This is a genomic window from Streptomyces sp. NPDC058525 (assembly GCF_042719495.1).
Taxonomy (GTDB): Bacteria; Actinomycetota; Actinomycetes; order Streptomycetales; family Streptomycetaceae; genus Streptomyces.
Genome location: NZ_JBHXNP010000080.1, coordinates 1 through 44,214, shown reverse-complemented (window position 1 = coordinate 44,214; position 44,214 = coordinate 1). Strand labels below are relative to the sequence as shown.

The following is a 44,214-nucleotide window of genomic DNA, read 5'->3' as shown; positions in this document are numbered from 1 at the left end:
GAGCGGGTCCCACAGCGCTGCGCGCTGTGCCAGCGAAGCGCCTCGCTGCGCTCGGCGGGGCTCGGCTTCGCCGAGCCAGAGCCGGCCCTTCGGGCCGGGAGTCCTTCGCTTCGCTCCGGACAAGGTTCGGGGTTCCGCTTCGCTCCACCCCGAACGGCCTGCTTCGCAGGCATGGATGACTCCGTTTCACGGAGTCCGGGCCTTCGGCCCGTTGGGCGGGTCCGCTTCGCTCCCCCGCCTGGGTCCTTCCGGCTCCGCCTCCAGGACCAGCCCGCTCCGCGGGCGGCTGGCAGCAGAACGGTGGTGTGCTGCGGTCTGCTCCTGGCCTGCGGTGTTCCCGGGGCTGGCCGGGAGAGGGCTGGGTGCCCTGCGGCTGTAGCGCATGGCGATTGCTGTCACTTGATGTCGGCTCCTGTCAGCCGCGGGCCGAGCAGCCTGGCGCATGCGAGAGATGGAACCGGGTGTGCTTCAGTATTGCTTCCGGATTGTCTCTGGAATGGATGGGTTGCATCGCTACGGCTTCGGCTCGTCGTGGCCGGTGTCAATCAGTGCGACTCCGTACGGAGGTGTCAGCTGCCCAGCTTGCTGAACGCCCAGCGCAGCACTTCCTGGTCAGGGTGGTCGCGGCCTGTCCGTTCGAGTGCGGTCAGGGTGTGGGCGGTGAGTCGGGCCCAGTTGCGGAAGTTGCCATGCGCCGCGTGGTGGTCGGCGAAGGCGATGTCCGCCGGATCGGTCCTGGCCCAGATGGGGTGGTAGAGCGGGATGGCCTGCTGAACTTCCCGCAGAGTGAGCTTGGTGATGTGCTGCCAGATAAAGATGCGGGAGGAGAGCATCGGCTCTTTCCGCAGCACCGTGTGTGCCCCCTCGCCGCCGGCGAAGATGATCGCGATCTGTGAGTACGGGTGGTCCCAGACGAACCGAAAATATTCGAACGTCTCTCGATTTAGCCATTGGGCTTCGTCCACGACCAGCGTACGCGGCTGGGCCGCCAGCGAGTCCAGGATCAGCCGATCGAACTCGGACGGGTGACGCGGAGGTTCGCCCGGCAAACCGAGCGCAGTGAAGAGCTCATACCGCACCGCACGGGCGGTGGGGCGGGCCCTGAAGCTGATCCGGCAGACCTCCTCGCCACGGGTCCTCTCAAGCTCACGCAGGCAGACGTTCGCGGCGAGTGTCTTGCCCACCCCGGCCGGACCGTGGAGGCACATCATCGCTCTGGCGTCGATCGTGTCGGTGATGTTCTCCCTCGCGGCCAGGAGTGCCCGGGTCGTGACGACCGTGGCGTCCGCGAGCTGGGTGTAGTGGTCGGTCTCTCGCGGCGGCAGCTGGCTCGTCATCGCTTCTCCTCTCGGACGGCAGGGCGCAGGGAGGCTGGGGTGTTCCAGTCGTCGGGCGGTGGGGCGGGAGGGATGAGGTCGGGCAGGGCCAAGGCGGCCATGTCTCTGTCGGCGGCCGCGTCGAGTTCCCGGGCGGCTTCGGCCGCTGTGACGGCGCCCAGGCGCTGCGCGGGAGTGGGCGTGGTGGCCGGGGCGAAGCGCTGGCGGCGCAGGGCCTCGGCCTTCTTCGCCTCCTCGCGTAGACGGCGGGCCCGCACAGTGCGAGCGCGGCGCAGTTCGTCGAGCTGTTCGGGGGTGGCGGCGTCGGCGAGGTGAGCGGTGCCCAGGTGACGGCCGGACGGGTCGCAGACCTCGATCTCGTGATCGTGGTGGGGCATGTGCCGGATCCGGACGTGGCGGCCTGCCTGGCCAGCCATCCACGCACCGATGTAGTCACGGCCCCGCCAGCGCACCCCGTGGCTGCTCAGCTTCCGCACCCGGCCGTCGTCTTCCAGCATCAGCCCCCACAACGCGGCCTCGGGGATGTCCGAAAGGAGCGTGGGGTCGGCCTGCCAGGCCTCGAGAGGGGTCCGGCCGGCCAGGCCGGAGGGGCGGTGTTCGGTGTTCCACCACCGTGCCCAGTCGAGGACCTCGGCCGTGAACTCGGCGAAGGTCAGCGGCACCGGCTCGTCAGGATCGGGTTTCTTCTTGGCACGCCGGGGCTTGGGGGTGAGGGTGTAGCCGGGCAGGACCGCGAAGAGCATGCGGTCGGCACACCGGTTGAGGTTCTCCACCGTGCCCTTCAGATGAGGGCTGTAGGCAGGCAGGTCCTCGAACTTGGTATCCAGGTCGGTGAACGCACCCAGGACCGTCTTCGACAGGAAATCCCGGCCGCGATCGACCCGCACATGCTCAGGGATGCCGCCCGCGGGCCCATACGGGCCTGTGCGCAGCACCGCGGCGCGCAGGGCCGCCAGGATCGAGGCCCGGGACGGATAGCCAGGGGTGACCGCGGTCCCGGTGATGGTCTTCGTCGCGACGTCGATGAACCAGGTCACCCACGGGCGTACCAGCTCCCCGTCCGCGTGGACCATAAGCGGCGCCTGGACGTGGTCGGCCTCCCAGGTGTGGTTCCGCCAGAGCCTCGGACGACGCCCGAACACATCGTGGGCCCGGGCTGCCTCCGGCCCGCGGGCCAGACCCGCGCGCTCGCCCGCGGTCAGGTCACGGCGCACCGCGCGCAGGAACGTCGACAACGACGGCACCGGATCCAGCAAGGGCACCACCTCGTTCGACGCACCGCCTGGAAGCGGCATGGCCGGTTCCCCCGCTGCGATCCGGGCCCGGACGACCAACTGCCGGTGAACCGCCGAGGCGTTCCCCCGCCAGTACGCCAGCAGCACCCGCACCTCAGCCGTCACCTCGAACCGGGACACCGGCCGGGCACCCGGAACAGCCCCTGCGTCTGGATCGGCTTCGGCCTGCGCGAGCCACCGCCACACCGTCCGCTCCGACACCCCCAGACACTCCCCCGCAAGACGCACATGCCCCCGCGACAGCCGCCCCTGGGCCCGCAGCAGCAACAACCGCTGCACAGCAGGGCCGCGCAACGCCGCGAGCGCCAGCCCCTGGAGCTCAGGCACCGGCTCTGCCACGTCCAGCGGTGCCGACGTTCCCGCCTCGGATGAACTGATCATGGAACCGCTCCCTGCCGCCCGTCTTGGCCTCCCTTTCCGATCCCGCGCCGCCAGCCGCTACGGGTAGGGGCCCAGCCGGGCACAGGCCTGCTCCATCAGCGCACGGTCCACCTGTACGTCCCCGCCACGCTTGGACAGGGCGTAGACGTGGGAGGTGACCTTCGCCCAGGTACGGAAGTTGCCCCGCGCCACCGTCGTATCCGCCCATCCCACGTCCGCGGGATCGACGCCCTCCCACACGTCATGGAACATCGCCAGCGTCTCTACGAGCCGCTCCTGGTCCAGCCCGGGGACCTGGTGCCAGGTCAACACCCGCGACCGCAACGCCGGCGCCCGCGCGATCACCCGCTCCGCCCCCGCCCCGCACAACAGCAGCGCGGCAGCGGTCCCCGGCTCGTCCCACAGCAGACGCAGGTAGTCCAGCAGCGGCGGCCACAGACGCTGCGCATCATCGAGGAACAGCACCCCCGGCCGGCGCAGCGCCTCCCCCAGGGCCCGGTCCGCCGGCTGCGCCCGGTGCGACAAAGACCCCGCTGCCAGCCCCAGCGCCTCCAGCAACGACGCCCGCATCTGCGGCAAGCCCGGCTTCACACCGACCACCGCCCGCCAGACCGGAACCCGATCGGGCAGCAGATGCAACGCCTGCTGCACCGCCACCGTCTTCCCCACCCCCGGATCCCCGAACACACACCCAATCCCCCGCGCCGCCACCGTGTGCCCCACCACCTCGACGACCTCCGCGACCGCCCCCGTCGACACCACACGCGCGCCCGGCACAAACAAGCGCACCCCACCCCGCGACGGACCAGTGCTCTCCTCGTCCGACTCGGCAACGCCTGAGACTTCCCCAGCCGAGTCCAGCACCGGCAGGCCCTCACCCGCCCGCTCCAGCTTCAGGTCGGCCAGAACCCGTTCATACCGGCTAGCCTCAACCCGGTTCCGGGAAGGCCTCGCCACCTCCAACACCCGCCCCGCCCGCAGATCCCGGAGCACCACACGCTGGAGTGTCGAAAGAGACGGGACACGCCCAACACCCCACTCCTCCAGCCCACCATCAGCGTGTGCCCGCTCCAACCGCCGACGCAGGCCGGAGACGTTCCCACCCTCTTCCGCGAGCACCGCCCACAGCGCCTCGCTCACCGCGAACCCGTCCCGGCGCGGCCTCGCCTCGATCCGCCCCGCCCGCCCCTCAGCGAGCCAACGCCACACCGTCCGCTCCGACACCCCGGCAAGCTCCGCAGCGACCCTCACATGCAGCCGGGACACGACCCCCGACTCCTCCACCGCGAGCAGACGCCGAACCACCACACCCCGACCCGCGCCTGACCCCGCAGCCGGAGCCCCTGCCTCATCACGTACACCGCGACCCGACCGACCAGCCATACCCGCCAGCACAGCCCAAACAGACCACCCCGAACACAGGAACTTTCAACCCTGTGACAGCCACACCATCCACGTGCTATCGACAAATGGCAGCCCCTTGGTCGCCCCGTGACAGCCATCACGCAGCCAGGAACCGTGCTGTACCAGGCCCGAAATCCATCACACACTGATGACGCCCAAGCCCCGCCACCACACCCCCAACTCACAGCAAGAAGGCCGCCACAGTCTACTTCGGCGCAGTCGCCACCGCTCGCGGCTGACCCACGCCCAACACCGCGCAGACCCCGCCAGCCCGGCCCACATGCAAGAGGCCCCGGCCGCGCCCCGCAAGGGGAGCAGTCGGGACCTGGTGGTGTGCGGTCCGATCGGATTGCCGGCGTCAGCGAGAACTCGGATGAGCGGCATCGGGGGAGTGCACGCGGAGCGCCCGGGCCGCTCGGGCGAGGGAATGCCTGCACGGTTCGGCGTTCTCTGTCAGTCGGCAGCAGTATCGTGCAGTCTGTTTCCGTGCGGAGGCCGCCGTGGATGGCGGAGACGCCCGTTGGGGGGGGCTGCGGGAGTCGAGATACTGCTGGCAACAGCAGGAGCCTGGAGCGGTGGGCGGCGCAGGCTGAGGTGGGGGTGTTCATGGCAGGGTCGGGGCAGCGGAATCGATCCCGTGGTGAGTTGATTCGACAGCGGGCGCGGTCGCAGTTCGTGGGGCGGCGGGCTCAGTTATCCCTGTTCGCCGAGAACCTGACGAAAGATCCGGAGGCCGCGGAGTTCCTGTTCCATGTGCGCGGAGTGGGCGGGGTCGGCAAGAGCACCCTGGTGCGGCAGTGGCAGCATGCCGCGCGGGCGGCCGGGGCGGTCACCGCGGTGGTGGACGAGAACGACGTGCACGGTGTGCAGCAGGCGCTGGTGGAGCTGGCGCGGCAGTTGGCGGAGGAGTCCGGGCCGTTCAAGGAGTTCGACAAGGCCGCGGAGCAGTACCGCCGGGAGCAGGAGGCGGCCGCCGAGCCGATGCCGGTCGAGGGTGCGGACCCGGCGGAGGGCGGGGCCTCGGTGTCCAGCCGGCTGGTGTCGCAGGCCGCGCTGGGGGCCGTGTCGCTGATCCCTGGGGCCGGGGTGATGACCGCCATGGCGAACCCGGACACGGCTGCTCAGGGGCTGGACCGGCTGCGGGCGGGTGTGCGGGGTCGGAGCCGTCGGGCGCGCGGGGGTGATGCGGCCGGGGTGAGCCGGGCGTTCGTGTCCGAGGTGGGCCGGCTGTGCGACCGGTATCCGTGGGTGGTGCTCTTCCTCGACACGTGGGAGCAGACCGGGCGCTACCTGGACGACTGGCTGCGGGAGCTGCTGAGCGATGCCTTCGGGTCGTTGCCGGCCAATGTGATCGTGGTGATGGCGGGGCGGGACGAGCTGCGGGAGCGGGATTGGGCCGAGCTACGGGCCCAGGTGGCCGACGTACCGCTGGAGGAGTTCGACGAGGTCGAGACGAGGGCGCTGCTCGCGGCGCGCGGCGTGACCGAGCCGGAGGTGGCGGAGGCGGTGTGGCAGCTGTCGATGGGGCTGCCCCTCCTGGTGGAGCTCTTCGCGCTCACGAAGCCCGCGGCTGCCGGGGACGTGGACGCGGGCGGGGACGTGGTGGATGCGGCGGTCGACCGGTTCGTGCAGTGGATCACCAGTGCGCAGCAGCGTGAGGCGGTCCTGGCGTGTGCGCTGGTGCCGCAGCTGAACGAGGACGTGTTCGTCGCCGCCGTGCCCGTTGAGGCGCAAGGGTTGTGGGCGTGGCTGTGTGACCAGCCGTTCGTCACGGGCCGTGGCGACTTCAAGCAGTACCACGCCGTGGTGCGCGCCAGCATGGTCCGCCAGCAGCGCACCCGCTCGCCGCAGCGTTGGGTCGCGGCGCATCTGCAGTTGGCGGAGGCGCATGCTGGTTGGCGGGCCGTTGCCGAAGAAGGCCTTCCCGTTGGGAAGCGGTGGGGTGACGCGCGGTGGCGTCGGCATCACGTCGACGAGACGTACCACCGGCTCTGCGCACAGCCCGCGGCGCATCTGGCGTCAGCGCTGGGCGAGGCCGTGCAGGCTGCCGGGCGTGACACGGCCGCGCTGCGGCAATGGGCCGACGCACTCGACCAGGCGGCTCGGGACACGGCGGATCCCGAGCTCGTGCTGTGGGCGCGGCGGCTTCAGAAGGCCCTTTCGGGTGACGAGCCCGCCATGGCCGCTCTGACTGCGCTGCTCACCGAAGGTCGGCTGAGTACCGCTGCACGGGCGTGGGCTCATACGTACCGCGGCCGGCACCTCTACCTCGAGGACCACGACGAGGAAGCGCTCGCGGAACTCGACCGCGCCATCGGCCTCGACCCCGGCAACGTTCGTGCCTGGGCCTGGAGGGGCGACCTCCACCGGTGGCAGGGCCGCTCCGAGCAGGCCATTGCCGACCTTTCCACCGCGCTCGGCCTCGACCCGGCGTACGCCTGGGCGCTCCTCACCCGGGGGGAGGCACATCGGGAGGCCGAGAACTACGACGAGGCCATCACCGACCTCACTGCCGCGCTGGAACTGGACCCCACCATGTCCTGGGCCCACAGCCAACGCGGTGAAGCCCATCGGCAGGCCGAGCGGTACGACGAGGCCATCGCCGACTTCACGGCCGCGCTCGCCCTGGATCCTGCCGACGCCTGGACAATGGGCTCCCGCGGACAGGCTCATTGGCAGGCCGACCGCTTCGAGGAGGCCGTCACCGACCTCACTGCCGCTCTCGAACTCGACCCCGCCGAGACATGGCCGCTCGTCGTGCGCGGCATGGCACACCGGGACGCCGGGCATGACGACGCGGCCATCGCCGACCTCACGGCCGTACTCGACCAGGACCCCACCAACACGGTGGCCATGACCCAACGTGGAATCGCACACCGGGAGGCAGACCGCTGCGACGAGGCCATCGCCGACTTCACCGCGGTGCTCGAGCTGGACCCCGCGAGCGGCTCGGTCCTCATCCAGCGCGGTATCGCCCATCTCAGGGCCGATCGCAGTGAGGAGGCCATTGCCGACTTCACGGCCGCGATGGTCCTGGACCCCGGCAGTTCCTTGACGCTGGTCTCGCGCGGCATCGCACACCGCAGGTTCGGACGCTACGACGAGGCCGTCGCCGATTTCACCGCCGCGCTCGTTCTGGACCCCGCCAATGCCGGGATCTTCATCTCACGAGGGACCGCGCATCAGCAGGCCGGCCATCACGCGAAGGCCATCGCGGACTTCACCGCCGCACTCGAGACGGACCCGGCATCGGTCAGGGCCCTCATCTCGCGCGGAGAGGCGTACCGGGACGTCGGCCAGGACGAGGAGGCCATCGCGGACTTCACGGCCGCGTTGGTCCTGGACCCCACAGACGTCATGGGGTTGGTGCAACGCGGAATCTCGTACGGGGACTACGGTCAGCTCGACGAGGCCGTCGCCGACTTCACCGCCGCACTCGCGCTGGCGCCGGCCGACCCCTTGGCCCTCGTATCGCGCGGAATCGCGCACAGGCACTCGGGCCACTACGAGCAGGCGATTGCCGACCTCACCGCCGCGCTCGACGTGGTTCCCACCTTGGCCACGGCCCACAGCCAACGGGGTGAGGCCCATCGGCAGGCCGAGCGGTACGAGGAGGCTGTAGCCGACTTCAACGCCGCGCTCGCTCTGGACCCCGCCAATGCCTGGGCCCTGGGCTCGCGCGGACAGGCCCACCGTCAGGCTGGACGATACGAGGAGGCCGTCACCGATCTGACCGCGGCACTGGAACTCGACCCCGGCGAGACATGGCCACTGGTCGAACGCGGAATCGCGCACCGGGAAGCAGCTTGCTGGGACGAGGCCATCGCCGACTTCACGGGTGCTGTTGGCCAGGACCCCACGCTGGCCCGGGGATTCACCCAACGGGCCATCGTCCATGCGACACTCGGCCACCTCGACGAGGCCCTCACGGACGTCACCGTGGCGCTCGACCTGAATCCGGCCGGCTCCCTGGCACTGGTAACGCGGGGGTTCGTGCACCGGGAGAGCGGCCGTTACGACGAGGCCGTCGTCGATCTGACCGCGGCGCTCGACCAGGTCCCGACGCTCGTGCCGCCACGTATGCAACGGGCCCTCGCCCACGTGGCGCTCGGCCGGTTCGACGAGGCTCTCGCAGATGTCACCGCGGTACTCGGCCAGGAGCCCGCCAACGTCTCCGTACTCACACAGCGCGGCATGATCCACCGGCAGGCGGGCCAACACGGCTCGGCCGTCGCCGACTTCACCGCAGCGCTGGAGCTGGATCCCGACTACGCGTTGGCACTGCAGGAACGCGCCATCACCGCTCGTCAGATGGGGGACTTCGGCCAGGCGGGTGACGATCTCGAGCGAGTCCTGGCCGCGGATCCCGACGACGTCGAATGCCTCTTCGAGAAGGCGATGCTCGACTCCGTGCGGTCGGGAGGCGGCGAGGCGCGGGAGCGGTGGGCGGAGCTGCTCGACCGTCCCGGGCGTGCGGCGGCCGATGACACCGATCCGGTCTTCGCCTTGATCCGCGTCCTCTTGTTCGGGCAGGACGGCGACGTCTCGGAGGCAACCGGGGTGTTCCTCTCGCGCGTCTCGGACCAGGGCGTTCGCGCAGACCTCCGGCACTATCTCGGCGAGCTGTCGGCTTTGGGGGGCGAGGTGGCAGACCGGGTGGGGGTGGCTGAGCGGGTCCTATCGGAGCGCGCGGCGGGATGAGGGTGCCCCCGCCCCGCCTTTGGGGCGGGGCGCCTTGGTACGCCTCGATCGGCGATCTGCTTCACCTCGCCGCCCTCTCCCGGTGGGTGGCGAGGTGAAGTTCGCGGGGGGTCCGGGCGACGGGTCTACGGGGTGGTGCAGATGACCCAGGCTGACGCCCTGTTGCTGACGTCGGCGGTGTTCTTCACACCGACCGACCAGCCCCCGCTGGTGGGGATGGAGTCGGTGATGAAGGTGAGCGTGCTGGTGGTCTGGCCGCCGCCCCCGGTGGGCACCGTGCCCGCCGGACAGTCCACGTGCGCGAAGCCGAAGCCTCCGGCGGGGATGGTCACCTGATCGCTGTGGTGCTGCGTGTGCGCGCTCAGCGGAGCGACGACTCCGGGGTCGGCCGGATAGGCGGGCTTGGCCGGATCGTCCCTGCCGTCCAGAGCGATGGCGGAGGTCACGCCGCCGGCGACGAGCACGAGGGCGGCCACGGCAGCAACGGTGAGGGGGCGGATTGGTTTCATGTCTCGGCCTTCCTTGCCTATCAGGGATCCAGACACCCTTGGGCTGCCCCGGTCCCGCAGGGTGACCCGCCCGGCCACTCGTTCGGCCCAGGAAGAAACGTCTGTGCGCATCCCGAAAGAGTGACCTGCCGGCTGCCGCACGGGGCTCAGCGCTTGAATGCGGTGAGGGTGCTCTTGTCGGCGGTGCCGCCGACGCATACGAACACGGCCTCTTCGGATACGACCGGTGCCGAGTGCCAGGCGCGACCGTCGAGGGTGGCCGTCCATTACTTTCGGCCGGAGGCGGGGTCGACGGCGTGCAGGACGGCGGGGCCTTCACCGCCGCTGCTGAAGTAGACGGCTTCGTCGGTGGGGACCATCGTGGAGCGTACCGCGCGGTCGGTGCCGAGCTTCCACCGTTGCCGGCCGGACCTGCCGTCGATCGCGTGGAGCGTGCTGCCGTACTGGCTGCCGTCCGATGTGGCGGTGTAGACGGTTCCGCCGTGTTCGGACATCGACGTGCTCAGGCCGTCGCTGTTCGCGGGGAACGTCGTCCGCGGTCTGCCGGTGGCCGTGTCCAAGAAGTGCAGGCCATCTCGCGAGAGGGCGTACACGGCCCCTCCTGCGACGGCCAATGGTGGAACGGGTGAGTTGGAGTAGGTGTCGAACACCCATCGTTGTCGGCCCGTCGCGGTGTCGACGGCGTGGACAGGGCCGTCGACGGCTCGGAAGTACACGGTGCCGTCGGACACCACAGGCGGTCTGGCGACCGACTTGTCGACGAGGAACCTCCACCGTTCCTGTCCTGTCGCGGCGTCGAGCGCGGCCAGGTACCTGTCCCCGCCGCGGCCGTCGCGCATGCTGAAGGTGCCCATGTACACGGTTCCGTGGTCGACCGTGAGCCCGTGGAAGGAGAAGCCCGGGGCGGGCACCGACCAGCGGATCCGGCCCGTCTCGACATCGACGGCGTACAGGCGCCCGTCGTAGCCGAGATGGGAGTCGCTCGACCGGACGTACACGCTGCCGTCCGCGGCCACGGGGGTGGAGAGCGCGCCCCCCTCCAGGTTGGTGTCCCACACCGACTGGCCGGTGGCGGCGGTGACGGCGTACAGACGCGCGTTGACCTCGGAGTCAGACCTGTTGGCGGCGGCGTACACGCGTCCGTCGGCGAAGGCCAGCGCCGCGAGCCGTGCTTCGAAGGAGAAGGTCCAGAGCTGTCGGCCCTCAGTGGCCCGGGAACCTCCGCCGGCGGTGCTGCCCGATGCCGACGCCCCGTCCGGGGCGCTGCTTCGGGGGGGGAGTCCCCGAACGAGAAGACACGTACTCCGCCGTATGTCAGCAGCGCCAGGAGGGCCAGGATCAGGGCCCCGGCCAGAGCGAGGACCAGTCGGCCGGAGCGGGTGTTGTTCGCGGTGATGGGCCCGAGCGAGATCTGGCTGCGGGAGATCTCGGTTCCTGTGATCACGATGCTGCCGGTGTTCTGGGACCGGGCGTCGCTCAGGTGTAGTCGCAGCTGTCGGTGCAGGTCGGGATCGGCTTCGATCTCCGCTTGCAGAGCTTCCCCCGCGACGTGTTGCGCCGCCGGATCGTCCGGGGCGGCGGCCAGGCCGGCTAACGCCTCGCGGCCACGTTCTGTGGAGGTCATGCGACTGCGCACGAGATCGGTCACCAACTGCCCGGCCTCCGTACCCACGGTTCCCGCCGCACCGCTCATCGCCGCGCCGACCGTTCCGATCGCCAGGCGCGCGAGCTCCGCTGCCTCCATCGGTCCCCCCGTCCCGATTCCGTCATGCGCACGCCATGCTGGCACGGCGGATCAGCCCGTGCGGGACATACGGCTTCCTCCGCGCGTCAGTGGAGGTCGTTCCGGACGTCGTCTTCGTGCAGGCGCTGTTCGAGATCGGTCACCCAGCGCTGGGCCCACGCGCGGAGCTCGGCAGTTTCGTCTTCGGTGAGGCCGTACGCGGCGAACTCCTCGTCGTCGGCCCAGTCCGCGCCGGCGAGGCGGTCGCGGAGGTCGTGGAGGCGGAATTCGTCGCGGCCGTGTCGCCTGCCGAGGTGTTCCAGCTCGTTGGTGGTGCGGTGGCGGGAGGCCGCGTGGACGTCGATGAGGTCGCGTACGGCGCCGCGGTCGGCCAGGGCGCGGACCTTGGTGCCGATGACGGAGTCGAAGGCGAGGACCGGGCCGTACTCGGTCTGGGCCGGCGGTGTCCAGAAGTGTTCCTTGAGTACGTCCACCTCGCACTCCTCGCCCGTGTCGGGGTCGGCGGTCATCAGGCGGGCCGACAGGGCGTCCACGTCGATCACGCGCACGTGCCAGCCGCGTGCGGCCAGGCCCCGCTCCAGGTCCGCGACGATCTCCGCCATGGGAGCCGGGTTCTCGGTGGCTACGTCGAGGTCCTGGCTGAGCCGCTCGACGAGGCCGTGGGCCTGGACGGCGTACCCTCCGGTGATCACGAGGGGGTACGGGGCGCCGATGTCGATGACGGCGGCCAGGAGCCGCCGGTGCAAGTCGCTCAGGTTCACGCTGCGGCGGATCCTGTGGTCGCCAGCTCGGGGAAGGCTTCTTCCCAGACCTGCCGCAGATGCCTGCTGATCAAGGTGCGCAGGACGGGCCACTGCGCCAGGAGGAGGTCGTGGTTCAGCAGGGTGACGAGGTCCTCGTGCTGTCCTTCGGCCAGGACGGTGCGGTACAGGCCCATGCGCAGGCGCGGCCGGTCCAGGTCGTAGGCGCGCAGTCCGGACCAGGCCACGTGCAGCGGCAGCTCGACGACGCCGTGCCGCGGACCTGCGAGTTTCTCCAGCGAGGCGGGCAGCCGGCCCGCGTACCGGGCGTGCAGCACCTCGGCGGCCGAGGGCGCCGCGCTGCTGGAGGAGAGCGTGACCATGGACCCGATTATCCCGCGTCCCGCCCGTCCCCGGTACCGCAGACGCGACAGCCGCCGCCGGATTCCTCCTCCGTCGCGTTCCTGGTCCGGGGCAGTTCGCGTCGCCGATGTGCCCGGCCTCGCCGGCGATGTGCTGGCGTGCGGGGGGACACTCACAAGGCGGCGGTGTCGGCTTCCATGGTCATGCGGGCCACGTGGAGGGCCAGGTAGGAGACCTCGTCCTCGCTCAGCTGCTGGCCCAGGCGCAGTTCGACGATCATCGCCAGCTGCTGCGCGGTGTGGGTCGCCTCCGGGTAGTGCTGGCGGATGCCCTTGCCGATCGTGGACTCGTGACCCTGTAGCTGGCGGTGCTGCTGGACGCGTACGAAGAGGTAGCGGACGTGGGTGATGAACCGCGCCGCGCTCATCGACTCCTGGGGTACCTCGAGTCCGTACCGTTCCCGTACGACGGCGAGCATCTGCTGGATGATCCCGGTCATCGTGTACGTGAAAGACAAGTCGCCCGATGTGAAGCCCGCGTTGACCAGGTGCAACGTGAGCGCGGTCGTCTCGGCGGGGTCCAGCTGCGGGTCCACGCGCTCGTTGATGGCCGCCAGCAGGCGCTGCGCCTGGGCGTACTCGGCGGCGTACAGGGTCTGGACCTCGGCCCGCAGCGGGTACTCGATGACGATGCCCCGCGCGGTCCGGTCCAGGGCGCCTGCGACATGGTCGGCGACGGCGATCGCGAGCGTGGGGCGGGTGGACTCGCGCCCCTCGATGCCGACCTCGCTGAGGGAGATCACGACGGCCCGCAGCACCTCTTCGCCGATGAGGGCCAGTACCTCGGCCAGATGGTCGGGGTCGCGGCCGTCGGCCGGGACGAACACGCGGACGATGAGCGCGGGGTCGACGCGCTGGCCCTGGCGGCAGTTGAAGCCGATGCCGCGTCCGGTGAGGATGACCTCCTGGCCCTGCTCGTCGCGTGCGAGGACCACGTTGTTGTTGAGGACGCGCAGCGCCTCCACTGCCTGCCCGCCTTCCTGTACCGGGTTGATGTCTTCCATGGTCTCGCACCGCTCCCCCGCGCCCGTCCCGTCCGCTGGTCCGGCGCGCCGGAGCAGCGACGGGGGGGCGGACGGGGGGCGTCACCGCCGTACGGTCACCACGGGGGTGCCGGCGGCGACGTTCTGGCGGGTGTGCGGCTCGACTGAGGTGAGCTCCGCGGTGTTGGTGACCGTCATGAGGGTGACGGTCGGGTGCTTGGCGGCGCGTACCGCGTCGAGGTCGACTTCGACGAGGAGGTCGCCGGCGCGGACCTGCTGACCGGACTCGACGCGGACGTCGAAGCCCTCGCCGTTCATCTGCACCGTGTCGATGCCGATGTGGATGAGCACCTCGACGCCGTCTTCGGTACGGATTCCGAAGGCGTGGCCGGTTTCGACGGCCGTGACCAGCTCACCGTCGACCGGGGCGACGACGTGGCCGTCGGCCGGCTCGATGCCCACACCCTCGCCGAGCGCGCGGGAGGCGAAGACCGGGTCACCTACCTCGTCGAGGCCGAGCACGTGGCCGGCGACCGGCGCGAGGAGTTCGAGGCCCTCCTGCGCGGTGGCGGCCCCGGCCGGTGCGGCGGACACCGTGCCCGCGTTCGCGGCAGCGGCGGTGGCGGCGCCGACGGTGACGAGCTCGCGGTCATCGGCCGCTTCGGCCTCGCCGCGGGGGGCGGCCTCGGCGGCGTCGCGCTCGGCGTTGGCCTGGACCCGGTCCTCCGGTGTGCGGAAGTCGGAGAAGTAGACCAGGGCCATCGAGACGAAGAAGGACGCCGTGATCGCGATGGCGTAGGTGGCCATCGGGGAGAAGACCGGGACGGTCAGCAGGGAGGTGAAGGCGAAGGCCTCGGTGTTCACTCCGCCCAGGACGCCCAGGATCACACCGCCGACGAGGCAGCCCACGAGCATGCGCGGGTAGATCCGCTTAAAGCGCAGGTGGATGCCGTACAGCGAGGGCTCGGAGATGCCTCCGAACAGGCCCGCGGCCAAGGCGCCGGTGGCGGTCTGGCGCATCTCCTTCTCACGGTGGCGCAGCGAGAGCAGCAGCACACCGGCGGTGGCGCCGAAGCAGGCGAAGTTCCAGGCGCCCATCGGGCCCTGGATGAAGTCGTAGCCGATGGTGTTGATGTTCTGCAGCATGAGGGCGTTCAGCGGCCAGTGCAGGCCCAGCGGCACCAGGAACGGGTACAGCAGCGGGATGATGATCGCGAAGACGATCGGGGCGTTGCCGTTGAGCCACGACAGACCCGAGCCGAGGCCGTTGCCGGCCCAGATCCCCAGGGGGCCGATGAGGAAGGCGGTCACCGGGATCATGATCAGCATGCTGAAGAACGGTACGAAGACCAGGTGCACGGCCTCCGGGAAGAGGCGCTGCAGGCCCTTGTAGACGAGGGCGAGCACGGCGACCATCAGCAGTGGCACGAACACCTGGCCGCCGTAGTCGTTCAGCTGCATCGGCAGCCCGAAGACGTGTGCGACGCACTCCTGCGTGCCCAGCGTCGCGTTGGTGGTGCAGCTGACGCCGGGGATCCCCGCCTTGTCGTTGAGCATGCCGGTGAAGTTCGGGGTCATGACCGCGGCCATCACCGCGGCGCCCACCCAGGGGTCGACCTTCAGCTTCTTGGCCGCGTTGTAGGCGACCATGATCGGCAGGAAGTACAGGACCGAGCGCCACATCGCGTCGACGAAGACCCAGCTGGCGGACTTGTCCGCGGCGCGGAAGTCCACCATGCCCAGGGCGTCGAGGACGGAGGCGATCGCGATGATGAGCGAGGAGCCCAGCAGTACGCCCATGAGCGGGCGGAACGAGTCGGAGAGGTACTCGAAGAAGTTGTCGACCCAGGCGTAGCGGCCGCGGCCCTTGGCCCGGACCGCCGCTTTGACGTCCGCGTCTGACTGCGGGCGGGGTGTGCCGCCACCGCTCATCGACGGCAGGTTCACGATCTTCGAGTAGACGTTGGAGACGGCGCCGCCGATCACGATCTGGAAGCGGTCACCGGACTGCGCGACGGTGCCCATGACCCCGTCGAGGGCGTCGAGAGCGGCCTTGTCGACCTTCGACCCGTCGTGGAGCTGGAAGCGCAGCCGCGTCGCGCAGTGCGTGAGGCTCTCGACGTTCCCGGCTCCGCCGACGCCGCGGAGGATCTTCTCCGCCAGCGCACCGGGCCCTGCTGTGGGTGTGTTCATGATGCGTCCTTGCATCTCTGGGCTCTTGCCGTCCTACGTCGGTTCACGACCTCTCCCGCCTGGGTTCGGGCAACAAAAAAGGCCCGGGTCGCGCCGGCGGCGCTTCCCAGGCCTTGCCTCGCCTCCGAAGACGTGCTGTCTTCGTGGGAGTAACAACCCTGTGATCGGGATCGATCGGGCGTCACTTTAACCCGCCCTGACCGGGACCGCAAGACGCGCGACTTTCGCTCGCGGCGGCTCACTGGAAGAGGCGGCCGAACTCCTTCGCCCACTCGTCGAGCTGTTCGCGCACCGCGCCCACGTTGACGGAAGCGGCCTTGAGCAGTGTGCTGGCGCAGGGGCCCGTCGCGCTCTGGCCTGGGTACGGACCCGCCGCGTCGATGGCGTTGGGGGAATGTGCGATGGCGGACGACAGCGTGGTGACGAAGACGGTGGCGACCTCGCGCGCGGCTCCCTTCATGTGTTGGCAGGCCTTCTCCGCGGCCGGGCCGAGCAGCTCGCCCGACGGGACCCACCTGGTCGCCGCGTACCACACCGCGAACTCGTAGAGCTTGTCCGCGAGCCTGTCGGTCACGTCGGCCTTGTTGGCGATCCCCGTCGGGGAGACCGTGGCGCCGAGCGCCTGGGCGAAGCGGGCGGCGCGGGTGGCCCACTCGGCCCTGCCCGCCAGCGGAAGGTAGGCGGCGAGCGCGTCGGCGATCCCCTTGCCCGGCGCGTACTGCGGCGGCCCGCCGGGGGTCGCGCCGCAGGCGACCAGGTATCCGGCGGCGTCGCCCTCGAGGTTGTCCATCACCCCGTAGTCCGAGGTCCTGTTGTGGAAGATGACCTCCACGCCGGTCGGGCGCAGGATCCGGCGCTTGGCGAGGTTCGCGGCGCCTCCGCCGAGGTCGCCCAGCCAGGTCACGATCTCCAGGCCGGTTCCGCCCTGCCCGGGGAAGTTCTGCGTCCGCAGCACCTGCTTCGAGCGGACCTCCAGTCCGATCATCATGTGCCCGACGTCGATTCCGCGCCCGTGGTCGCGGATGCTCTGACTGGCCTGGAGGTCGGCCATCAGGGTGGTCCCGGCGAAGGCCGGCCGGGGATCCACGGGGACGGCTCCTCCCGTGTAGGTCAGGAATCCGAGGTTGCGGATCTGTGCGCCGCCCGCGCTGCGGGCGGATTCGATTCTGTAGTCCAGGCTCCACGGGGTGCCGTAGTAGACGCCCCGCAAGGTGCTGACGCGGTCCAGCGGACTGGTCTGCCCCGCCTTCTTGACCAGCAGGTCCTCCGCGGCCCGGATCAGTGCCACGACCGTGCGGAATGAGGTGGCCTTCGCCATGTCCCTCCCTCTCCCCTCTCCCTTTCCCGCCGCTCCCGTCCGTCCGTCTCTCAGGTCTCGACCCAGTCCCCCGCCGCGTCCTTGCGCCAGGTGGGCAGCGAGTCGTCGCGGCGCAGCTTGACCAAGGTCGTCGGGATGCGGACCCGCCACGGGGCGCCCTGCGGGACCTCGCTGCCGGGGCGGCGGAGGCGTTCGGCGATCTCGTCGGCGATGGGGAGGTAGAGCGGGCTGGTGATCGGGGGCAGCGGACCGCCGTTCCAGAGTTCCCCGAAGTGCATGTAGTGGTCGACCGCGCCTTCGAAGCCGGGACGGACGGGGACGGTGACCCGGCAGTAGCCGGCTTTGAGGAACTGGTTGAACTGCGGGTCCGGGTCCTCGTAGGTCAGCCGCTCGTCCCACTTGTCCTTCCGTCCCCAGAAGTACGGGTACGCGGCCCAGGTCAGGTGCTCCCATTCGAAGGCCTGCTCGAAGAAGCGTACGTACGCGCCTTCGGCGGCGGCCTCGGCGACGTCGACCTGCGGGATCGCCCGGCCGTCGGCTCCGTAGACGGTGTCGATGGCGCCGAACAGGTCGAAGTGCTGGTCGGTGAGGATGCTGACGCAGTTCTTGCGCAGCTCGTCGGCGACGAGGAGCTGGTTGGCTTCGGGGTTGCGGCCGTGGATCACCACCCCGGCCTGGAGCTGGAGCGCGGCGATCTGCGCTTCGTACTCCGAGAGGCGCGCCAGGTAGGCGGTGGTGAGCTTGGCGTGCGTTTCCAGGCGCCATTTGGCCATGGCCCGGTCGGTGCGCTGGCATTTCACCTCGACGGCGACGCCGACGTGGGAGACCCGCCAGGTCTGCACGGTGATCGGAACGGAGTCGCGCTCTGCGGCCATGGCGGTGGTCCACATCCAGCGGCCGTCGTCGGAGAACCGGTGCGGCCTGCTGCCGATGATGACGTCGACGCAGCAGTTCTGCTGCCAGGTGTTCATCACCGTGCCGCAGGTCGCCTGGACGGCCATGTAGCCGTCGTCGATGGTGATCTGCCCCGAGTGGGTGTAGTCGGTCTTGCTGTCGCCTCCGCCCGCCTGGTAGTCGAAGGACTTGGTCCGGTAGATCTCCGGCGGCGGGGCGACGTCGGTGGCGTGGTACAGCTTCACCCACTGCGTGTAGTTGAGCTCGGAGATCTGGTCGGGGCGCAGCGTGAACGGGGTGGGCTTCTCCACGTGCACCGCGCTGGCGTGCGCCGATTGCAGGGTCTCGATGAAGTAGGCGGCCGGTTCCGGGATCATGAAGTCGAACATGGTCCTGAGCCCGTAGTTGTACATCTGGGCTTCGTAGACCTTGTTGACCCACTGGTAGACGCCGGAGATGTTGCTGTTGCCCTCCCGGTTGTCCAGCCCGTGGGAGTTCTTCTCCGTCACCTCGGTGGTGACGCGCAGCGAGGTGCGTTCCAGGATGCGTTTGGCGATCCGGCTGGAGCTGCGCTGGGTCACGTCCTGCGCGAACGTGGCCGCCGACTTGGTCGCCTCCTCCTTCGCACGGGACAGCGAGCCCTCGGCGGACGCGGTGAACTCGACCGTCGGCCCGTACTTGCCGGAGACGGTGAGTCCCGCCTTCAGCTGGGCCTCCTCCTTGATGACCGCACTGGCTTCCCGGGTCATCTCGTAGCGGTCGGTGGACTCCAGCTCCCGTTCCTCGGTCGTGGTCGTCTCGGACTCGGTGAAGGTGATCTGCTCGGTCTCCTGGCGCCGGATGTGCTCGCGCTGCTTGGACTCGCCGCGCAGTACGTTCTCGATGTGGGCGATGTCGGCGCCCGCGTAGCCGATCAGCTGCTGCCGCACCAGGATCAGGTCCGCCACACCGGACGGGGCGACGGTGCCGCGGGTGCGCGGGACGCGGCTGTCCTCCAGGGGGATGGACTCGGGCGGCAGAGTCTCGCCGACGACCAGTGCCGTCCACGGGGAGGGCAGCGGGGTGGAGACGGTGACGAGGGTGTCGCCGATGCGCTTGACACTGCGCCTGGTGGGCCGGCCCACCAGGGTCTCCAGTTCCTTTCCGATGGTGCCCTGCTCGTCACGCAGGAGGTTGACGATCCGGTCCAGGGGCTGGGCGGTCAGGACGACACCGCGCTCCGACAGCACGGTCTTCGTCGCGGCGCTGAGCTTGTCCGCGGCGCTGTCGCGGAGCCGGAAGGCGGTGTCGCCGAGGAGGACGGGGGTGAAGGACGGGGTGCCGGAGAGCAGGTCGGGCCTGGCTCCGAACACCGTTCCGGCGAGCTTCGCGGCGCCCTCCACCTGCACCGGCGGCGGGGCGGGGGGCTGAGGGTCGGCGGCGGGCGCTTCGCGCTCGGCGGCGGGCGGGGGAACGGGCGTGGGCGTCGGCTCGGTGGCCGCGGTAGGTGAGGAGGCCGCGGGTGGCACCCTCGTGTCCAGGGCGCGCAGGTTCGCCTCGCTCAGCCGGTTGTGGAAGCTCACCTGCCGTTCCAGCGCCGCCGGAGGCTGGAAGTCCGCCGGCGGTACCACGGCTTCCCCGGCCGTCTGCGCGGTCGCCTGGAGATGCTCGCCGCCCAGGCCGGTGAGCTCGCCGAGCGCGTCCCGAAGCCGCTGGTGGGTGGTCAGCAGCAGCTGGGCGCGCTCGCGGCGCCGGGCCGCGGCCTGCGCCTCCTGCTCCCGCCGGCGCCGCTCCGCCGCGCCGGTGGACAGCTCCGGCTCCAGGCCGGTCGCCCGGGGCAGCTTCAGGGGGCGGCGCAGTGCCCGGCGGACGTCCTCGGCCTGGGCGGGGAAGGCCGGTTCGGACACCAGCCGGGCGAGCAGCTCCAGGTGCCGCAGCTGCTCGGTCAGGCCCTCAATCGCCCTGCCGTGCTCGGTGGGCAGGTATTTGATGGCCAGGATGCTGTCCCGGAGCCGGGACACCGCGTCCAGGTAGGGCTGTCCGGCGATGACGGCAGCCGGATCGGCCCCGTACGCCTCCCGTGCCGCGCTGACCACGAACGGGCGGAACGAGCCCGGCAGCTCGGCGGACTGCCCGGCCAGGAGCCGTCCGAGGGCGGCGGCGAAGGTGGCGGTCTGGGCACCCAGCGGGACTTTGGACGGTTCCCCGACGAACCGGGGGGACGCAACGAACTCGCCGGACACCCTGCGCAGCTCGGTGCGCGGTTCGGCCGAGCCCGAGGCGGTGGCCAGAGCGGTCTGGAAGGCGGACTGCTGGGCCAGTTCGAGTCCGGGCTTGCCCGGGTCCTGGCTGACCGCGGGGCGGATCAAGGACATGCGGAACAGCGGTTCCATGCTTTCTCCAGGTTCAGCGGCGGATGGCGCGCATGCCACGGTCTGCGGACGGAACGCCCGGTCACAGCCTGACGGTGAAGCCGTGGGCGGCGCCCAGGCGTTGCAGTGTCGAGCGGCCCGGGATGCCGTCGGCGTCCGGACCGCTGAACCCGCACCGGCGCTGCCAGGCCGCGTAGGCCGTCACGGTCCGGGTCCCGAAGGAGCCGTCCGCCCACGGGGCGGCAAGCAGCCCCTCCGCGACCAGGGCCCGCTCCACGGGCAGCACATCGGAACGGTGCACGGCCGAGCCCTGCGGCGCCGCGGGGTCGGTGCGAGCGGCCGCGATCACCCGCGACAGCGACACGACCACGCCGGACGGGCCGTCCGGTAGGCCCGGCCCGGTACCGCGGCCGGCCTCCAGCAGGGCGGTACGCGAGATCGCGCCCGGATCCCAGTGGTCGTTGCCCGGCACGTTCGCGTGGCCGTAGTGGCCGCCGGCGGACTGCCAGACGCCGCGTTCGCGGCTGGACGGCGACGTCGGCGAGGAGGCCAGCGCGCCGGCCGGCCACTGGTCGGGCACACCCCAGGACCGGATCGCGGCCAGCAGCGCGGCGAACCGGGGCCCCGGCCTCCAGTAGTCCGTGAACGGCCTGTGCGCACGGGCCAGCACCTCGACCTGGACGCAGACCCGGCCGGTCCGGTTGGTGCGCAGCGACCCGTCGTTGCGCAGCGCGCGGGCACTGCGGTCCAGCGGCCCGAACTGCCCGAGCCGGTCGGTGGTCGGGTCGTACAGCAGGTGCGGCTCGGCGCAGGCGCTGATCAGGTACGCACCGACGCTGTCGAAAGCGGCGTCGCCGGCCCCGCTCTCGGTGGTGTGCCAGACGGTCCGGGGCGGCGCCCCCGGAGTGTCCATCGCACCGCCGATCACCCCGTCGCCGAGCCGCTCCGCCCCCGCGATCCAGCTGGTGGTCATCCTCGCCCCCCCCTCGGTCGGATCCCGGACCGAGCCTGAAGGGGGTGAAGTGCAGAGTGCGTGCACGGAACGTGCGCTTCGCATGCGCTTCGGGTGCGCTTCGGGTGCGCCGGGGCGCATTCAGCACGCATTGATTCGATGTACACGGAGGCCGGGAACAATCCCGGCATACGGACCGGCGCAGCGCCGCGCCGGAGGGGGGAGAGCACGAACGTGGTCTGTGGAGGATGGGAGCTCCGCGTCCTGGGGGCCCTGGAGGTACGGTTCGCCGGCCGCGCCCTGCCCCTCGGCGGGGCACGGCAGCGGGCGGTGCTGGCCGCGCTGCTGATGGCCCGGGGAAAGGCGGTACCGCTCACCACTCTGGTGGACACCGTGTGGGAAGGCCGCGAACCGGCCAGCGCGGTCAACACGATGCAGAGTTACGTCTCCCGGCTGCGGGCCCTGTTCGCGCTGCCGGACGTCGACCGTACGGCAGCGCCGCGGGTCTGGGGGGTTCCGGGCGGCTACCGGCTGGTGGTCCGGGGGGAGCAGATCGATGCCCTGCGGTTCGAGTTCCTGCTGGCCGCCGGCCGCCGGGAACTCGCCGTGGGACGTGCGCAGCCGGCGTACGAGCTGCTGACGCGGAGCCTGGCCCTGTGGCGGGGACCGGTGTACGGGGACCTGAACGGGCTCGCCGCCGTACAGGCCGATGTGGCGAGGATGGAGGACCAGCGCATCCGGGCGGTCGAGCTGCTGGCCGAAGCCGAACTGGCCCTGGGCCGACCGGAGGCGGCCATCGCCGGCCTGCAGGAACTCGCCCTGGCGCACCCGCTGCGCGAGGCCGTGCTGGCCCGGCTGATGAGCCTGCTGCACCAGAACGGCCGCCGGGCCGACGCCCTGGCGATGTACCGGGACACCCGGCGCCGCCTGGTCGACGAACTCGGCATCGAGCCCGGCGCGGAACTGAGCGGAATCCAGCAGCGCATCCTCGGCTGCTGAAACAACTTCTCCGTGCTGCCAGTCCCCGGAGGTGAGAACGGCGACGGCACTGTCGGTTCGGGGCGAGCAGCTTCTGCAGCCGCGGTTCGCTGAGCCAGGTGCTGTTCAGGATTCGCGGGCCACCGCGTGGAGGCCTGATGCCCGCGGCTGGAGTCAGGGGCGTCGGCTCAGGCGGTGTGGCCGGGGGCCTTGCAGCCGCAGCCGGGGGTTTGGGCGCGGGGCAGGGCGTCGGTGAAGGTGCTCTGGGAGAGGACCGCGAGGACGGTGGCGGCCTCGGTGCCGTGGTTGGTCAGGGTGATCTCCTTGCCTGCGGGGAGCATGGCGAAGGTGCCGGGGCCGACGGTCTTGGCGCCGCAGCCGCAGGAGGCTTCCACCGGGCCGGTGACGCCGGTCAGCAGGAGTTCCGAGGTGCCGTGGGAGTGGGCGGGAACGGTGCCGCCCGCGGGGACGTGGATGCGGACGGCCGCGAGTTCGCGGAACGGGCCGCCCTCCGGGTCCAGGCGCAGGACCTGGGTTTCGGTGGCGTCGGGGGCGGTGGTGATGGTCATGCCGAACATGGGCGGGGTCCTTGTGGAACGGGGGGTGTGGGGTGCCGGAACGGGACGGCGGGGGCGCGGTGCGCCTGGGGTGTGGGCGCCCCGCCGGTCGTTGCGGTCATGTGCCGAATTTAGTGGAGGCGGATCGTCGCGATTGCTGCGGAAGGTCCCTAAGGGTGGGCCTTTCGGCAGGGTGGAGCGGCTCGGGCTTGGGGGCCGGAGGGGGCGGTCCCGGTCTCGGGGGTGGTGCCGTCGTCGTGCGAGGGGGTATGCGTCGTAGCTTGCGACGCGCGCAGCACTCCTTGAGGAATCTGGTGATCACCCAGATGCCCACAGGGAGGACTATGAAGAAGAAGTACATCAAGCTGAACCAGAAATCGCCCATGTCCGCCCATCGGTTGAACGTGTTCAATCTGAACGCGTTCAAGATAGGGGGCTTGCGGCTGTTCGTAAAGGTCGACAGGGAACCCGGGCGGCTGCGCGTCGGGCTGGTGACCAGCCCGTGGAGCGGGCGGGGCGTGGAACCGGCCGTGAGGGAGGCGACGCCGGCTGCCGGCCGGCTGATGGAATCCCTGGGGCATCAGGTCGAGGTCGAGGTGACGGTCGCGGATCTTGGGGTGGGTTGGGAGGAGTTCGTTTTCGCCAACGCCCGTCTGTGGTCCGCGAATCTGGTGCGGTGGATCGACGGCTTCGCCGGGGTGTTCGGCCGGCCCGTGGACGGGTCCACCGTCGAGCCCGAGATGCTCGCGAGCTATGAGTGGGGGCGGAAGGTGAGTGGTGCGGAGTTCGTGCACGCCGTTGGCGTGCGCAATCGGGTCGCGCGCTCGGTCGCCGCCCAGTTCGCGGCGGGGCAGGACGTGCCGCTGACTCCTACGCTGCCCGAGGTGTGGGTGGCCCTGGGCACCTACGGCCGGGGGCGGAGGATGCGGACGGGCTGGGGTGGCTGGAGCACCTGTTCCAGCGCTCGCCGTTCACCGCCGGGTTCAACGTCGCCGGTCTGCCCGCGATGTCGGTGCCGCTCGCGCCACCGGTATGCCGATCGGGGTCCAGTTCGCTGCGGGGTACGGCCGTGAGGACCTGCTGTTCCGGCTCGCCGGGCAGTTGGAGCGGGCCGCGGCCTGGGCCGGGCGCAGGCCTGGCGTGTGGGCGGGGGCGGCGCGAGCCGTCTGAATCGTGTGGGGATCCTCGCCGGCCTGGTTGGGGGAAGCGGTGGAACAGGATGCCGGGAACTGATCTGATTATCCGTTGAAGTGGGGCGGGGTGGGGTGGGAGCAGTGCAGGGGGAGAGATGAAGAGAGCTGGGCGCCTTCCGGGGCCGTTGAAGGGCCGGACGGCCGAGGCCAACGCGCTCGCGCAGTTCCTGCGGGAACTGACCGCCGAGTTAACGGTGAGCCGGCTGGAGGAGCAGTACCGGCTGAGCAGGAGCGTGTGGAGCGAGTACCGCTCCGGGCTGAAGGTCATTCCGATGGCCCGTCTCACCCAGGTCGTCGAGGACCGCTTCGCCCGCGACGCCCGGGCGCGCGGAGAGCAGCTGCTCAAGGCCCGTCGGCTGCACGCCGCGGCCGTGGCGTCGATCGCGGCCTTGGAGCCTGCCGCGTCGGCTGCGCCGATTCCCGCGGGGGTGGCCGATGGATCGCCGGAGTCGGCTCTGGGAGCAGGTCCGGAGTCGGGTTCGGTGGCGGATCCGGAGGCGTCAGCCGGTGCGGGCTCGTCGCCGGAGCCGGCCGTGGACCCGGTGGTGGAGCGGGACGTGAAGCCGGACGTACCACCACACGCGAAGCCGGACGTGGAGCCGTCGTCCGAGAGCGAGCCGGCCGCTCCGACGCGGCGTGCCGAACGGTTCAGGCGGTGGCGGACGCCGGCCCAGTGGGCGGCGCTCGCGGTGCTCGTCGCCGTGCTCGTCGTTGCCAACGAGGCGGACCGGGCGGAGGGCAAGGCCGATCTCGCCGCTCCGTCCGAGCTGGAGCCCGGTCAGGTTCAGGACGGCGAGCCGTCGATCGGTCCCGAGCCGACCCCGTCCGGACCGGTGACCCCGGAACCGTCCCCGGAACCCTCCGCCTCCCAGGAACCTACGCGGGAACCGACCCGGGAACCGGCCGCGCCGCCCGCCGCCCCGCCCGTCACCCCGTCGGCGCCGCGGCCGTCGGCCACCACGGTGCAGGGCGTCCCGGTCGGCGTACCGGTACGGATCGTGAACCGGAACAGCGGTATGTGCCTGGCGGTGCCCGGAGCGAGCACCGGCATCATCGCGCTCAACCAGTTCGGGTGCGGGAACTTCCCCGACCACTTCTGGCGCCTTGAGCCCTGGGAGCGCGGCGCCGGGCCCCTGTACCGGATCGTCAATGACAACAGCGGCTTCTGCGCGGCCGTGCCCGCCGCGGACAAAGCGTCGGGCGTCATCGTCAACCAGTACCCGTGCGGTGACCACCCCGACCACCTGTGGCGGCTCGACCGCGACGGTGCCGACGAAGCCGGCCAGGCGCTGTACCGGATCGTCAACGACAACAGCGGTCTGTGCCTGACGGTTGCCGGGGCGGACACCCGGCAGGCCGCCGCCGTCGTTCAGGCCCCGTGTGGGAGCATGCCCGAGCGTCAGTGGCGGTTGGCCGCCCGCTGAGCGGGGCGTTTCACAGGGCTCGGGGCCGGCCGATCAGGGGGGTGCGGACCGGGGTGGCCAGGCCTACGAACAGGACCATTTGGTGGCCGCCCGGGTTGGTCTGTACGGGGGCCAGTTCCCAGTTGTTGGCGAGCCAGACGTTGCCGGAAGGGTCGATCTGGACGCCGGTGTTGCGGACCAGCCCGTCGCTGCCGTAGCCGGCGGTCGCGGGGGAGATCGGCTGGCCGGTGCGGTGGCCCGGCGGGCAGGCGGTCGTCCGTACGCCGCACAGGCGGGTGACCCGCTGGCCGGAGAAGTCGGCCACCCAGACCGTGTCGGAGCCGTCGACGGCGATCCCCCAGGGCAGGGTCAGGCTGCCCGCGGTGAAGGGGCTCGCCGCCGGGGTCCCGTCCGGGCCGATCAGGGTGACGGAGGCGCCGTCCGCGGCGGGGCCGCCCGCCGGGCCCACCGCGTCGGCGAGCTGCTGCGCGGTGCCGTCCTCGCAGGGCACGGGGACGGCGCCGCTGTTCGACACCCACTGGTTGCCCTCGCTGTCGGAGGCGATGCCGAGCGGGCGGCGCAGCCCGCCGCCGGTCACCGTACGCTCCAGGGTGCCGTCGGGGGCGAACACCGCCACGCTGTCGCTGCCGTTGCCGGTGACCCAGGCGCGGCCGCGGCCGTCCAGCGACACCCCGAAGGGCTTGACGAGGGCGCTGCCGCCGACCGGGATGTTCTGGGCCCGCTCGGGGCGTCCGCCGGGGATGCGGGTGACGCTGCGGCTGCCGCAGTTGGCCACCCAGAGCGTGCCGTCGGGTGCGGCGAGGGCGCCCTGCGGTTGGACGTACCCGCCCTGGCGCCATCCCTGCGGCGGTGACAGGGCGCGGCCGTGGGCGTCGAACTGGGAGATGCTGCGGAACAGGGGGTCCGGGTCGAGGGCGCAGCCGCGGCCCTGGAAGCCGAAGTTCGTCGCCCACAGGTCGCCGTCCGGTCCGAACGCGACGCCGTATCCGGCCCCGTACAGGCCGCCGCCCTCGTACGGGGCGCCTGCCGCGTCCCGCCCGTCGGGGCGCAGCCGCAGCAGTTGGCGGCCGCCGCAGACGGGGATCTGGGGGTCGGCGTTGTAGGTGTAGTTGTTGACGATCCAGGCGTCGCCGCCGCGGTCGAAGGCGATGTTGCCCGGTCCGTCGATCTCGTGGCCGTTGCCCTCGTAGCGCAGGGCGAGCGTCCAGGCGGTGGGTGCGGTGTCGAGGGCGGGGGTGTACGTCGGGTTGCGGCGGGCCAGTTCGAACAGCCGGTCGGGGTGGGTGCCGGGGGCGCGGGCGATGTCGGCGACGGCCTGGAGGGTGTTGCGGGGGCGGGGTCCGCCGGGCGGGCGGGCGGTGTCGAGGAGGTCGGCGCAGCCGCGGGTGCTCAGCGTGCAGGCGGCGACCGCGTCGGCCAGGGAGTTGAAGGTGCGCAGGGTCGAGGTCTGGGAGCCGTTCGGCGGGGCCGCCAGGAAGGCCGAGATCCCGCCGGTGGTGACGTCGGCCAGGTTGTGGGACACGTACGCGGCGTTGCGCGGGCCGGGCCAGGGGCCGGCGAAGCCGCCGTCCCGGGTGAACTGGGCGAGCGCGAAGCCGGCGGCCACGGTGGTCCGCTCGGTGACGGTGATGCCGTGGGGCCGTCGTCCGTTTCCGGTGTCCGGGGCTCCGGTGAGCACGGCGGCCAGGCGTACGGGCTCCGGCCGGTGGGCGACGCGCCCCTCAGGTGCCTGCTGGTCGTCGGCGGGCGGGGTGTCGGCGGTCAGGTACACCACGGAGCCGGGGGTGCGGGGCGGGGTGTGGGTGATGCGGAAGCGGCCCCGGTCGTCGGTGCGGGCGGTGCCGAGCGGGCGCGGGGACTCGCCCCAGCCGGTGCCCGCCTCGTACACGGTGACCAGGGCGCCGGGTACCGGGCCGGCGGCGCCGCGGACGACGCCGTCCCGCCGGACCTCGGGGGCGGCCGCGGGGTGCGGGTCGCCGGCCGCGGCGACGGCCGGGCCGAACGCGGCGGCCACGGCGAGCAGGGCCGCCGGCAGGGCGGCGCGGCTGTGGGCACGGCTGTGGGCACGGCGCATGCGCATCGGGATGTCGCTCCTCCGCCTCCGGGGCACGGTCGACGTCAGCAGACACCTCCGGATCGCGCCCCGTCCGGGACCGCCCCGCCGGGGTCGGGCAGTTCGCCCGTACGGGCCTGGCGGGTTCGCCCGTACGGACCGTGCGGTTCTCGCGTACGGAGAGGGCGTCGGCCCGTGATGGCACGCCGGCCAGTGCCGGGAGGGCAGCGAGCCGCCCTGTGGATTCGGTCCCCGAAAGGGACTGAGGAGGGAAATGATCACGACGATGGCGCAACTGCGCTAGACCCGCGCGTAGTTGCGCGGTCTCGGCGTCGGCCGGGAGACACTTCACCGCGGCAAGGGTGAGACGGCGGCGCTCAGTGTCGGTGGTCCCAGGCCGTAGAGGGGTTCCCTTATCAAAACGATGCTTGGCCGGGCAGCCCGGATCCCGCGGCGCGCGGCTGAGGACGCGGGCTGCGTGCTGGTGTGCCCAGCAGAACGTCGAGTCGACGCGCGCCATGCTCCAGTCGATTCGGCCCTCTGGTGCCGCCTCGATACCGGGGTACGGCACCTCGCCGGGATGCTCCCAGACCCCGCCGGTGTGGCCTCGCCCAACCTGCCGAAGCCACCCCGCTGGGTCTCACCGCGGATCACCCCAGACGAATGGGCGCAGTGGACGGCGTCAGCGCGCCCGGGTCTGCGACGGCCCGCCTCGACAAGCGCCGGGTCGGAATCCGTACGCGCCTGCCGCGTGTTCCTGTGATTTCCTCCACCACCGTGCGCAGGGAGTGTCTTGCTACTCGGCGGCTGCTGTCGTCGGAGCTGCCTGCTTGATGGGCCAGGTGGTGAGTGAGACCCGCTGGCCGCAGTTCCGGGCGGTCTCGTCCTTGCAGATGTAGGCCGAGGCTGTGGTGGTGGGGGCGTAGTGGGTGTTGAAGCTGACGGGGGTGCTGCCAGGGCCGCACTGGGTGGCGAGCTTGCGTGCGGGGGTGGGGGCGAAATCGTGGATCGCCGTCGTCCACAGCGAGTAGCAGCCGGGGCCGGTGTTCTTCAGTTCGCCTTGGACGACGAGTGTGGAGGAGAGGATGCTGCTGCCCTTCTCCAGTGACCTGGTGCCGTCGGCGGTGGCGGTAACGTGGCTGGCGGACCATGGCACGCCGGCGGCCGAGGAGGAGGTGGCCGCGAGCATGACGGTGGCAGTCGGAGCCAGAGCCACGGTGAGAAACTGCAGGGTGCGGGAGCTCATCGGAGCAGTCCTTTCAGGGGGATGACCCATCGATGTGCGGGGTGATCAGGCGTGGACGGGTTGCGGGGCAGGTTCTTCCGCGTCCGGAGGCGTTGGTCTGGGAGCTTTGGCCCGCTTGTGCCACAGACGGGTGAGGCGGGGATCGTGCCCGTAGGGGGCGAGGAGCAGCAGCAGGCCGGCCCACATGGCGAAGGCGAAGCTCCACAGGCCCATGACGACTGCGATGCCTAGATGGAACAGCACTCCCGCGGGCAGGAGTGCCCACCTCACCTTCTGCGGCATGAGCAGCGCGGCGGCGAGAACGATCTCGAGTACGACAGGGCCCCAGGTCATCGCGGCGACGCCCACAGGGTTGTCGGTGATCAGGTTCAGGGCAGGCCTGAGCCAGTCGGGCGCGCCGAAGGCATAGTTGTTGATCCAGTAGTACAGGGCGCTGCCGTCGGCCCACTCGGCGTGGGGCAGCTTGGCCATGCACGACTGGAAGTAGATGACGGACATCTGGATGCGGGCCAGGGTGATCGCGCTGACCCCGATCAAGGCCCAGGTGCTGCTGCGTCTGTTCTGCGACGGCTGGTCCGGCTGAGGCTGCCAGTGCCAGCGGCGCGGGTCGCCGACGGCCACGAGGACGAGCAGCAGGGTGAGGATCCACGTGACCTGGTCGCCGCCGTCGGGGATGGAGATCCCGGTGAATACGCTGAACGCGACGTAGGCGTGCGGGATCGCGGTGAGTCTGGGCCGCCAGCCGCTGGCCGCGATGACCAGGATCAAGCAGCATGGCCAGCGCACGGTTTCGAAGTGGTCTGGGGAGACGAGGCAGAACGCTCCGGCTCCTGTGACGCCCCGGCACAGCGGGTACTGGCCGACGGTGGAGACCTCCTGGAAGAGGGTCGCGCTGTCGCTGAAGGCGAGGGTGCCCAGGGTGCCGAGGGCGAGAAGGGTCCGGGCCATTCCGTAGCCGGCGGCCCAGGGGAGGGTGATGGTGCGTGGTCGCATCAGCAGGTCACCTCCAGCACCATGACGCGTTCCGTGGAGTGGGACTCGGGTACGAGGTCCCGCCATGCGTACGGGGTGGGGCGTTCCTGCAGCAGGCCCACGGTCCCGCACAGGGTCGGGTCCGGTGAGCCGTTGTCCACCGTTCGGGCAGCGGGCCCCGCGTTGGACAGGCAGGCTTCGCGGCTGTCCGTGCAGTCGCGCCAGTCGGATTTCTGGGCCGCCGAGAGCAGCATGGCGATTTCCACGCCTTGGGCTCGTGATTCACGGTTCAGGCCGAAGGCGTTGTGAGGTGAGGCATGCGGAGTCAGCGAAATCCCTCGCCACCCGCTGGATGTCTGCTCGTAGGGGGTGACCTCGGGATCACGCGGTGATTTGGTGAAGAAGGCCCACCCTTGGGGTGCGACATTGACGACTGTATGCTTCACCTTCGTTTGCCCCGGCAATGTGATGACGTTTTTCGGGACCTGTTCCTGGACTGCGTAAAGGACGATCACCGACCAGACGACACACGCGAGGGCGATCGATTTCCGGGACACGGAGGCTGTGCCTGTTCCGCTGCGTGTGAATGCGGCACAGGCCGTGCGAATTTTGCTGTTCATGGTGGGGTGGGGGTCCTCTGCCGCCGGGACGGGAAAACAGCACCGCGGGGGCGGAGAGTCTGCAGCCTCTCCGCCCCCGCACCGCTTACGCGGCCTTGAGGGCCTTCGTCACCTGGGCGACGGCCTCGTCCTTCGACAGCGGGGTGCCGTCGCCCGTGGTGGGCTGCGGGCTCCAGAACCAGTTCTTGCCCTTGACGAAGTTGGCGCCCACGGCGACGGTCACCGTCACCACGGCGCCGGCCGCGGTGACGACAGCGGCGATGTGGACGACAGCCGCGCCGACCGCGACGGTCACGCCGCAGAGCTGGCCGTTCTCGACCGGGGCGGCCTTGTCGTCCTTCTGGGCCACGGACAGGAGCATGTCCTGGGCGCCGATGACTGCCTTCTCGACCTGGCGGGGGTCCCCGCTCCGGGTCTTCGCGCTGAGGTCGGCGAAGAAGCCGGGCGACCGCTTGTTGATCAGGTCGATCACGGCGTTCGAGGCCCGGATCTCCTCGAGGTCGTCGTTGTCGAGGTGCTGGCGGGCCTCCGCGAAGAGGTCCAGCTGCGACAGACCGCGGCCGACCTCGCCCTGCCCGAAGAAGAGGCCACGGAAGACGTTCTCACCATCGAGCTTGGCCGAGACGGACGGCGCAGCGGCAAGGGTCTTCCCAGACACCGCATTCGATTCCGCCATCGCCGACGGCGCCGCGGCCACGCACAAGGCGGCCGCGGTCACGCCGGCCACAATCAGGATGCCGCGCTGCTTGATGTTCAACTGCATTCCCCTCGTCAGAAAAACGTCAGGGGGCAGCAAGGCATACGATCCACCGCCCCCCGATGCGTGATCTTGCCTCAGGGATATTCGCACAGTGAATGATCGCAAGTCTAGCAAATATGCCCGCACTCACATCCGTGCGAAAAGGGGCGAATATTTCCGGTGATCTTCAGGGATGAATCAGGCCATCCATCGCGAGCGGGGTTGACTCTGCGGATTCTTAGCGGGCCTCAGCCGAGACGTGTTGGTGAATACATTCAGTCAGATTGGCTGAATTGATCAGTCCGCCTGTCGGCTGGAGAGGGAGTTGAGCAACGCGGCACCGCGCTCGGCGTCGTCGACGCTCACCGCGAACTCCGTACCCTTGCGGGGGTGGATGACCAGGCATTCGCCGGCCCGGAGCATCACGGTCGTTCCCAGACCGCTGAGCCGGTAGCCCCAGCCGCCGACCTGCGCGGGCGTCCGGGACTCCGCCCGCGCCGATTCGATGTCCTGGGCGGCCCAGCTGCGTACGGGCCAGCCGAGCGGCCCGAAGGCGACGTCCAGCCCCTTCTCCGTCACCCGGGCCTGCACCGAAGAGCAGAAGAGTACGAGGATCGAGGCGATCGCGAAGGGTGCGATCAGCGCCCACTGCAGGTCGATCAGCCCGCCGACGGCGGCCAGCACGGCGGCCGCGGCCACAAGACCGGTGAGGGCGGCGGTCAGGTGGAGCCAAGGGTTCGACGCACGGGAAAGCCAGACGAAACGCTCCCCCTCGGGGATCTCCATCTTCCTCGCGCCGTCGGTCGCCTCGCCGGAGGCCGGGGCGCCGCCACGGCGGCCCGCCAGCCACCCCAGCACACCGGCAGCCGTCGCCGCCACGACGGTGAAGGTGACCCCCATGCCGACGGAGCCGGCCTCGTGCCAATCGGCCCGGTCCAGATTGGCACGCACGATGGACGCCTGGACACCCACGAGGAACACGCCGCCCGACAGCAGCGTCACACCGACCCACGGCCTTGCGGCGACGCCCCCCCGGCGGGCCGCGAAGGTGACGGACAGCGCCAGGACCGCCCAGATCAGGGCGGGGAACAACGACACCGCCCACAACGGCATCGACCCGTCGGGGGAATTTCCACCCCAGTGCGTGGCCAGACGCTCCGGCAAGCGACTGCTCGACGCCTGCGGGAAAGCGGCCAGCGCGGCCAGAACGCCCGCTGCCCATATCGCCGCACCCCAGCGCGCACCGTTGGTCCGCTTCGTACGGTCGTTCACGAAAGCCCCCTGATCAGTTCGATGAGTTCGCTCTTGCTGTAGCCCTGACGTGCCGCGTCGGCGACCAGCTGACGCGCCCTGTCCAGCAGTTCGGACCGCTGGTCCGCGCCTTCGGCGACCGTCACCCCGCGGCCCCGCCGGAACTCCAGCACCCCCTCGTCCCGAAGGGTCCGGAGGCCCCGCAGCACGGTGTTGGCGTTGACGCCCAGGGCCCGGGAGAGATCGCGGGCGGGCGGCAGCCGGTCCCCCGGCCGGCACTCCCCGTCAGCGATGGCGCGCCGGATCGCGCCCGCCACCTGCTCGTGCAAGGGCCGGCTGTCGGCGATGTCCAGTCTCAGCAGCATAATGCTATTGATCGTAGCACCATCGTCTTCTCTGGATGTGGATCTTCAAGGCCAGCGGACCGGCCGACAGAGGCTGCAGGGCGATAACGACTCCCGGGCGGCGTCCACGTCCTGAATGACGCCGAGATCGAAGCCCCCATCGAAGCGCCGACTGAGGGCATCACCCGCTCAGCAGCGACCTCGATCCTCCGTGCGGCGCGGACGGCCACGATCGGGGATGCCTGCAGGTCTATTGGGTGAGGCATGGCCAGGAGTGGAGTACCGCGCTGTGTTCCCTCGTCCAGGTGCACAGTCGGGCCCCCGCCGGCGATTCGGCGGGGGCCCGTGTTGTGGCCGGCGGCTATTCCGTCAGCCCTGACTCAACGGCCTCTTGAATCGCTCGCCGTTGGCGTCATCATGCAGTAGATAAACCAGCTCTTCGGGGGTTTTGCCGATCCAGACGGCCCAGATCGTACAGGCGGCGGGCTGTGAATCACCCACCCCGTATTCAATCCGCACCCCTGGCCCTTCATCTGGATATCGACCGAACTGCCAAACCCCTTCTGCTGAAACCTTGCCCAGAGAGTCCGCCCCGGCTGACGAGGCGCACAACGGGTCATGGCGAATCTTACTCAGTACAACCTTGCCGTCTTCTTTGAGTTCAATTCGCCCACCCTTCGAGCCCTCCCAGATTCCGACTACGTCCGAGTTTTTGAGAGTTCGCTCGCGATCCGGGACTTCAGACTCCCTGATCGAGACGACAGCCGCACCCCCGATGAACACGAACAGGCCCAGCAAAAAGAACATGACTGGTTTTCGTTTCACGATTCTCCTTTGCTCTTCAGCCCATTACTTCCCTGGGAGGATCGGCGAAGGGAAATCGGCCCCGACAGCCATCTGATCGGAGGAGGCGAACGCCTTGGCTGCCGCGATCAGTGGGGCGAATCCGTCAGATTTCAGCCACATAACGGGGAACTCGTGGCTTGCCGCCGTCTCCCGAACGACACGATCAGCGATTGCTCGGGCTTGGAAGTTGTTGTACAGGTCGGCCACGTGATCAGGCTGCTCCCTGAAGTCATGGTACGCCTCGTGGGCGTCACCGAATTCCTCGGCCTTCTTACTGCCGAGCTCCAACGCGAGGCGCCCCTGCCACAAGGCGTGACGGTATGCGTTCCTGTCAACCGAAGGGTCTGTCTCCGCTGCGGAAACATCCCAGGACCAGTCCATAATCTTCTTCGCATGCCAGCAGGCGGTTGATGGGGCGTAGCACACTTCCTTCTCAGCCACGCCCATTTTATCCACTGGAACCGAACCGCCAGCATTGGGATTGCCGACCCACGGATGCTTGCCAGCTTCATTCACACCGTAGGGCCACTTCGTGGTGAGTTTGTATTCCTCTTCGAAGTATCGCCCGAGCATCAAGATCTCGCCGCGATTCAATTTTCCGCCGCTGCGAATCGTCCCCTTCGCATAATTGACCCGGTTGGTTCGGTGCCGCTTCTCCACCGCTCGGTTCTCGTGGACTATCTGACCATAGCGCTTGCTGGGGCCGCGGCTGTCGTCTGGACGCGTTCCACCGTTCGTGCACTGGTACATGCCGCTGGCGCACTCTTCGAGTTTCAGGCCGTCGGGGTCCCAGTACGTCAGGGGATTCTGGTTCGAGTACGTGTAGCCGTGGAGTTGCTGGGAGTCGGCCAGGTCCATGATCGGGTCGACGGAGATGAATCGGCCGATCAGGGGGTCGTACTCGCGGGCTCCGATGTGGGTCAGGCCGCTGTCGGTGTCCTTGATGCCTCCGACGAAGGTCTTCTCGCCCGTCCACGTCGTCGGCTGGGTGCCGCGGGTCTCGCCGAACAGGCCCGTTGTGCGGCGAGTGACCGTCTGGGCCGCATCGGCGGTGATCTGAGTGGTCGCCGTGTTGTGGTGGTCGGCAAGGGTGAACATGAGCTTGCCGCCCGTGCGCATCGCCACGCCGCCGTAGTAGCGGGTGCCGGTGACCGTGCCCGCCTTGCCGAGCTTCAGCTCGTTGCCGGACGGCAGGTAGAGCGTGGTGGCGTCCTTCTCCTTGCGCAGGAGGCGGTTACCGGACGTGTCGTAGATGAACGAGTTGGTGGTAGTGCCTTGGATGATGGACTTGAGGTGTCCTTCCGCGTCCCAGGAGAGGTACTGGGTTTCACCGGTACCGCTCTTGCGGGTCTTGGTGTTGCCCACCTCGTCGTAGGTGAAGGTTTCGTCGTGCGGGCTGGTGCCGGTCTGCGTGACCTTGGGAAGGTCGTGCTTTCCGGGGGTCGAGGGAGCGTAGGTGCGGATGGTGTCCGCGGTCGGGCCCGAGGCGGTCTTGTGCTTGGTCTCGGTCTTTCGGTTGCCAACCGCGTCGTAGGTGTACGTGGTCCAGTACGGGTCCTCGCCGCCGATGACGGATGCCGACGGAGCGGCCGCGCAGCTCTCGCCCGTGTTGGTCCAGGCCTGGGTGATGCGCCGCAAGGCGTCGAGGTTGACGCACTGGGTGTCGGTCGTCCGGGTGGCGTCCTGCCCGTAGGCCGTGGCGATCGCGGTCAGATTTCCGACGGGGTCATTGGTGTACTTGGTGTCCTCGATCCGCTGTGGGGCGAGGTCTCGATCGGCGTAGGCGCGTGTGAGCGCGCCGGTGTGCTCGTCGTACTCGGCCGACCGGTAGAGGCGTTGGCCGGAAGCACCGAGTTCCTCGCGGATGGTGCGGCCGTAGTGGTCGTACGTCATCGCCGACACGAGGCGGCTGCTGCCGGCACCCATGTTGTTGAGAAGGCCGGAGACCGACTTGTAGGTCTGGCCTACGGTCTCGGCCGGCATGTCACCCATCGCGGGATGCCGGGTCGTGAGGGTCTGGCCTGAGATGTTGTAGGTGTTGGTCCACTTGTAGGTGCCGGCCATGGCCCCGGTGTCCGGGGTGGACGGGATCGTGACCTGTGTTTCGAGCGGTTGGTAGAGGTCGTTGTAGGCGAGGACCTCCGAGGTGTAGCCCTTGCCGTCCACGTAGCGCGTGGACTTGGCGGGCTGGCCCTTGGCGACGGTGTCGTAGACGGAAGAGGTCAGCGTCGTCGAGCCCTGCTTGGTGGCGACGGGACGCCCGAGGTCGTCGTAGTCGGTGTGCAGGGTCACGCCGCGGGCGTCGGTGACGTCGGTGACGCGGTCTCCGGCGTCGTAGGCCGTCTTGGTGACGCCCTTGTCGGGGTCGTTCGCCTCGATCTGGCGGCCGCGGACGTCGTAGGTGTACGTCCACTTCGCGTTGCCCGGGTCGGTGACCTGGGCCAGTTGTCCGAGCTTGTTGTAGGTGTACAGGGTCGACTGTGAGGTGGTGCGAGCCGGGTCCGTGTACTGCTTGGCCTCCACCGTGCGGCCCATGGCGTCGACGACGATGGTGGACGTGGTGCCGCCCGCAGGCGGGCTGACCGTGGTGGTGTCGCCGGTGTAGCTGGTCGTGGTGAGCTTGGTCTCCGTACCGAACTTCTTCGCGATGACCGCCGTCGGGCGGCCTGCGCCGTCGAAGAGGGTGTCGGTGGAGGCCGGGTAGTGGAGCTCCTGTCCCGTTACCAGATCGGGCGAGGGCGTGCCGTCGGCGTAGTACGTGCCGGAGGTGCGCCAGGCCAGGCCGCGGGTGTCGTAGAAGGTTTCCGTGATCAGACGGCCGGCCAGATCGGGCGACTGGGTCTGCGTCTGACGCTCGCGCAGCAGACCGTCCTGGATGGAGTGGACGATGGAGTACTTGTAGTCGTGCGTCAGCGTCTTGGAGGTGACGACGTTGGGCCCGTCGTTGCGGACGGTGTACTCGAAGACACGGCTCGGCAGGTCCGGGGCGGCTTCCGCGGTCCAGTTCGGGACCCATACCTTCGTCACCCGGCCCAGGGCGTCGTACGCGGTCGTGACGACTTTGCCATTGGGGTCGGTGACCTTGGTCGCCTGACCGCGCAGCGGGTCGAGCCGGCTGGTGACGGTGTGACCCAGCGGGTTCGTCGCCGTCATCGCGGTCGGAACCTCGCCCGTGGCCGGCGTGTACGCGGTGGTGGTCACCTTGCCGTAGGCGTCGGCGGCAGCCAGCGCACGGCGGTACGTGTCGTAGCAGAGCTGGTTCTTGGCCGCGCCGCAGGTGGACGGGATGCTCGAGGTGGTGTCGTAGCCGTCACCCTTGCCGTTGACCTTCTCTGTCTTCGTCACCAGGCCCAGGCTCGGGACCGTGCCGAGCGTGCCGTTGTCGAAGTAGGTCCGGGTGTCGCTGATGACGTCGGCCGGGACGGCTCCTGAAGTCTCGCAGGGAAGCGCGACGGTTTCGACGCGGCTCTGCCTGTCCAGGATCCACGTGGCGGTGTTGCGTGCGTAGGTGGTCCGGGTGCAGGATTCGTCGCCCGTCTTGGCCGTGTCGCCGGTACTCGACTGCCAGTCGACCATGCCGTAGTCGTCGAAGTGGCGGCTGGTCTCGGTCGTGCGGATGCCGCCGGTGACGGTGGTGCGGGTCGATTCCTTCTCGACGTTCGTCTTGTAGGAGACGAGGTTCGGCAGGCCGGGTCGCAGTCGTTTGGCCACCTCACCCGAGCGCCACGGGATGCTGGACGTCGCGCTGACGAGCTTTGCGGTGTCGTCGCCGTCGTAGGTGGACGTCTCGCGGACCATCCCGGCGAACTCGGGCCGGTCGATGACCGCGGCTCCGGTGCCGTCCTTGACCTCCTTGCCGTCGAGGCCGCGGAAGTAGCGGGTCTCGGACAGCGTGCGGGGGTCGTTGGCGGCGCCGGTGCGGGTCTGGACGAGTCCGTAGCCGCGGGCGACGGAGTGGACGCGGTCCTCGGCCTTGGTGAACTCGCTCGTGTCCTTGTCCCAGGCCGCTCCGCCGACGTAGGTGTACGAGGTCACCTGGTCGGGCGTCGATGCGAGGTTGTCGCCTTCCACTATCTGGGTGACGACGTAGCTGTTGAACCAGTCGAGCTTGGCGTCATCGCCCTCCCACACCCACTTGACCGGGAAGCACCGGGTCGTGTTCGTGGCGTCCGCGGACGGGAGCGTGGTGGGGGTGCAGTCCTGCTGTGAGTAGGTGACGCCGATGGTGCCGCCGGTTTCGGTGTTGACCTGAGACATCCGCAGCCGGACATAGGGGGCCAGGCCGTCGCCGGTCTTGTCCACCCGGTTGGGACGCTGCTCACCCGTGAAGGTGACGGGATCGAGCGGAATGTCCTCCGCGGCGCCGCCCTTCGCGGTGCGGGTGATGGACTTCAGCCACATCGGCGTGGAGATGCCGTCGCCTGCCGGCGGAAAGTTCTGGTCCAGGGTCCAGGAGTCGACGTCCTGGTACGCGCCGCCGGTGAGGACCTTGGTCTGGATGTCCGTCAGGCGTACGCGCGACCAGAATGTCGGCGAGTACTGGCCCTTGCACTCCGTTGAGCCGTCCTTGCAGAACAGGTCGTACGGGGAATCCGGCCAGTTCTTGGCATTGGCCTCGTCGAAGGTGCCGCAGGAGGTGAGGCAGCGCTCGCTGACCCCGAACTGCACCTTGCCCATGGCCTTGCCGCTGTAGACGGCATCGGATCGCAGCCCGTAGTCGATGTGGTCCAGCCAGCCGCCGCGGATGTACTGGGTGACCGTGGCCTTTCCGGTGGTCTCCGAGAAGTCGCGGCCGTAGTTGTTGGTCTCGGTCTTCCAGTAGTACGCCATCGCGTCGCCACCTGGGGCTACGACGTAGTCGAGCTGCCAGCGCCATGCCTGCTTGCACGACGCGCTCGCGAACGAGGCGTTGTAGCAGGGTTCCCCCATCTGGTTGCCGAAGACGGGCGCGGTCCACGCCGAGTTCGTGGTCGGCGTGGAGGCGTCCTTCCAGCCCGGCAGTCGGTTCAGACCGAAGAAGTACTGCGTGCCGTCAGTCGTGGTGATCTTCCAGTGCTCGCCGTCGTTGTCGCCGTTGACGGCACCGGTGAGCTTCTCGACCTTCTCGCCCGAGTCGGCGGCCGGGTGCCACCCCTTGCCCTGCTCGTAGACGAGCTCGGTCGACTTACCTCCCAACGACAATGTGGCGTTGTCGTTGAACCAGCACTGGTCGCCGACCTTGGCGGTGTTCGTGCCGCCGGTCTTGTCATCGTTGCAGGGCTTGTACCTGCGCTCGATGAAACCGGGTTCCCAGTTCCAACCGTCACCGATCCACGAGCCCTGGCTGTTGGACATGCCCGTGCGGCCGTCGACGGACTGGGAGTTGTAGCCGAGCGCGATCTGCGGGGCCAGCCCGCCGGGAACGGCGGGCGTCGACACCGGGTAGGACCAGGAGAAGCCTCCCGTAGCGCCGCCCGCGCTCCAGGAACCGGAGGCCTGCAGCGAGGTCGCCTTGTAGTCACCCGTCGGACCCGCGTCGCCGGCCGTTACGGCCAGGACGGTCGCGCCGCCCGCGGTTGCCGCGGCCGCCCTCGACGACATGCTCGCGGACTTGGCCGAGGAGTCGAGACCCGGCGTCGTCACCTGGGCCGAGACCTTGCCCGTACGCGTGTCGTTGTGCGTCTGCAGCGGCTTCTGCGTGCGGCACTCCGCGAGCTCGGGAGTCGTCAACGCACACGCCGGAAGCTCCACCAGGCGCAGCCGGGCGGCGTAGTCGCCGCCGTAGGCTGCCCGGAAGGAGTTGTAGTCCACCTCGACCTTCGCCGCCGCGGACCGCGCAGCCCCGTCCGAGCGGCCCACCGTCAGCAGCACGCCGTCGATGCCCGCCTCGCGCCCCGCGTCTTTGCCGACGACAGAGACCTTGACCTTCGACGGTGCTTCGGCCGCCCTGCCGGGAGCGACGTAGACCGCGACCGGGAGCCCGCCCGCCTGCTGAGAGGCGGAACCGACGGCCGGGCCCCGGGCAGCGCCTGACAGGAACGATTTCGAAACGGGTCCCTGGCCTGCTGTCAGATCGACTTCCGCCGAGCCGGCCGCCGGCCAGGTGATGTTCGGCGCCTTCCACGCAACGGCGCCCGCGTCATCGGTCTTCTTCGATCCGCCGGTGCGGACGGGCTGGACCGGTACTGCCTTTGGTTGCTTGAGCTGCGGCAGCGACGGCTTGGATTTGCTGTCAGCTACGGCAATGGCGCTCGGGAGCATACCTGAGAGGACTGCTGCGGCCAACGCCACAGAAAGCCCCCTCTTGGAAAATGTTCTCACACCCCACCCCATGGTTCTAGAAAGTTTTTCTGGCGCAGGCTAACAGTTCGCATTTGACTTGATTCCGACGTCCCGTCAGCGGCTGAATTTCATAGCGCACCGGCTCCTGCTGCCGCAAAGCAGGCCTAATGGATCAACGCGACAGATGAGGTAAAACGACCCAAAAATATCAGGTCAAACCATCCTTGAAACCCATGGATTCCAGGTAGAGTCTCCGCGGATATCCGGACAGATGGAGTGCGCGTGAAAAGAAGAGAGGCCCTGCTCGGCATGCCGGGCGGGCGGGGGATTCCGCGAGTTATTGCGATGGTCTTGGTAAGCGGAATAACTGCTACCGCATTGACTGCAATAACTCCGTCGACGATTGCGGAAGCTGTCACGGACCCAGTCGCGGAGGGTTCGATGAGCGCAGCGGACTTCGCGCTCGCCAAGGCCAAGGAGACTGGTCAGCCTTATGAGTTGACCTCTGCTCGGACCGAGACGTCGGACACCTGGGCGCTGCCGACGGGCAAGTGGTCGGTCAAGCGGCACGGGACGACCGTGCGCGTCCGACGCGCCGGGGGCTGGGTCCCGACCGATCCGACGCTGGAGTTCGCGACGGACGGGAAGGTGAAGCCGAAGGCGTCGGCCGTTGCGATCGCCTTCTCAGGCGGGGGCACCGGTCCGCTGCTGACGGGGGTGAAGAACGGCCGAACCCTGTCGCTGACCTGGCCGAAGGCATTGCCGAAGCCGACACTCGCCGCGAACGTGGCGACGTACGCCAACGTGCTCCCGGATGTCGACCTTCAGGTGAAGGCCGAGGTCGAGGGCTTCTCCCAGCTGCTGGTGGTGAAGACCGCTGCCGCGGCAAAGCACCCTGACCTCGCGACGTTGAAGTTCAAGCTCGACACCGTGGGTCTGAACGTCACCAGGAACACGACGACGGGGCTGCTGACGGCGGTGAATCCGGCCGGTGAGGTGGTCTTCAGCTCACCGAACCCGGCGATGTGGGACTCCACCACCACCGCCGGAGGCTCTGAGGCACCCGCGCGCGCAGCGGCTGCGACGGCTGCCGATTCCGGGACTAGCGCCACCCCGGGAGAAGTCTTCGTGACTCCGTCCGGGGCCAAGAACGCACAGATGCCCACCACCATCACGGGGGGCAATCTGGAGATCAAGCCCGACCAGGGGCTGCTGGCGAACGCCTCGACGAAGTACCCCGTGTACATCGACCCGTCGGTGGCCTGGGGCGAGCGGCAGAACTGGGCGTGGGCCTACCGCACGTGGGAGAACAACTCCTACTGGAACACCAAGGAGGACGTGCGGGTCGGCTACGAGAAGGACACCAACGGTCTCTCTCGGACCTTCTTCCAGCTCGACACCTCTGCCGTCAGGGGTGCACAGGTCTCGAAGGCGACGTTCCGGATCAAGGAGACCTGGTCCTGGTCGTGCATCCCCAAGCCCGTGGAGCTGTGGACCACCAACTCCATCTCGTCGGAAACCACCTGGAAGCAGCAGCCCAACCGGCTCAAGAAGCTCGACTTCGTGAACGCCGCCAAGGGCCGGCCCGAGTGCGCCGCCGGCAACCTGGAGTTCAACGCCACCAGCGGCGTCCAGGAAGCGGCGACCAACGGTTGGTCCAGCATGACCGTGGGCCTGTACGCGTCCAATGAGAGCGACGAGTACCACTGGAAGCGGTTCGATCCCAAGACCGTCACGCTGGAGATCGAGTACAACAACCCGCCGAACACGCCGTCCGATCCGGGAACCTCACCGTGGGTGCCCTGCGAGCAGGGCGGCTCCATCGGCAACACCACCATCGGTCTGTACGCGACGGTCTCCGACCGTGATTCCGGGAACCTGAACACCGAGTTCCAGGTCTTCAGGGCCGGCGAGAGCACACCCGCCATCACCCAGACCCTCGCGGCCAACAACGGCAGGGTCGCCACGTGGAACGTCCCGGACGCATCACTGCTTGACGGCAGCTACACCTGGCGGGCACGTACGACCGACCAGGACGGCGCCCAGTCGGGTTGGTCCCAGACGTGCAAGTTCACCGTGGACCGCCTCCGCCCGGCCGACGCGCCCAAGATCAGCTCGACCCTCTTCCCCGACGGCACGAACGGCTGGCCGGCCGGCACCGGAAAGGCCCGGCAGGAGGGAAGCTTCGTCCTGTCCGCCAACGGTGACAAGGACGTCGTCTGGTACGGCTACTACACCGACTGGGACCCCGAGGTGAAGAGCACCTCCGTCGCCGCAGGCGCTTCGTTCACAGCGAAGCTCACCCCGCCCGGCGCAGGCCCGCACTTCGTCTACGCCTTCACCCAGGACGCCGCCGGGAATCGCTCCGACACCGCCGTGTACAAGTTCTACGCGGCACGCGCGGCGGCGAAGGACGTGCCCAACGACCTCAACGGGGACGGCCACCGCGACATCTGGAGCAGCGACCTGTTCGGCAGTCTCCTCACATACGCCGGCCAGGGCAGCGGCCGGTTCTCCGCGACGGTCAGCTCCACCGGTTCGTTCGCCCGCTCCCAGGTCGCCACTCTGGGTGACTGGGACGACGACGGATACAACGACATGCTGTCACTCGAGCAGCGGGCCGGTTTGCCGGGCAAAACGCTGTGGGTCTACGGCAACAACGGTAAGGGGAGCGTGAAGAACGACCCCATCGAGAAGACCGTTGGCAGGATCGATGAGAACCACTGGTCCAACGCAGACCAGATCATCGCCCCCGGCCGGCTCGACGGCGATGAGATTCCGGACATCCTTGTCAAGCAGGGGAACAAGCTCTACGCGTACTTCAACTCCATCTGGGGCAACCTGGACGACGTCCCGCCCGTGCTCGTAGGCGGTACCGACTGGGACAAGTACACGGTCATCGCCCCCGGCGACATCAACAAGGACGGCGTCCCCGACTTGTGGCTGCGGGACAACGCCAGCGGCGACATCCTGAGCACCCACGGAAAGAAGAGCCAGGATCCGAACGAGACGGTCGACCTGGCCACCTGGGGCACGCTCGCCCGCACCAAGGTGGGCTCCGGCATGCCTCAGGCAAGCCATCCGCAGGTCAGCTCGGCCGGTGACCTCAACGGCGACAACGTCTCCGACCTGTGGGCCCGCCAAGCCGACAACACCATGGTCGGCTTGCCCGGCAAGACCACCTCCGACGGCTCTACGATCGGATCCTTCGGCACCCCGTTCCAGATCGACGGCGTCCCTGGCGCGCGCATGCCGGCCGGGACGACTCTGGCCTCGGGACAGGAGTTCTCCAGCGGCAACGGCAAGCTGGTCATGCAGTCCGACGGCAATCTCGTACTGCTGAACAAGGACAACAAGGCGCTCTGGGCAACCAGGACCAACAAGCACCCCGGGGCCACCGCCCGTATGCAGACCGACGGCAACTTCGTCGTGTACGCGGCCGACGGCAAGACCGCTCTGTGGAGCAGCAAGACCAACATCGCGGGCTCGTACGCGATGCTCCAGCCCCGCGGTGCCCTCGTGCTCTACAACCCCTCCGGGCAGAGCCTGTGGAGCAGCGGTACGCAGAGCCGGCCGGACTACAACGGCGACGGCTACACGGACGTGGCGGTCCGTGACGCCAACGGCAACCTCTGGATCTACCCGGGAACCGGCGGTACGAGCTCCAGCACGCTGGGCGAGCGCTATCTGGCGGGCAACGGCTGGTGGGTCGACCACTGGACGAGCCTGCACACCGCGGACCTCAACAACGACGGGTACTCCGACATCGTGGGCCGTGACCGCTTCGGAAACCTGTACCTGTACCCGGGCACGGGCAGAACGGGCACTGGGACGTTCAACAACGCGGTCCTGATCGGGGTGGGCTGGAACTCCTACACGGACCTCGGCTTCGGGGACATGAACGGCGACGGCCGCACCGACCTCATCGGGCGCGGCAGCGACGGCAACCTGTGGGTCTACCCGCACAAGGGCAGCATCGGCACCGACACCCTCGACAGCCGCGTCTCCATCGGTGTCGGCTGGTGGCCTGCCAGCTGGCCCATCCTGCGGTTCGCCGACCTCAACAACGACAACAAGATCGATGTCCTGGCGCACCGCGACGACAGCAAGCTCTACCTGTACCCGAACACCAGCAGTGGTTCCATCAGCCTCGGCAATCCCACCGTCGTCGGTGAGGGCTGGTGGTTGGGAGAGTGGACGCCGTACGTCAGCGACCTCAACAGCGATGGAAAGCCGGAGCAGGTGGGGGTGAAGCGGACCGGGGAGCTCCACGACTTCCTCGACACCGGCACCACGGTGATCGGTACCGGTTGGACCGGAGTCGACATCGTTCTCTGACCCGGACCGGCATTGGGTGAAGGAGGGGTGGGGGGGGGGGGTTGGGGGGTGCCCGGGGGGGGCCCGGGGGCGGGGGGGGGCAGGATGGGGGGGGTGGGGTCGAGCGGGCCGGCGGGGGCGCGGCTCCCGCTGGCGGGCAGCAGCGGCGCGAGGGCCTCGTAGACCGCC

Annotated in this window: 27 protein-coding genes and 1 pseudogene; 5 read left to right on the top strand and 23 right to left on the bottom strand. The window is 69.6% G+C overall.

The genetic code is table 11. The annotated features are described in order from the left end of the window. Positions 1 to 569 precede the first annotated feature (569 nt). The 3 genes from ACFWP3_RS30215 to ACFWP3_RS30205 all read right to left on the bottom strand — a co-directional run bounded on the left by ACFWP3_RS30215 (position 570) and on the right by ACFWP3_RS30205 (position 4,279). Positions 570 to 1,337 (bottom strand): AAA family ATPase, encoded by a 768-nt coding sequence (locus tag ACFWP3_RS30215; RefSeq protein WP_384227276.1) that lies wholly within the window; start codon positions 1,335 to 1,337, stop codon positions 570 to 572. Next, positions 1,334 to 2,911, bottom strand: a complete 1,578-nt coding sequence (locus ACFWP3_RS30210) for a Mu transposase C-terminal domain-containing protein (RefSeq protein WP_384227281.1) — start codon at positions 2,909 to 2,911, stop codon at positions 1,334 to 1,336. The genes ACFWP3_RS30215 and ACFWP3_RS30210 overlap by 4 nt, the downstream gene beginning before the upstream one ends. Before the next feature lie 159 nt (positions 2,912 to 3,070). Beyond that, positions 3,071 to 4,279, bottom strand: coding sequence for an AAA family ATPase (locus ACFWP3_RS30205; protein ID WP_384227275.1), 1,209 nt, complete (start codon positions 4,277 to 4,279; stop codon positions 3,071 to 3,073). Positions 4,280 to 4,750: 471 nt separating this feature from the next. Between ACFWP3_RS30205 and ACFWP3_RS30200 the strand changes: the two genes are divergently transcribed. Continuing rightward, entirely contained in the window at positions 4,751 to 9,118 is a 4,368-nt protein-coding gene (locus ACFWP3_RS30200) for a tetratricopeptide repeat protein (RefSeq protein ID WP_384227273.1), read from the top strand. Between the two features lie 125 nt (positions 9,119 to 9,243). Here ACFWP3_RS30200 and ACFWP3_RS30195 read toward each other — a convergent pair whose 3' ends face one another. The 9 genes from ACFWP3_RS30195 to ACFWP3_RS30155 form a co-directional block, all read right to left on the bottom strand. Further along, positions 9,244 to 9,627 carry a hypothetical protein gene (locus ACFWP3_RS30195; protein WP_384227271.1) on the bottom strand — a complete coding sequence of 128 codons (384 nt, stop codon included), beginning with the start codon at positions 9,625 to 9,627 and terminating at the stop codon, positions 9,244 to 9,246. 266 nt (positions 9,628 to 9,893) lie between these two features. Next, complete coding sequence (locus tag ACFWP3_RS30190) at positions 9,894 to 10,940, bottom strand: PQQ-binding-like beta-propeller repeat protein (RefSeq protein ID WP_384227279.1); 1,047 nt, start codon at positions 10,938 to 10,940, stop codon at positions 9,894 to 9,896. Positions 10,941 to 11,457: 517 nt separating this feature from the next. Further along, positions 11,458 to 12,132 (bottom strand): nucleotidyl transferase AbiEii/AbiGii toxin family protein, encoded by a 675-nt coding sequence (locus tag ACFWP3_RS30185; RefSeq protein ID WP_384227269.1) that lies wholly within the window; start codon positions 12,130 to 12,132, stop codon positions 11,458 to 11,460. Then, positions 12,129 to 12,494, bottom strand: coding sequence for a hypothetical protein (locus ACFWP3_RS30180; protein ID WP_384227267.1), 366 nt, complete (start codon positions 12,492 to 12,494; stop codon positions 12,129 to 12,131). The genes ACFWP3_RS30185 and ACFWP3_RS30180 overlap by 4 nt, the downstream gene beginning before the upstream one ends. Before the next feature lie 152 nt (positions 12,495 to 12,646). Further along, positions 12,647 to 13,537, bottom strand: coding sequence for a PRD domain-containing protein (locus ACFWP3_RS30175; protein ID WP_384227265.1), 891 nt, complete (start codon positions 13,535 to 13,537; stop codon positions 12,647 to 12,649). Between the two features lie 81 nt (positions 13,538 to 13,618). Next, complete coding sequence (locus ACFWP3_RS30170) at positions 13,619 to 15,709, bottom strand: glucose PTS transporter subunit IIA (protein WP_384227263.1); 2,091 nt, start codon at positions 15,707 to 15,709, stop codon at positions 13,619 to 13,621. A gap of 238 nt (positions 15,710 to 15,947) precedes the next feature. After that, positions 15,948 to 17,027: a hypothetical protein gene (locus ACFWP3_RS30165; protein ID WP_384227261.1), complete on the bottom strand. Its 1,080-nt coding sequence runs from the start codon at positions 17,025 to 17,027 to the stop codon at positions 15,948 to 15,950. A gap of 50 nt (positions 17,028 to 17,077) precedes the next feature. Then, entirely contained in the window at positions 17,078 to 20,293 is a 3,216-nt protein-coding gene (locus tag ACFWP3_RS30160; protein ID WP_384227258.1) for a hypothetical protein, read from the bottom strand. A 61-nt stretch (positions 20,294 to 20,354) separates the two neighbouring features. After that, positions 20,355 to 21,245 (bottom strand): peptidoglycan-binding domain-containing protein, encoded by an 891-nt coding sequence (locus tag ACFWP3_RS30155; RefSeq protein ID WP_384227256.1) that lies wholly within the window; start codon positions 21,243 to 21,245, stop codon positions 20,355 to 20,357. Positions 21,246 to 21,458: 213 nt separating this feature from the next. Between ACFWP3_RS30155 and ACFWP3_RS30150 the strand changes: the two genes are divergently transcribed. Then, the gene (locus ACFWP3_RS30150; RefSeq protein ID WP_384227255.1) at positions 21,459 to 22,223 is read left to right on the top strand and encodes a BTAD domain-containing putative transcriptional regulator; all 765 of its coding nucleotides are present in this window, start codon (positions 21,459 to 21,461) and stop codon (positions 22,221 to 22,223) included. A gap of 167 nt (positions 22,224 to 22,390) precedes the next feature. On the opposite strand, the gene ACFWP3_RS30145 is transcribed toward ACFWP3_RS30150, so the two are convergent. Beyond that, on the bottom strand, positions 22,391 to 22,780 hold the full coding sequence (locus ACFWP3_RS30145) for a cupin domain-containing protein (protein ID WP_384227252.1): 390 nt from the start codon (positions 22,778 to 22,780) through the stop codon (positions 22,391 to 22,393). 323 nt (positions 22,781 to 23,103) lie between these two features. On the opposite strand from ACFWP3_RS30145, the gene ACFWP3_RS30140 reads away from it, so the two are divergent. Both ACFWP3_RS30140 and ACFWP3_RS30135 read left to right on the top strand, forming a co-directional pair. Further along, entirely contained in the window at positions 23,104 to 23,832 is a 729-nt protein-coding gene (locus tag ACFWP3_RS30140; RefSeq protein ID WP_384227250.1) for a hypothetical protein, read from the top strand. Between the two features lie 215 nt (positions 23,833 to 24,047). Continuing rightward, entirely contained in the window at positions 24,048 to 25,376 is a 1,329-nt protein-coding gene (locus tag ACFWP3_RS30135) for an RICIN domain-containing protein (protein ID WP_384227247.1), read from the top strand. 10 nt (positions 25,377 to 25,386) lie between these two features. Here the strand turns inward: ACFWP3_RS30135 and ACFWP3_RS30130 are convergent, their stop codons facing one another. The 10 genes and pseudogenes from ACFWP3_RS30130 to ACFWP3_RS30085 all read right to left on the bottom strand — a co-directional run bounded on the left by ACFWP3_RS30130 (position 25,387) and on the right by ACFWP3_RS30085 (position 39,687). Continuing rightward, positions 25,387 to 27,456 (bottom strand): hypothetical protein, encoded by a 2,070-nt coding sequence (locus tag ACFWP3_RS30130; protein WP_384227244.1) that lies wholly within the window; start codon positions 27,454 to 27,456, stop codon positions 25,387 to 25,389. 385 nt (positions 27,457 to 27,841) lie between these two features. Further along, positions 27,842 to 27,982, bottom strand: a pseudogene (locus ACFWP3_RS30125) (IS5/IS1182 family transposase); the annotation flags it as partial. A 243-nt stretch (positions 27,983 to 28,225) separates the two neighbouring features. Further along, on the bottom strand, positions 28,226 to 28,675 hold the full coding sequence (locus ACFWP3_RS30120) for a hypothetical protein (protein ID WP_384227242.1): 450 nt from the start codon (positions 28,673 to 28,675) through the stop codon (positions 28,226 to 28,228). A 45-nt stretch (positions 28,676 to 28,720) separates the two neighbouring features. Continuing rightward, positions 28,721 to 29,668, bottom strand: a complete 948-nt coding sequence (locus ACFWP3_RS30115; protein ID WP_384227239.1) for a sporulation-delaying protein SdpB family protein — start codon at positions 29,666 to 29,668, stop codon at positions 28,721 to 28,723. Beyond that, positions 29,668 to 30,267: an SdpA family antimicrobial peptide system protein gene (locus ACFWP3_RS30110; RefSeq protein WP_384227237.1), complete on the bottom strand. Its 600-nt coding sequence runs from the start codon at positions 30,265 to 30,267 to the stop codon at positions 29,668 to 29,670. Before ACFWP3_RS30110 ends, ACFWP3_RS30115 begins: the two co-directional genes overlap by 1 nt. 85 nt (positions 30,268 to 30,352) lie before the next feature. Continuing rightward, on the bottom strand, positions 30,353 to 31,024 hold the full coding sequence (locus ACFWP3_RS30105) for a sporulation delaying protein family toxin (protein WP_384227234.1): 672 nt from the start codon (positions 31,022 to 31,024) through the stop codon (positions 30,353 to 30,355). A gap of 279 nt (positions 31,025 to 31,303) precedes the next feature. After that, positions 31,304 to 32,278 carry a DUF1648 domain-containing protein gene (locus ACFWP3_RS30100; protein ID WP_384227232.1) on the bottom strand — a complete coding sequence of 325 codons (975 nt, stop codon included), beginning with the start codon at positions 32,276 to 32,278 and terminating at the stop codon, positions 31,304 to 31,306. Continuing rightward, the gene (locus ACFWP3_RS30095; RefSeq protein WP_384227229.1) at positions 32,275 to 32,622 is read right to left on the bottom strand and encodes a GntR family transcriptional regulator; all 348 of its coding nucleotides are present in this window, start codon (positions 32,620 to 32,622) and stop codon (positions 32,275 to 32,277) included. The genes ACFWP3_RS30100 and ACFWP3_RS30095 overlap by 4 nt, the downstream gene beginning before the upstream one ends. Before the next feature lie 348 nt (positions 32,623 to 32,970). Continuing rightward, positions 32,971 to 33,426, bottom strand: coding sequence for a hypothetical protein (locus ACFWP3_RS30090; protein ID WP_384227226.1), 456 nt, complete (start codon positions 33,424 to 33,426; stop codon positions 32,971 to 32,973). 24 nt (positions 33,427 to 33,450) lie between these two features. After that, positions 33,451 to 39,687, bottom strand: a complete 6,237-nt coding sequence (locus ACFWP3_RS30085) for an RHS repeat domain-containing protein (protein WP_384227223.1) — start codon at positions 39,685 to 39,687, stop codon at positions 33,451 to 33,453. A gap of 462 nt (positions 39,688 to 40,149) precedes the next feature. Here ACFWP3_RS30085 and ACFWP3_RS30080 point away from each other — a divergent pair, with 462 nt between their 5' ends. Continuing rightward, positions 40,150 to 44,046, top strand: a complete 3,897-nt coding sequence (locus ACFWP3_RS30080; protein ID WP_384227221.1) for an FG-GAP-like repeat-containing protein — start codon at positions 40,150 to 40,152, stop codon at positions 44,044 to 44,046. Positions 44,047 to 44,214 lie beyond the last annotated feature (168 nt).

Bases quoted from the DNA above. Each gene is read 5' to 3' on its own strand.
- ACFWP3_RS30165 (WP_384227261.1), bottom strand. From the start codon at position 17,027: ATGGCGAAGGCCACCTCATTCCGCACGGTCGTGGCACTGATCCGGGCC.
- ACFWP3_RS30140 (WP_384227250.1), top strand. From the start codon at position 23,104: ATGAAGAAGAAGTACATCAAGCTGAACCAGAAATCGCCCATGTCCGCC.
- ACFWP3_RS30085 (WP_384227223.1), bottom strand. From the start codon at position 39,687: ATGCTCCCGAGCGCCATTGCCGTAGCTGACAGCAAATCCAAGCCGTCG.
- ACFWP3_RS30155 (WP_384227256.1), bottom strand. From the start codon at position 21,245: ATGACCACCAGCTGGATCGCGGGGGCGGAGCGGCTCGGCGACGGGGTG.
- ACFWP3_RS30095 (WP_384227229.1), bottom strand. From the start codon at position 32,622: ATGCTGCTGAGACTGGACATCGCCGACAGCCGGCCCTTGCACGAGCAG.
- ACFWP3_RS30130 (WP_384227244.1), bottom strand. From the start codon at position 27,456: ATGCGCATGCGCCGTGCCCACAGCCGTGCCCACAGCCGCGCCGCCCTG.
- ACFWP3_RS30175 (WP_384227265.1), bottom strand. From the start codon at position 13,537: ATGGAAGACATCAACCCGGTACAGGAAGGCGGGCAGGCAGTGGAGGCG.
- ACFWP3_RS30215 (WP_384227276.1), bottom strand. From the start codon at position 1,337: ATGACGAGCCAGCTGCCGCCGCGAGAGACCGACCACTACACCCAGCTC.
- ACFWP3_RS30195 (WP_384227271.1), bottom strand. From the start codon at position 9,627: ATGAAACCAATCCGCCCCCTCACCGTTGCTGCCGTGGCCGCCCTCGTG.
- ACFWP3_RS30110 (WP_384227237.1), bottom strand. From the start codon at position 30,267: ATGAACAGCAAAATTCGCACGGCCTGTGCCGCATTCACACGCAGCGGA.
- ACFWP3_RS30115 (WP_384227239.1), bottom strand. From the start codon at position 29,668: ATGCGACCACGCACCATCACCCTCCCCTGGGCCGCCGGCTACGGAATG.
- ACFWP3_RS30135 (WP_384227247.1), top strand. From the start codon at position 24,048: ATGAAGAGAGCTGGGCGCCTTCCGGGGCCGTTGAAGGGCCGGACGGCC.
- ACFWP3_RS30145 (WP_384227252.1), bottom strand. From the start codon at position 22,780: ATGTTCGGCATGACCATCACCACCGCCCCCGACGCCACCGAAACCCAG.
- ACFWP3_RS30180 (WP_384227267.1), bottom strand. From the start codon at position 12,494: ATGGTCACGCTCTCCTCCAGCAGCGCGGCGCCCTCGGCCGCCGAGGTG.
- ACFWP3_RS30170 (WP_384227263.1), bottom strand. From the start codon at position 15,709: ATGAACACACCCACAGCAGGGCCCGGTGCGCTGGCGGAGAAGATCCTC.
- ACFWP3_RS30080 (WP_384227221.1), top strand. From the start codon at position 40,150: ATGAGCGCAGCGGACTTCGCGCTCGCCAAGGCCAAGGAGACTGGTCAG.
- ACFWP3_RS30120 (WP_384227242.1), bottom strand. From the start codon at position 28,675: ATGAGCTCCCGCACCCTGCAGTTTCTCACCGTGGCTCTGGCTCCGACT.
- ACFWP3_RS30160 (WP_384227258.1), bottom strand. From the start codon at position 20,293: ATGGAACCGCTGTTCCGCATGTCCTTGATCCGCCCCGCGGTCAGCCAG.